General features: G+C 64.0%; 49 protein-coding genes, 1 tRNA gene, 1 rRNA gene and 2 riboswitches (1 of these 53 running past the window's edge). Of the genes, 3 read left to right on the forward strand and 48 right to left on the reverse strand.

Going from position 1 to position 57,671, the window contains the following annotated elements; translation table 11 throughout:
• The 14 genes from ACW4QM_RS09100 to argC form a co-directional block, all read right to left on the reverse strand.
• A 16S ribosomal RNA gene (locus tag ACW4QM_RS09100) occupies positions 1-187 on the reverse strand; the annotation flags it as partial.
• 478 nt (positions 188-665) lie between these two features.
• Positions 666-1,463 carry an anti-sigma-I factor RsgI family protein gene (locus tag ACW4QM_RS09105; RefSeq protein WP_022738983.1) on the reverse strand — a complete coding sequence of 266 codons (798 nt, stop codon included), beginning with the start codon at positions 1,461-1,463 and terminating at the stop codon, positions 666-668.
• On the reverse strand, positions 1,460-1,918 hold the full coding sequence (locus ACW4QM_RS09110) for an RNA polymerase sigma factor (protein WP_022738980.1): 459 nt from the start codon (positions 1,916-1,918) through the stop codon (positions 1,460-1,462). Before ACW4QM_RS09110 ends, ACW4QM_RS09105 begins: the two co-directional genes overlap by 4 nt.
• 47 nt (positions 1,919-1,965) lie before the next feature.
• Positions 1,966-2,394: a hypothetical protein gene (locus tag ACW4QM_RS09115; RefSeq protein ID WP_022738977.1), complete on the reverse strand. Its 429-nt coding sequence runs from the start codon at positions 2,392-2,394 to the stop codon at positions 1,966-1,968.
• Positions 2,395-2,557: 163 nt separating this feature from the next.
• Complete coding sequence (tyrS, locus tag ACW4QM_RS09120) at positions 2,558-3,769, reverse strand: tyrosine--tRNA ligase (protein WP_022738973.1); 1,212 nt, start codon at positions 3,767-3,769, stop codon at positions 2,558-2,560.
• A 66-nt stretch (positions 3,770-3,835) separates the two neighbouring features.
• Positions 3,836-6,343, reverse strand: coding sequence for a DUF3656 domain-containing U32 family peptidase (locus ACW4QM_RS09125; RefSeq protein ID WP_455798389.1), 2,508 nt, complete (start codon positions 6,341-6,343; stop codon positions 3,836-3,838).
• Positions 6,333-6,842 (reverse strand): bacterioferritin-associated ferredoxin, encoded by a 510-nt coding sequence (locus ACW4QM_RS09130; RefSeq protein ID WP_161127996.1) that lies wholly within the window; start codon positions 6,840-6,842, stop codon positions 6,333-6,335. Before ACW4QM_RS09130 ends, ACW4QM_RS09125 begins: the two co-directional genes overlap by 11 nt.
• Before the next feature lie 159 nt (positions 6,843-7,001).
• Complete coding sequence (locus tag ACW4QM_RS09135; protein WP_161127995.1) at positions 7,002-9,194, reverse strand: transglycosylase domain-containing protein; 2,193 nt, start codon at positions 9,192-9,194, stop codon at positions 7,002-7,004.
• A gap of 206 nt (positions 9,195-9,400) precedes the next feature.
• Positions 9,401-10,786: an argininosuccinate lyase gene (gene argH, locus ACW4QM_RS09140; protein ID WP_161127994.1), complete on the reverse strand. Its 1,386-nt coding sequence runs from the start codon at positions 10,784-10,786 to the stop codon at positions 9,401-9,403.
• A gap of 84 nt (positions 10,787-10,870) precedes the next feature.
• On the reverse strand, positions 10,871-12,253 hold the full coding sequence (locus ACW4QM_RS09145; protein WP_161127993.1) for an argininosuccinate synthase: 1,383 nt from the start codon (positions 12,251-12,253) through the stop codon (positions 10,871-10,873).
• A gap of 639 nt (positions 12,254-12,892) precedes the next feature.
• On the reverse strand, positions 12,893-14,128 hold the full coding sequence (locus ACW4QM_RS09150) for an aminotransferase class III-fold pyridoxal phosphate-dependent enzyme (RefSeq protein ID WP_161127992.1): 1,236 nt from the start codon (positions 14,126-14,128) through the stop codon (positions 12,893-12,895).
• Between the two features lie 9 nt (positions 14,129-14,137).
• Positions 14,138-15,085, reverse strand: a complete 948-nt coding sequence (argB, locus tag ACW4QM_RS09155) for an acetylglutamate kinase (RefSeq protein WP_022738946.1) — start codon at positions 15,083-15,085, stop codon at positions 14,138-14,140.
• Positions 15,082-16,380: a bifunctional glutamate N-acetyltransferase/amino-acid acetyltransferase ArgJ gene (argJ, locus tag ACW4QM_RS09160; protein WP_161127991.1), complete on the reverse strand. Its 1,299-nt coding sequence runs from the start codon at positions 16,378-16,380 to the stop codon at positions 15,082-15,084. Before argJ ends, argB begins: the two co-directional genes overlap by 4 nt.
• A gap of 55 nt (positions 16,381-16,435) precedes the next feature.
• The gene (argC, locus tag ACW4QM_RS09165; protein WP_161127990.1) at positions 16,436-17,494 is read right to left on the reverse strand and encodes an N-acetyl-gamma-glutamyl-phosphate reductase; all 1,059 of its coding nucleotides are present in this window, start codon (positions 17,492-17,494) and stop codon (positions 16,436-16,438) included.
• A 221-nt stretch (positions 17,495-17,715) separates the two neighbouring features.
• On the opposite strand from argC, the gene ACW4QM_RS09170 reads away from it, so the two are divergent.
• Entirely contained in the window at positions 17,716-18,144 is a 429-nt protein-coding gene (locus ACW4QM_RS09170; RefSeq protein WP_022738937.1) for an FKBP-type peptidyl-prolyl cis-trans isomerase, read from the forward strand.
• Between the two features lie 369 nt (positions 18,145-18,513).
• Here the strand turns inward: ACW4QM_RS09170 and ACW4QM_RS09175 are convergent, their stop codons facing one another.
• From ACW4QM_RS09175 to tatA, 17 genes are all read right to left on the reverse strand, one after another.
• Positions 18,514-18,795, reverse strand: a complete 282-nt coding sequence (locus ACW4QM_RS09175) for a hypothetical protein (RefSeq protein WP_117284168.1) — start codon at positions 18,793-18,795, stop codon at positions 18,514-18,516.
• A 193-nt stretch (positions 18,796-18,988) separates the two neighbouring features.
• Positions 18,989-20,137: a helix-turn-helix domain-containing protein gene (locus tag ACW4QM_RS09180; protein ID WP_161127989.1), complete on the reverse strand. Its 1,149-nt coding sequence runs from the start codon at positions 20,135-20,137 to the stop codon at positions 18,989-18,991.
• Positions 20,134-21,570, reverse strand: coding sequence for a peptidase U32 family protein (locus tag ACW4QM_RS09185; RefSeq protein ID WP_302148436.1), 1,437 nt, complete (start codon positions 21,568-21,570; stop codon positions 20,134-20,136). The genes ACW4QM_RS09180 and ACW4QM_RS09185 overlap by 4 nt, the downstream gene beginning before the upstream one ends.
• A 13-nt stretch (positions 21,571-21,583) precedes the next feature.
• Positions 21,584-23,143: a cysteine--tRNA ligase gene (cysS, locus tag ACW4QM_RS09190; protein WP_161127987.1), complete on the reverse strand. Its 1,560-nt coding sequence runs from the start codon at positions 23,141-23,143 to the stop codon at positions 21,584-21,586.
• A gap of 93 nt (positions 23,144-23,236) precedes the next feature.
• The gene (locus ACW4QM_RS09195) at positions 23,237-23,380 is read right to left on the reverse strand and encodes a hypothetical protein (RefSeq protein ID WP_161127986.1); all 144 of its coding nucleotides are present in this window, start codon (positions 23,378-23,380) and stop codon (positions 23,237-23,239) included.
• A gap of 49 nt (positions 23,381-23,429) precedes the next feature.
• On the reverse strand, positions 23,430-23,651 hold the full coding sequence (locus ACW4QM_RS09200) for a helix-turn-helix transcriptional regulator (protein WP_161127985.1): 222 nt from the start codon (positions 23,649-23,651) through the stop codon (positions 23,430-23,432).
• A 157-nt stretch (positions 23,652-23,808) separates the two neighbouring features.
• Positions 23,809-24,594, reverse strand: a complete 786-nt coding sequence (locus ACW4QM_RS09205) for a GTP pyrophosphokinase (RefSeq protein ID WP_202427877.1) — start codon at positions 24,592-24,594, stop codon at positions 23,809-23,811.
• 109 nt (positions 24,595-24,703) lie between these two features.
• The gene (locus ACW4QM_RS09210; RefSeq protein ID WP_161127984.1) at positions 24,704-25,363 is read right to left on the reverse strand and encodes a hypothetical protein; all 660 of its coding nucleotides are present in this window, start codon (positions 25,361-25,363) and stop codon (positions 24,704-24,706) included.
• On the reverse strand, positions 25,308-25,919 hold the full coding sequence (locus tag ACW4QM_RS09215; RefSeq protein ID WP_202427876.1) for an RNA polymerase sigma factor: 612 nt from the start codon (positions 25,917-25,919) through the stop codon (positions 25,308-25,310). Before ACW4QM_RS09215 ends, ACW4QM_RS09210 begins: the two co-directional genes overlap by 56 nt.
• Positions 25,920-26,076: 157 nt before the next feature.
• Entirely contained in the window at positions 26,077-26,361 is a 285-nt protein-coding gene (locus tag ACW4QM_RS09220; protein ID WP_022738896.1) for a helix-turn-helix domain-containing protein, read from the reverse strand.
• A gap of 76 nt (positions 26,362-26,437) precedes the next feature.
• Positions 26,438-26,929, reverse strand: coding sequence for a 2-C-methyl-D-erythritol 2,4-cyclodiphosphate synthase (gene ispF, locus ACW4QM_RS09225; RefSeq protein WP_161127983.1), 492 nt, complete (start codon positions 26,927-26,929; stop codon positions 26,438-26,440).
• 261 nt (positions 26,930-27,190) lie between these two features.
• A complete protein-coding gene (gene ispD, locus ACW4QM_RS09230; RefSeq protein WP_022738886.1) occupies positions 27,191-28,033 on the reverse strand; it encodes a 2-C-methyl-D-erythritol 4-phosphate cytidylyltransferase in 843 nt (280 codons plus the stop codon).
• 497 nt (positions 28,034-28,530) lie between these two features.
• On the reverse strand, positions 28,531-31,116 hold the full coding sequence (locus tag ACW4QM_RS09235) for an ATP-dependent Clp protease ATP-binding subunit (protein WP_161127982.1): 2,586 nt from the start codon (positions 31,114-31,116) through the stop codon (positions 28,531-28,533).
• A 140-nt stretch (positions 31,117-31,256) separates the two neighbouring features.
• Positions 31,257-32,276 (reverse strand): ion transporter, encoded by a 1,020-nt coding sequence (locus tag ACW4QM_RS09240; RefSeq protein ID WP_161127981.1) that lies wholly within the window; start codon positions 32,274-32,276, stop codon positions 31,257-31,259.
• A 147-nt stretch (positions 32,277-32,423) separates the two neighbouring features.
• A complete protein-coding gene (lysS, locus tag ACW4QM_RS09245) occupies positions 32,424-34,433 on the reverse strand; it encodes a lysine--tRNA ligase (RefSeq protein ID WP_161127980.1) in 2,010 nt (669 codons plus the stop codon).
• Positions 34,434-34,442: 9 nt separating this feature from the next.
• Positions 34,443-34,913, reverse strand: a complete 471-nt coding sequence (gene greA / locus ACW4QM_RS09250) for a transcription elongation factor GreA (RefSeq protein WP_022738867.1) — start codon at positions 34,911-34,913, stop codon at positions 34,443-34,445.
• Positions 34,914-35,009: 96 nt separating this feature from the next.
• The gene (gene tatA, locus ACW4QM_RS09255) at positions 35,010-35,279 is read right to left on the reverse strand and encodes a twin-arginine translocase TatA/TatE family subunit (protein WP_114538803.1); all 270 of its coding nucleotides are present in this window, start codon (positions 35,277-35,279) and stop codon (positions 35,010-35,012) included.
• Positions 35,280-35,928: 649 nt separating this feature from the next.
• Here tatA and ACW4QM_RS09260 point away from each other — a divergent pair.
• Positions 35,929-36,369: a metallopeptidase family protein gene (locus tag ACW4QM_RS09260; RefSeq protein WP_161127979.1), complete on the forward strand. Its 441-nt coding sequence runs from the start codon at positions 35,929-35,931 to the stop codon at positions 36,367-36,369.
• A gap of 75 nt (positions 36,370-36,444) precedes the next feature.
• On the opposite strand, the gene ACW4QM_RS09265 is transcribed toward ACW4QM_RS09260, so the two are convergent.
• Both ACW4QM_RS09265 and ACW4QM_RS09270 read right to left on the reverse strand, forming a co-directional pair.
• The gene (locus tag ACW4QM_RS09265; protein WP_306506321.1) at positions 36,445-37,986 is read right to left on the reverse strand and encodes a vWA domain-containing protein; all 1,542 of its coding nucleotides are present in this window, start codon (positions 37,984-37,986) and stop codon (positions 36,445-36,447) included.
• Complete coding sequence (locus ACW4QM_RS09270; RefSeq protein ID WP_161127977.1) at positions 37,898-39,568, reverse strand: helix-turn-helix transcriptional regulator; 1,671 nt, start codon at positions 39,566-39,568, stop codon at positions 37,898-37,900. The genes ACW4QM_RS09265 and ACW4QM_RS09270 overlap by 89 nt, the downstream gene beginning before the upstream one ends.
• Positions 39,569-39,910: 342 nt before the next feature.
• On the opposite strand from ACW4QM_RS09270, the gene ACW4QM_RS09275 reads away from it, so the two are divergent.
• Positions 39,911-41,710 carry an FAD-binding protein gene (locus ACW4QM_RS09275; RefSeq protein ID WP_161127976.1) on the forward strand — a complete coding sequence of 600 codons (1,800 nt, stop codon included), beginning with the start codon at positions 39,911-39,913 and terminating at the stop codon, positions 41,708-41,710.
• A gap of 302 nt (positions 41,711-42,012) precedes the next feature.
• Here ACW4QM_RS09275 and ACW4QM_RS09280 read toward each other — a convergent pair whose 3' ends face one another.
• The 15 genes from ACW4QM_RS09280 to ppk1 form a co-directional block, all read right to left on the reverse strand.
• Complete coding sequence (locus ACW4QM_RS09280; RefSeq protein ID WP_114548163.1) at positions 42,013-43,227, reverse strand: acetate/propionate family kinase; 1,215 nt, start codon at positions 43,225-43,227, stop codon at positions 42,013-42,015.
• A 217-nt stretch (positions 43,228-43,444) separates the two neighbouring features.
• Positions 43,445-43,521, reverse strand: a tRNA-Pro gene (locus ACW4QM_RS09285).
• A 75-nt stretch (positions 43,522-43,596) separates the two neighbouring features.
• Positions 43,597-44,079, reverse strand: coding sequence for a PaaI family thioesterase (locus tag ACW4QM_RS09290; RefSeq protein WP_114548164.1), 483 nt, complete (start codon positions 44,077-44,079; stop codon positions 43,597-43,599).
• Positions 44,080-44,122: 43 nt separating this feature from the next.
• Positions 44,123-45,322, reverse strand: a complete 1,200-nt coding sequence (locus ACW4QM_RS09295; RefSeq protein ID WP_161127975.1) for a lysylphosphatidylglycerol synthase transmembrane domain-containing protein — start codon at positions 45,320-45,322, stop codon at positions 44,123-44,125.
• Between the two features lie 43 nt (positions 45,323-45,365).
• Positions 45,366-46,532, reverse strand: a complete 1,167-nt coding sequence (locus ACW4QM_RS09300) for an ATP-grasp domain-containing protein (protein ID WP_117284191.1) — start codon at positions 46,530-46,532, stop codon at positions 45,366-45,368.
• Between the two features lie 90 nt (positions 46,533-46,622).
• Positions 46,623-47,132 (reverse strand): DUF4430 domain-containing protein, encoded by a 510-nt coding sequence (locus ACW4QM_RS09305; RefSeq protein ID WP_117284192.1) that lies wholly within the window; start codon positions 47,130-47,132, stop codon positions 46,623-46,625.
• A gap of 31 nt (positions 47,133-47,163) precedes the next feature.
• Positions 47,164-47,279: riboswitch (adenosylcobalamin-variant (AdoCbl-variant) riboswitch) on the reverse strand.
• A 155-nt stretch (positions 47,280-47,434) separates the two neighbouring features.
• A complete protein-coding gene (locus ACW4QM_RS09310) occupies positions 47,435-48,616 on the reverse strand; it encodes a phosphoribosylaminoimidazolecarboxamide formyltransferase (RefSeq protein ID WP_161127974.1) in 1,182 nt (393 codons plus the stop codon).
• A gap of 260 nt (positions 48,617-48,876) precedes the next feature.
• Complete coding sequence (locus ACW4QM_RS09315; RefSeq protein ID WP_022738809.1) at positions 48,877-49,512, reverse strand: IMP cyclohydrolase; 636 nt, start codon at positions 49,510-49,512, stop codon at positions 48,877-48,879.
• A 129-nt stretch (positions 49,513-49,641) separates the two neighbouring features.
• Positions 49,642-49,724: riboswitch (ZMP/ZTP riboswitch) on the reverse strand.
• Between the two features lie 99 nt (positions 49,725-49,823).
• Entirely contained in the window at positions 49,824-50,816 is a 993-nt protein-coding gene (locus ACW4QM_RS09320) for an XdhC family protein (protein WP_161127973.1), read from the reverse strand.
• A gap of 96 nt (positions 50,817-50,912) precedes the next feature.
• The gene (gene purN / locus ACW4QM_RS09325) at positions 50,913-51,530 is read right to left on the reverse strand and encodes a phosphoribosylglycinamide formyltransferase (RefSeq protein ID WP_161127972.1); all 618 of its coding nucleotides are present in this window, start codon (positions 51,528-51,530) and stop codon (positions 50,913-50,915) included.
• Positions 51,530-52,603, reverse strand: coding sequence for a phosphoribosylformylglycinamidine cyclo-ligase (gene purM, locus ACW4QM_RS09330; RefSeq protein ID WP_161127971.1), 1,074 nt, complete (start codon positions 52,601-52,603; stop codon positions 51,530-51,532). The genes purN and purM overlap by 1 nt, the downstream gene beginning before the upstream one ends.
• A gap of 17 nt (positions 52,604-52,620) precedes the next feature.
• On the reverse strand, positions 52,621-54,102 hold the full coding sequence (gene purF, locus ACW4QM_RS09335) for an amidophosphoribosyltransferase (protein WP_161127970.1): 1,482 nt from the start codon (positions 54,100-54,102) through the stop codon (positions 52,621-52,623).
• The gene (locus ACW4QM_RS09340) at positions 54,102-55,013 is read right to left on the reverse strand and encodes a class B sortase (protein WP_161127969.1); all 912 of its coding nucleotides are present in this window, start codon (positions 55,011-55,013) and stop codon (positions 54,102-54,104) included. The genes purF and ACW4QM_RS09340 overlap by 1 nt, the downstream gene beginning before the upstream one ends.
• Before the next feature lie 441 nt (positions 55,014-55,454).
• The gene (locus ACW4QM_RS09345; protein WP_161127968.1) at positions 55,455-57,188 is read right to left on the reverse strand and encodes a polyphosphate--AMP phosphotransferase; all 1,734 of its coding nucleotides are present in this window, start codon (positions 57,186-57,188) and stop codon (positions 55,455-55,457) included.
• Between the two features lie 64 nt (positions 57,189-57,252).
• Positions 57,253-57,671, reverse strand: partial view of a polyphosphate kinase 1 gene (gene ppk1 / locus ACW4QM_RS09350; RefSeq protein ID WP_455798390.1) — the 3' portion only. The gene runs 2,368 nt beyond the window's last position; 419 of the gene's 2,787 nt are visible here — the last part of the coding sequence; its start codon lies off the right edge, out of view — the gene reads right to left on this strand; it ends in the stop codon at positions 57,253-57,255.

Consider the following 57,671-nt stretch of genomic DNA (forward strand, 5'->3'; position numbering starts at 1 on the left):
CCTCCCCGGAGCATCCGGTATTAGCCGCCGTTTCCAGCGGTTGTCCCGGAGCGCGGGGCAGGTTGGTCACGTGTTACTCACCCGTTCGCCACTCTATACACGGCCGAAGCCGTCTTAATCGTTCGACTTGCATGTGTTAAGCACGCCGCCAGCGTTCATCCTGAGCCAGGATCAAACTCTCCGTTCGAAGGCGGCGTCTCCGCCGCCGACAGATCATGTGAGTGTGATTCTGTTTTAAAACTCTCCGTCGGGGCCTTAGGGCCCCTGACAGGGAAAAAAGTTAAAGCTTGCTCTCTCGAATGTCCGTCTGACATCCGAGAAGACGTATTGTCCGTCTCTCGAATTCCATCCTCAGTATCCGGTTGTCAAGGTTCCGCGGGAGGCTTCCCGCCCCGCCGCCCTCGCGAGCGGCGCAAGGAAATACTTTACAGGGACTCGCATCCCCCGTCAAGCGGTTCACGAAATCTCGACAACTTCGCTTTCCCGCCCGACGCGACCCCCGGACCGCCGGGGGCGCCGCCTTCCGCACTTCCGAAAAAGGCAGCTCGCATATGATACAGCTCCCGGGATTTCGCGCAAGGGGGGAATTTGAAAAATCTTTCATCCGCACGAATGGCCCCTGAGACGGCCGAAACTCCGTCGCAATACGTTATGCGTCGCCTCGTTTAATTGCCATGGCGGCCGTGACCATATCCCTTACCAGCCCCTTGGCCATGTCCGTGGCCCTCGTAGGAATCGCCCTCCTGGCCGCTGTGGCATGCGTCGATGCGATCACGCAGCTGACGCATAGTCATAGAAGCACACTCCTCGAGCGTGTATGAGGGATCGAGGCTCATCAGCTCTTGGGCAGCCTGATAGCGACCAACGCCCAAACCCGCCGCAGCTGCCGCATCGCGAGTGGCGCTATCGGCACGGCGACAAGCATGTTCACAGGATGCAGAGGACAGCGCCTCGTCGCTTTGAGCAACAAGGCTCTCCCCCAAGCGATTGTTCTCAGAAACCACGTTGACGTCAATAAACGCATCTTTCTCAGCATAAGAGCCGAATGCGTCACTCGACAGCAGCGCGCCGATGACGTCGCCGTAAGGGCGATTCAGCATATCAACAGCGCCGAGCACGACAGCGCCATCATCATTGAGCGCTTCGGCTTCAATCACGATACCGAACGTATTAACCGTAAGCTCAAGAGAGGGATTCACCTCAATGTCCACGAAAGCAGACGGCGCACGATACACGCCATAGGCACCGACGAGGGCAAGCGCGAGCAAAAGGCATGCGGCCCAAGCAGTGACGACACGTGCTCGCGGGCGACGCCGCAGGGAGGCGCGATGCACCTCAACAGAAGGAGCATCCGGCCGCCTCTTCCGCTCTTCCTCGAGAAGGGCCAGCGTGCGTCCGCGGAGCGCCTCGGAAGCATGCTGAGCATCGTAGGCCTCACGGATACGCTGCTCAAGATCGGTCATGAGAGGGCCTCCTTCAGCGTCTTTTTGCCGCGGGCAATCCAGGAATACACGGTATTCACGGGGACGTCGAGCATCGAGGCGATCTCCGGAGCCGTGTAGCCCTCGTACAGGGCAAGATACACGGGAGTGCGGGGAGGGTCATCGAGGTCGCTCATGGCATCGAGCACTTCTTTCACACGCGAATCGGGCTGAGCCTCCTCATCGCGGGACGCGAGCGATTCGAATGAGGTCTCATCAAGCGGCACATTCTTACTCGCAGCCGCCCGCCGCATATCGCGGCACGTGTTCGAAGCAACGCGAATCAACCACGCCTTGCGATGTTCCTCTTCACGAAACTGAACATCATCTGCGAGTGCGTATTTTAGAAATGAATTCTGGAACGCGTCCTCGGCATCCGCATGGCGACAAAGCGCCGTAAGGCAAACGCGCCACACGGTATCGCCATGACGCGCCATAGTCTCTTCTATGTCAGGGGCAGATCTCACGCACTCGCAGGGTTTGTTTAGCGAGCGCAGCCGTGACCGCCGCCATGGTGACGGCCATGGCCATGACCCTGGCCGTTCCCGCTGCCGTAGTTGTCGCAGACGCCATCACCGTCGGCATCCACGTAGCCCGGGCAGTTCGCTCCAGCACCGGCGCAGTTGTCGCATATGCCGTCGCCGTCGGCATCCACATACCCAGAGCACGCGCCGTCTTGGTAGTTGTCGCAGACGCCATCGCCGTCGGCATCAGTGTAGCCGGGGCACGCACCATTCTCATGCCGGTCGCACGCACCGTTGGCATTGCGGTCGGCGTAATTCGGACACGTCGCCGCAGCCGAACGGGAGCCGATCGCCATCGGCGACGACGGGGAAAGGGCGGCGAAAGCCACCGCCGGCACGCAAAGCGCCAACGCGAGCACCACGACAACAACGAAGGTAGACTTCTTCATAATTCAGGTTCCTCCTTGAGTTTTCTTCCGTCTCTGCAAGTAACACGATTCAGCCACGCGAATCCTTGCAACTTTTTTCATTTCTGGAAAAAACTCCTCTAAGCGGAAAACGTCGCTGGCACTCAGCCGGCAAACCTCAGCACACTTACGCCGGCCTCAAAAGCTACTCGAAGCGCACGAACTTCTTCTTCCCCACCTGCACCTCGGCGCCGGCGAGAACCTCGGGAGCCACATTGTAGGCTTTGGGGGCAAGCGCCTCGCCGTTGACCTTCACGCCGCCGCCGTCGATAAGGCGACGCGCCTCGGAGGCGGTGCCAGCCACGCCGGCATCTACCAGAATCTTCGCCACATATACCAGGCCGTTCTCATCCGGCGTCAGATCGGGCGCGAAGATGGGGGCGTCGGCCGGGAAGCCGTGCTCCTTGAACTTGAGGTCGAAGTCGGCCTCGGCGGCCTCGGCGGCCACGTCGTCGTAGTAGGCGGCCACGATGTTACGGGCGAGCGCGCGCTTCACCTTGTTGGGATGCAGCTCGTCAGCAGCCAGCCCTGCCTCGATACGGTCGATTTCGTCCACAGCCTCGGTGGAGGCGAGGCGGTAGTACTTCACCATGAGCTCGTCGGGAATGGACATGACCTTACCGAACATGTCGGCCGCCTCGTCAGTGAGCCCGATGTAGTTGCCGTAGCTCTTCGACATCTTCTTCACGCCATCGGTGCCCTCGAGCAAGGGCAGCGTGAGGCAGACCTGGGGCTCCATGCCCATCTTCTCCATGAGCTCGCGACCGGCGAGCAGGTTGAACAGCTGGTCGGTGCCGCCGAGCTCCACATCGGCCTTGATGACCACGGAGTCGTAGGCCTGCATGACCGGGTAGAGGAACTCGTGCAAGCTGATGGACTGGCCCGACGTGTAACGGTTGTGGAAGTCGTCGCGTTCCAAGATGCGGGCCACCGTGAAGTTCGCGAGAAGCTTCAGCAGCGACTCCATGTTCAAATCGAGAATCCACTCGGAGTTGTAGCGCAGCACGGTCTTCTCGGGATCGAGGATCTTGAACGCCTGGTCAACGTAGGTCTGCGCGTTCTCCTGAATCTTCTCGCGCGAGAGCTGCGGGCGCGTGGTGTTGCGTCCGGACGGGTCCCCGATGAGCGCCGTGCCGTCGCCGATGATGAGTGTCACCTGATGCCCCAGATCCTGGAACTGGCGCAGCTTGCGCAGGGGCACCGCATGGCCCAGATGGATATCGGGGGCTGTCGGATCGACGCCGAGCTTCACGTTCAGCGGCACGCCGCGCTTGAGCTTCTCCAGGAGCGCCGATTCGGGCACGATCTGCGCCGTACCGGATTTGATAATGTGCAGTTGTTCCTCAGGAGTAAGCATGATGCCTCCGCTTTTCTTTAATATCGCGATACCTTTATACAAGTGCTGGAAATTCTAGCACAGCCGCTACGAGACGCCGCGGTAGAGGTGGCCGGAGGTGGTGTTGGGCATCTTCGCGATGGCGTTGCCGTCGTTTTGGGCCACGTGCAGGGCGCGAATGGCGCGTCCCACGGCGTGGGCCGTCTCCTCGGCGTTCATGAGGGTGGCGTCCACCATATAGGAGGAGATACCGGCCGCGAGCAACTCGGGCATCGACGAGGCGATATCCAGTTCCACCGCGTTGTAGAGGTGGCTGCGGCCCATGGCGTCGGTGACGACCGGGAACTCGTAGCCCTTGCGATCCTTCAGCACATGGGGGCTCTTGCGACGCGGGCATTCGGCGCAGTTCTCGTCGCAGGGGCCCTGGCTCATGAGCATGCAGTGCTCGGTGACCATGAGTTCCTGGGCGCCGATGAGCAGCACGCCCAGCTCCACCGGGGCATCTTTGGCAACCTCTTCGATTTGCCGCAGCGTGAGCTCCGGCGAGAGCCACACGCGCGCGGCCCCGAACTCGCTAGCGACAGCCAGCGAGAGCCCGTTGGTAATGGGCACATGGGAGCCGACATCGAGCAGCGCCCCCTCTTCGGAAGCCCGTTCCATAGCACCGAGGCTTTCGGCCAAAAGCGGCTTGCCCTCAGCAGCATACTTCCACACGTCGGCATCGACGACCGCTTCGCGCGCGCCGCCAACGGCCTCGTGATCGGCCACAGGCATGATGGGAATGCAGCCCTTGGGGTAGCCGGCCTGCTCGGCAGCGGCGTTCTTCTGGCCGGCGATAACCGCCTCGCCGCGCCGGTAGTTCAGAGCCGGCACATAGATGAGGTGCGCGCCGGCGCGCTTGGCGGCGCGAGCGCAAGCGGGGTTCGTGACCGTGACGGCCACGCGACAGCCGGTGGGACGCGCTGCGGGCAGCGGCTCGCGCGGGATGGTGCGGGGCAGGGTGCGGCCGTGGCCCTCGGCGGTAAGCGCCTCGGTGAGGGCGTCCAGCGCCGCCGCGCGCACGCCATGCAGGGCCGAGAAGCCGATGCCGACGCCGTCGTCCATATCGATAGTAAGGTTCACCAGCTGGTAGGGCGTGTTGCCAAGGCGGTCGATGTGGGCGGCAACGTCGTCGAAGGAGACGGCGCGGGTGCGAGCCGCCTCTACGGGCGCGCCTTCGGCGACACCGGAAACCCCATCGGGGAAGGCAGCTTGCAGGCGACGGGCAACGGCGAGGGTGGTGCGGGGAGCGCCTTCAATATCGGCCTCGGCGGCGGGGTGGAATTCCATGCGAAGAGGCTCGCCGATGTGGAGGGTGGCGGTGCCGACGAGGGGCACGCGAGGCTCACGGGCGTCGTCTTCGAAGGCGGCCTCGGCACTGCGGACGCGGAAAACGCGGTCGCCGGCCTTCACCGTGCGCGTCTTGCCTTCCAGCGGCAAATGGTAGCGGCCCTTCTTGTCGGTGCGCACCGGCCCCAGCGTCAGCGTGCCGTTGCCCTTGCGCGTCCAGAACTCCAGGACGTCGCCTTCTGTCAGGGCATGGGCGCTCTTCAGATAGGCAGCGCCATCGCGCACCTCGTCGACGCGGCCGAGGAACAGGCCGCGGTTGTTGGGACGCTGGTAACTCATGATATCGTTGCCGCGTTTGCCGTCCAGATAGGCCGTGGTAAACCCGCGGGAGAAGGCATCGGTGAGGCGGTCGCGATCGGCATCGGTGATAGCCGCGTTCTCCTTCGCCAAAGCAGCATCGAGAGCTTTACGATAGACGGAGGTCACGGCGAAAACGTACTCGGGCGACTTCATGCGGCCCTCGATTTTAAGCGACGCCGCGCCGGCGGCCACGAGGTCGTCCACGCGATCCACCGTGCACAGATCCTGGGGCGAAAGCAAGTGATCGCCCGGCGAGGGAAGGCTCTTCTGCAGAGCCTTGTTCTGCAGCTCATAGGGAAGCCGGCACGCTTGCGCGCACATCCCCCGGTTGGCCGAGCGGCCGCCGATCATGGAGGACATGAAGCACTGGCCCGAGTAGCACACGCACAACGCGCCGTGGGCGAACACCTCCACTTCCATCCCCTCTTCGGCCGCCGCCGCGCACAGAAGGGCGATCTCGTCCAGCGACACCTCGCGGGCGAGCGTAATGCGCTCGGCCCCTAAGCGGGCCGCCGCGCGCACGCCGGCGAGGTTGTGGGTGTTCATCTGCGTGGAAAGGTGCAGCGACGCTTCGGGGAGCGTGCGGGAGATCTCCGCGGCCAGGCCGATGTCCTGCACGATGAAGCCATCGGCGCCGGCGCGGTAAGCTTGGCGCACGCATTCCAAGGCCTCCCCTACCTCGTCGGGCAGGATGATGGTGTTCATGGTGACGTAGATGGAAACCCCGCGCAGATGCGCGAAGTCGCAGGCCTCCCGCAGCGTCTCCAGGGTGAAGTTGTCGGCCCCGCGCCGCGCATTGAAGGTCTCAAGCCCCAGATACACCGCATCGGCCCCACCAGTCACCGCCGCATGCAGCGCCGCCATATTGCCGGCCGGCGCCAGCAGTTCTACTTGATTAGTCTTCATTCAGCTTCAAAGCCTCTTCGTCGGCGGCCTTCAGTTTGTCGATGCCCTCGTTGTAGGCGTCTTGGATTTCCTTCACGCGCTCGTCGTAGGCGCTGAAGTCGAAGGGCGCCTCCTCGGTTGCGCTGCTGATTTCCGTGTACAAATCGATGTAGCTGTTCAAAGCATCCTTGAGCTTGTTGCAGCCGTCGACATAGTTCGTCTGCAGGTCCTTCATGGCGTCCGGCGTATCGATGGCCGCCAGAGCGTCAATGGCCTCGAAGGCGCTGTTGGCCTTGTTGCGCATATTGACGACGCTCTCCTGGGCCACCGCCTCGTCGAATTCGCCGAGGCGCGTGTTCAGCTCCTCCACCGCCTGGTTGACCTTGGTCATGTAGGTGCGATTGGCCTGCTGCTGGTCGGTGGCTCCAGTGGCCGGCGACTGGCAACCGGCAAGAGCGCCGAGGGCCAAAGCCGCGCCAAGGGCCACAGCCAAAACCCGCGCGATGGTACGTTTCCTCATGATTTCTCCCGTCTTCGGTGCCTTGAGGCACCGGTTGTTTGCTCAGGGTAGCCTCGTCGAGCGAGGCTTTGGTTTCTCGTTCGCTATGATAGCAGTCCGCGCCCCCGGGCCCGTACCGCCGTCACGGTATCGCAACAATTATGTCGCGGCTACGCTGCTTTAGGCACCCTCGCCGCCACCGTCGTCCGGGGCTGGGTCGGGTGTCGGCTCCGGTGTCGGCTCCGGCGTCGGTTCGGGCTCCGGGGTAGGCTCCGGCGTCGGTGTCGGCGTCGGCTCGGCGTTGCCGCCGCCCTCGTTGCCCTCTCCGCCTTCGTTGCCGCCGTTCTCGTCGCCGTCGCCCTCGGGCGTCTCTTCGTCATCCTGCTTCGTGGTCACCTCGGTGTCGTCCTTCTTTTTCTTGGAAGAGTAGTAGCCGCCGATATGGTTGTCCTCGTCGCGGTAATCCTTCTTGTACTCGGGCTTATCTGCCTCGAAGAACTTCACCGTCTGCGTCGGGGAGATCATCTTGTCGATGAAATCGCCGAAGACGCTGGCCGCCGTCGTAGTCGTCGCCTGGGCCTCGGAATAGTCGGAGCGGTCGCCCAGCCAGATGGCCACGGCGTACTGCGGGGTCACACCGCAAAACCAGCTGTCCTTCTTGTCGTCGGTGGTACCGGTCTTGCCGCCGGCCTCCTGGCCGTTATCGGGGCGAGCCGCCTTGCCGGTGCCGTTGTCGATGACCACTTCCATGCAGTCGAGGGCCGCCCGGGCCACTTCGCGAGAGAACACCCGCTCGCCCGTGGGGTCGGTGTTGTCCACGATGACGTTGCCGTTCTTGTCCTCGATGGAGATGATGCACTCCGGATCGTAGTGGACGCCGCCGTTGGCCACCGTGGCATAGGCGTCAGCCATTTCGAGCGGCGTGACCGAACCGATGCCCAGGGTAAGGCCCGCCACCGCCGGCAAATCGGAGGTGATGCCCATGGCGTGGGCCATCTCGATCACCTTATCGACGCCCACGGAGAGAAGCAAGCGAATAAACGCCGTGTTCGACGACACGCCGAAAGCGCTCTTGATGGTGCGCGTGCCGTAATCGGCCTTATCGTTGTTGTAGACAGGCTCGCCGCCCTCCAAATCAACCTTGTAGCCGGCATCGATGAGCGTTTCCGGGTCGATGCCCTCGTTGATAGCCGCCAAAAGCGTGAACAGCTTGAACGACGATCCGGCCTGACGGCCCGCGCCGCCCTCGCCCGTGGCCATGTTCACCTGAGAGCTCTCGTAATCGCGACCGCCCACCAGCGCGTCGATGTAGCCGTTCTCGGGGTTCACAACGGCCATGGCCACCTCGAAGGGATCGCCGGCCTCCTCTTCCTTTTCGGCCGCAGCCTCTTCGGCGGCGGTCTGGGCCTCGATATCCAGCGTCGTGATCACCTTCAACCCGCCCTTGAACAGCTCGGAGGTGGAATAGGCGTACTTGCCCTCGGGGTTGGTCAGCTGGTTGCGCACGTAGCTCGTGAAGTAGGGGTAGGCCAGAATGCCCGTCATGGAGGGCTCGGAGGGGTTCAGCTCGATGGGCTCGGCCTTCACCGCGTCGGCCTCCTCCGCCGTGATAACCCCGTTGGACACCATGCGGTCGAGCACGGTGTTGCGGCGCTTCAGGCAGTTGTCCGGATAATCGATGGGGTTGTTGTAGGTGGGCGACTGGGGAATGCCCACGAGCGTGGCCGCCTCGTTCAACGTGAGGTCCTTCGCGTCCTTGGAGAAGTAGCGCTCGGCGGCGGCCTCGATACCGTAGGCACCGGAACCGTAGTTGATAGTGTTCAGGTACATGAGCAGGATCTCGTCTTTGGAGTACTGCTCTTCCAGCTTCTGGGAAATGTACATCTCGCGGATTTTGCGCTTGAAGGAGATGTCGCGCATCTCGTCGGAAAGAATCGTGTTGCGCACGAACTGCTGAGTGATGGTGGAGGCGCCCTCCAGCTCGCCGCCCATGAGGTTGTTCACGAGCGCGCGGGCCACACCGAGGTAATCGACGCCGGAGTGGGTGTAGAAGCGCTCGTCCTCGGTGGCGACGGTGCCCTTCAGCACGTACTCGCTAATCTGGTCGAGAGCCACCGGGTCGCGATTCTCCAGCTGGAACTCGGCGAGCAGCGTCGTGCCGTCCGATGCGTAAACCATGGTTGGCTGCGCCGTGTTGTAAGCGTCGGCGTTCTGGTAGTCGGGCAGATCCTCCAGCCAGGAGTTGCACAGCGTCACCACGCCGAACACGCCCGCCGCGATAAAGGCCACCATGAGGCCCAACACCGACAGGACAATGACCTTCTTATTCTTTACTTTCGTGCCCTTACGGCCCTTCATTGCGCGAGAACCCACGAATTAACCTCCATCAGTTATAGGTCTGGCCATTTTACCAATGAGTTATGGAGGGTTCATAAGATGGAGCCACCACCAGGAAATGCACAGAGGACAGCGCAGCAGTCTGCCCCCCCCCCGAACGTAAGATACTCGTGATTATAATAATCACGAGTATCTTATTTCCCGCTATGGAACAGGCCGAGCCTCAGCCCTTTGAAAGCGAGCTATGCGCAAGCACCTTCCAGCTGCGCCTTGGCGGCCGCCAGCTGCACGCGCACCGCTTCGGGGGCCGTGCCACCGAAGGTGGTGCGGGCGGCAACGATGGCGGGCAGGTTCAGGCACTCCACGATATCGGATTCGAAGAGATCGCTTTCCGCCTTGAAATCGTCCAGCGTGAGGTCTTCCAAATCGCAGCCGCGCTGGTCGCACAGAAGCACCAGATGCCCCACGATCTCGTGGGCCCGGCGGAAGGGCAGGCCCTTCTTGGCCAGGTAGTCGGCCACATCCGTCGCGGCCAGATATCCCTTCTTCGCTTGGGCGGCCATGGCGTCGGCGTTCACCGTCATGGTGGCGATCATGCCGGCAGCGCATACGTAGCAGTCCTCCAGGGTGTCGGCGGCGTCCATGGCGCCCTCCTTGTCCTCCTGAAGATCCTTGTTGTAGGCGAGCGGCAGCGACTTCAACGTCATCATGAGGGCCACCAGATCGCCCACGACCCGGCCCGACTTGCCGCGGATGAGCTCCGCGAAATCGGGATTCTTCTTCTGGGGCATGATAGAAGAGCCGGTGGAGTAGGCATCCGACAGCGTGATGAACCCGAACTCCGCCGAGGACCACAGCACGATTTCCTCGCACAAACGCGACAGGTGCAAGCACGACACGCTGCAGGCGTAGATGAGATCGAGCAGGAAGTCGCGGTCGGACACGGCGTCCAGCGAGTTCGGGATGGGGTGGTCGAAGCCGAGCGCCTCCGCGGTGGCGAACCGATCGAGCGGATAGGTGGTCCCGGCCAAGGCCGCGGCCCCCAAGGGGCATGCGTCGGCGGCGTCGCGGGCGGCGGCGAGGCGATTCCAGTCGCGCGCAAGCATCTGCACGTAGGCGAGCATATGGTGCGAGAACAGCACCGGCTGGGCGTGCTGCAGGTGCGTGTAGCCCGGCAGGATGACATCGAAGTTCGCCTCGGCCTGGGCAATGAGCGCCTCGCGCAGGGCAACGTTGGCGGCCATAAGCTCGCCGGCACGACGCTTGGCGTACAGGCGCGTGTCGGTTGCCACCTGGTCGTTGCGCGAGCGGCCCGTGTGCAGCCGCGCCCCGGCATCCCCCACGCGGCGGGTCAGCTCCGCCTCGATGGCCATGTGGATGTCCTCGCTTTCCATCACGTCGAACGTGAGCGCGCCGGAGGTGATGTCGGCCAGAATGCCCTGGAGCCCTTCCGCAATGGCTTCGGCATCGGCGGTCGCAATGATGCCCTGGGCGGCCAGCATGTTAGCATGGGCGATAGAGCCGGCGATGTCCTCGGCGTAGAGTCGCTGATCCACGGGCAGCGACGCCCCGAAGCGCTGGGTAAAGGCATCGGCGCCTTCGGTGAATCTTCCAGACCACAGTGCCATAGTGTCTCCTCGGTAAATCGGTAAGCCAGGCGGGCGGCCCTTAAGACCGCCCGCTTCCCTCGTTGTCGCGCTCGTTGAGCGCCCCTAGGCCGTGACGGCGTCGGCGCCTTCCAGAATCTCCTCGGCTTCCTCCACCACGGCGCTCATCTTGCCGTAAGCAGTGTTCGCGAGGTTCACGTCGTCGTAGGAAGGCATGCGCGCGCCCGTGGCGAGCCGGTTTTTCGCCCACACCTTGCAGGACAGGCCGTGAATGTCGATGAAGCCCTTGGCGGCCTGGTGGTCGAAAGCATCGTCGGCGTCGTAGGTGGCCAGGCCGAAATCATACAGCGAATAGGTGCTCTTGCGTCCCACCACGGTGCAGGAACCCTTGAAGAACTTCAGCTTCACCGTGCCGGACACGCACTGCTGGGTGTGGGCGAGGAACGCGTCGAAGGCCTCCTTCAGCGGCGAGAACCACAGGCCGTTGTACACCTGCTCGGCCCAGGTCTGCTCGATGGCGAGTTTGTGGTGCAGCACGCCCCGCTCCAGGCACAGATCCTCCAGGGCCTTGTGAGCCTGGATGAGGGCCAGACCGCCCGGCACCTCGTAGCACTCGCGGCTCTTCACGCCCACGAGCCGGTTCTCCACCATATCGATGCGGCCGTAGCCGTTGATGCCAGCAATATCGTTCATGGCGTAGATGATGTCGAGGAAGCTCATCGGAGTGCCGTCAAGCGCACAGGGAACGCCCTGATCGAACTCGATTTCCACGTAGGTGGGCTCGTCGGGCGCGCAGGCCGGATCGCACGTCATCGTCCAAATATCCGCCGGCGGCTCGCACCAGGGATCCTCCAGCACGCCGCACTCGATGGCCCGGCCCCACAGGTTGTCGTCGATGGAGTAGGGCTTGTCGGTGGTGGCCTTAACCGGCACGCCGTGGGCCGCCGCCCATTCGATCTCGTCGGCCCGGCAGCCGAGATCCCAGTTGCGCACCGGCGCGATGATGGTGAGCGCCGGATCCAGCATGAGCACCGAGGACTCGAAGCGCACCTGGTCGTTGCCCTTGCCCGTGCAGCCGTGGGCCACGTACTTGGCGCCGAACTGGTGGGCCACCGCCACGAGGTGCTTGGCGATGAGCGGCCGCGAGAGCGCGCTCACGAGCGGGTACTTGTTCTCGTACATGGCGTTGGCGGCCATGGCACAGGCGAGGTACTCGTTGGCGAAGGTCTCCCGCATGTCGATGACCGCGCAGCCGATGGCACCGGTGGCGAGCGCCTTGGCCTTGATGGCCTCGAGGCCCTCGTGCTCCTGGCCGAGGTCGCCCACGACGGCGATGACGTCGAGATCGTATTCCTCTTGCAGCCATTTGATGCACACGGAGGTGTCGAGGCCGCCGGAGTAGGCGAGCACACACCGCTCTTTCTCGCCGGGGGCCGGCTTGGCGGAGATCTGCGGGGCGTCGTGGAGGGAGGAGTTCGTCGTAGTCATGGGAGTTGCCTTTCGTGTCGGGAGCTGCTTTTGGGTTTCCTTATGGGGTGCCCGGCTCGCTTTGCGATGGAAAGGCGTGGCGTGAAGTCGCGTCTGGGACGATGCGCAGGGTTCCTGCGCGATGGTGCTTGAGGTTTCGAAGAGGAACTTCGGGAGGCCACGGCCTTTGGCGGACCCGGGCGGGGCCGCGCGGCGGTGCGCTGAGCGCGCGAAAAGATCTGCTACGCGCGTCGGCGTCGCAGAGAAGAGGTACGTCGGCGTCGGTCGACGTAAGCCGTGGCGAGGAACTGGGAGCACGGGGCAGCAGCAGCGATTCCGCTGTGCTTGGAAGCTATGAGAGCTGCTGCCTGCATCGTGACAATTCCTTTCAAGTACGCGCAGCCGTCCGAGTTATGGGGCCCTGGCGCCTTGCGCCGTAAGCCCTCGGCTGTGCGGTTGACGGCATTATGCCCTAATTTATGAGTCGTCAACCCCGAATTTCAAAATTTTTGCGGAAACGGCGCAATTTAATTGTGCACTGTGCTGTGCAGTTGCACAAAAATTTACTTATTCTACCTGGGAAATTGTGCGCTTATATACAAGAGCGACCCAAGCTTTTTGTGCAAGGGTCGCTCGATGAAGGCTCAATGGGATGGCGTTTTACAGCAACTGCTCCAGCTTCTGAACCAGCACGTCCACGTCGGCTTCCGTGCAGATGAGCGGGGGCAGGAAACGCAGCGTATGGGGGCCGGTGGCGTTCAGGACGAGGCCCGCTTCCAGGCCGGCGGCCACCACATCGGGAGCCGACGGCGCCTCATGGGTGAGATCGATGCCGTTCATAAGGCCGAAGCCGCGCACCTCCTGCACGTGGGGCAGCCGGGCCAAACGCTCGCGCATGTAGGCGCCTACCGACTCGATCTGCGCCCCCATACCCGGGGCGAGCAGCGTGGACAGCGTCACATGGGCCGCGGCCATGGCGATGTTCGAGCCGCCGAAGGTGGTGCCGTGATCGCCCGGCGCGAACGCCGCCGCGATGGAGCTTTTGGCCGCGCAGGCGCCGGCCACCACACCAGAGGCGATGCCCTTGGCCATGGTGACGATGTCGGGCAGCACGCCGAAGTTCTGGAACCCGAACGGCAAGCCCGTGCGGAAGATGCCGCTTTGCACCTCATCGCAGATCATAAGCGCACCGCGCTCTTCGGTGAGACGGCGAATGGCGCCGACGAACTCCTCGGTGCAGGGGTGCACGCCGCTCTCGCCCTGGATGCACTCGATCATGACGGCGCAGATGCGGTCGCCCTGAGTCTCGAACAGACGCTCCAAAGCTTCCACATCGTTGATGGGCGTGGCCGTGAACCCGGCCGGCAGCGGCTGGAAGGCCTCCTGTTTGGCCGGCTGGGCCGTGGCCGCAAGCGTCGCCAAGGTGCGGCCGTGGAAGCTCTTGGCCAGCGTGACGATGAGGCGCGGGGCCAACTCGGCATCTTTGCCGGCGGCCTCCGTGCGGCGACGGGCGTACAGGCGCGCCAGCTTGATAGCGCACTCGTTGGCCTCGGCGCCCGAGTTCGCGAAGAAGGTCTTCCACGTCTCGGGGCTCGGCTCATCGACGTAGGCGTTCAGCATGTTCGACAGAAGCTGGGCCACTTCCCCGCGGTGCTCGATGTAGTAGTAGTTGCTCACGTGGATGAGCTTGGCGGCCTGATCGCTCACGGCCTGCACGATGGAGGGGTGGCAGTGGCCGAGGCTGCAGACGCCGATGCCGGAGAGGAAGTCGAGGTACTCGTTGCCGGCATCGTCGATGAGCGTCATGCCGTGGCCTTCGACGAATTCCACGGGCTTGCGGGCGAAGGTGCCCATCACGTATTCGGATTCCAAAGCCATTTCGCGGGCGAGAGTCATGGGATGCTCCTAACGGTTTTCAATGAGTTTGGCGGCGAATTTGCTCACCGGCGAGACGTTCAGGAACTGGGCGGAAGCGAGGCCGCCCACCATGGTTCCCATGCCGGAGTCGGTGAGCATTTCCAGCAGAAGCGCATGGGGCACCGTGCCGTTGATGATATGGGCCGCGCTGACGCCGGAATCGAGGGCGCGCACGCAGCTCGCCAGCTTCGGAATCATGCCCGAGGCCAGCTTGTCGCCGCGCACCATGGCCTCGGCCTCCCCCAGCGACATCTCGGCGATAAGCGAGTCGGGGTCGGGGTAGTTCTCGTAGAGGCCGTCCACATCGGTGAGGAAGATGATCTTGTGGGCACCGATGGCCGCGGCGATGTAGCCGGCAGCAACGTCGGCGTTCACGTTGTAGCAGCCACCGTCCTCGCCAATGGCGATGGAGGCGATGATGGGAATGTAGTCGTCGGCCACCAAGTCCTCGATGAGCGGCGTGTTGATGCGCGTGATCTTGCCCACACGCCCCAGCCGCGGATCGGCCTGCTCGGCCACGATGATGCCGGCGTCGGTGCCCGACACGCCCACGCCCATGTTGCCATGGGCGTTCATGGCCTCCACCAGCTGCTGGTTCACTTCGCCCGTGAGCACCATGCGCACAAGATCCATGGCGTCGTCGGTGGTGACGCGCTGGCCGTCGACAAACTCCACCGGCAGATCGAACTTGGCGAAGGCGCGGTTGATGGCCTTGCCGCCCCCATGGACGAGCACCGGGTTCACGCCCAAGATCTTCAAAAGCACGATGTCGGCCATGACCTCGGCAGCCAGCTGGGGGTTCTCCATGGCCGAGCCGCCGTACTTGATGACGATGGTCTTGCCCGTCACCTGCTTGAGCCATGGCATGGCCTCGTAGAGGATCTCGCCGGTGCGTACGGGCACGCCCTCAGCACGGGCTTCGTTAGCGTATTTCATGAGCGGTAGTCTCCATTGATCGTCACGTACTCGTGCGAGAAGTCGCAGGTCCACATCGTGGCCGACTCCTCCCCCGCGTGCAGATCCACCTCGATGGCCACTTCGGGTTCTTCGAAGCGCCGCAGGGCCTCTTCTTCGTCGAAATCGACCACCAGACCGGCACGGCACACGGGCAGGCCCAGTATATCGATATCCACGTCCTCCTGATTGAAACGAGCACCGGACCGTCCGAGGGCGGCGGCAACACGGCCCCAGTTGGCATCGTGTCCGTAGACAGCGGTCTTCACGAGCGGCGAATTCGCCACCGTACGGGCAGCCGCATCGGCGTCGTCAGCCGTAGCGGCCCCACGCACGGTGACGGTGATGAGGCGCGTGGCCCCCTCGCCGTCGGCGGCCATCTTGCGGGCGAGCGTCGTCGCAAGCTGATCGAGGGCGCGCTGGAAGGCGTCGAAGGCCGGTGTGCCGGGCGTGAAAGCGGGGCCGTCGGGCGCGGCAGCGCCGGATGCCAGGGCGAAGCAGGTGTCGTTGGTGGAGGTATCGGAGTCCACCGTCACCTTGTTGAAGCTCTTGCTCACCGCCGCCGTGAGGGCCTGCGACAGATCGGGCGCGGCGAGAGGCGCGTCGGTGGTGATGACGGCGATCATGGTGGCCATGTTCGGCATGATCATGCCAGCACCCTTGCACATACCGCCCACGGTGAAGGTGACGCCCGGATATCCGATGCCGTTGCCGGAGAAGCTGACCGAGCCGTGCTTGGGGCAGGTGTCGGTGGTCATGATGGCGCGGGCCGCCGTCAGGCCCTGGGATGTGCGGCCGGCGAGATCGTCGGCCACTTTCGCCATGGCCGCAAGCGCCGCCGGCACGCCCTCCGCGAAGGGCTCAAGACGCAGGTGCTGGCCGATAACGCCCGTGGAGGCCACGAGCACCTCGTCGGCCGGGCAGCCCACGGCCTCGCCGACGAGCTCGGCGGTCTTGCGGGCGTTTTCCAAGCCGATCTCGCCCGTGGCGGCGTTCGCGATGCCGGAGTTGACGACAACGGCCCGGGCGCACCCGTAAGCGGGAGAGCCGGCGCCCCCCTCGTTCAAATGCTCGCGGGACACGCGCACGGGCGCCGCGCAGAACACATTGGTCGTGAAGGTGGCCGCCGCCGCACAGGGCTCGTCGGCAACGACGAGCGCCATGTCGAGACGCTCCGGGTCGGCCCTAAAGCCCGCGTGCACGCCCACAGCGGAAAAGCCGAGCGCGCTGGCCGCATTGCCCTCAGGATCGAAAGCGAAAGTGTCGTTCTCGGTCATAGGTCCTCTCTTTCCCACGGGACGGCGCCGACACGGCCCTCGTCCCCTTCCAGTCCTACACGGGGTTGGCGATCTCTTCCAAACCGCAAGTCTCGGGCAGACCGAACACGATGTTGGCGCACTGCACGCCCTGGCCGGCCGCGCCCTTCCCCAAGTTGTCGATGGCGCCGGTGGCCACAATCATGCCGGCGGGGTGTACCGCCACGCCCACTTGGGCGCGGCAGGTTCCCGCCACCGACGCCGTGCGCGGCTGCACGCCGGCGTCCATGACGGAGACGAGCGGGCTTGCCGCGTAGAAGTCGCGATACAACTCCACGAGCTCCTCGGTGGTGGGGGCAGCCCCCGAAACCAGCGGCAACGTCACCGTGGACAGCAGTCCGCGGTTGAGCGGAGCGAGATGCGGCGTGAACACGAGCCGGCCCTCGAGCCCCAGGATCTGCTCGATCTCGGGAGTGTGGCGATGGGTGCCCACGCCGTAGGCCTCCAGGTTCTCGTTGGCGAAGCAGTAATGGGTGCGCTCCGTGGCCTTCTTGCCCGCGCCGGTCACGCCCGAGACGGCATCGGCCACCACCGGCGCCACCGCGTCCACGAGCCCCGCGCGGATAGCGGGCGCCGCAGCGAGCGAGGTGGCCGTCGGGTAGCAGCCGGCGCAGCCCACGAGCACGGCCTCGCCGGCAGCGCGGCGCTCGGCCGCGGCGGCCAACTCGTCGCCCGTGAGCTCGGGCAGTCCGAAGGCGGCCTGGGCCAGAAGATCGGTGGCCGTATGAGGCGCGTACCACTTCTCGTAAATGGCCGGATCCTTCAGGCGGAAATCGGCCGACAGGTCGACGACCGTGACGCCGGCGGCCATAAGGTCGGGCGCCATGCCCATGGCCGCCTTGTGGGGCACCGCCAGAAACACCACGTCGAAGGCAGAGAAATCAGTATCCTCGTGGGTGGAGAACGCGAGATCGGTTACCCCAGTGAAGGCGGGATAGGCCTTCGCAATGGGCGTTCCCGCCAGCGCGTCGGAGGTCGCCGCCGCCAAGTCGAACTCGGGATGGCGCGACAGCAGGCGCACCAGCTCGATGCCGGCGAAACCGGCCGCCCCCACAACTCCCGCTCGATAGCCCATAGAATCTTCCTTCCTCTCTGCCCGTTTATATATTCAGCTCTTTCTTGAGCATGCGCACAAAGATGAGCGTTTTCGTTACTGTTTTCATCATACCCCCACTGGGGCCATCCCAAAGGCAAAAAGCTCCGTTTATGACAACTTGGAGCAGGTTGCGCCCCTTCCCCACCCCGCACGGCCCCTTCCGCTAGACTTAGGCGCACATCTTTTGGAAAGGAGCTCTCATGAGCAACAAAGGCAAGAAGGTCAAGGTTCACTACACCGGTACGCTGGACGACGGCACCAAGTTCGATTCGTCCGTGGACCGCGGCGAGCCCATCGAGTTTGTCTGCATGGCCGGCCAGATGATCCCCGGCTTCGACGCCGCCGTGGAGGACATGGCCGTCGGCGAGAAGAAGACCGTGCACATCCCCGCCGCCGAGGCCTACGGCGAGCGCGACGACGCCATGGTGCAGAAGGTGCCCGTGGATCAGATCCCCAACGCCGACCAGCTGCCCGTCGGCCAGACCGTCTACATGATGGGCCCGGGCGGCCAGCCCTTCCCCGTGTTCGTGCAGTCCATCGAGGACGGCATCGTCACCTTCGACATGAATCACGAGCTGGCGGGCAAGGACTTGAACTTCGACATCGAACTTGTCGAGGTTGAGGACTAACCCTGGTTGTCCGGTCGGGAGTTGGCGGAGGGGGCACCGTGCTCAAACAGCATTGAAGTGCAGGGCTCGTCGAGGGTTCCGACATTTCCTAATGCACTTCAATGAACTGCGCGCGGCACCCCCTCCGCCAACTCCCGGCCTACTCTTACTTACTTGAGCTTACTTGAAGCGACCCCGCCGACTTTGGCGGGGTCGCTTTGCGTTTGGGAAAACCGAGGCTGCCCTCGGTGGGAAATTGGCAGCCGGCAAGGCTTGAGAGTCGGTGACTCAGCGCACCAGGCGATCGCGCGGCAGATGCAAGCGCGGCAGCACGGGGCCAACGAAGAGGTGGCACCATGCGGCGAAGCGGAGACGTCTGCTGCGACGAATCTAGGCGAGCGCTTCGGACAGAGAAGCCTCGAACGCCTCGGAGGCGACAGGCTTCACCTCGGTTTTCTTCTGGAAAAGGCCCTTGAACGCGGAGGGCAGGGCGGCCCAGACGCCAACCTGGGGCACGGCATCGGCCTCGACGAGCGACTGCACGGCGCTGGAGGCCGCCTTTGAGCTGATGCCCATATGGGCGAAGCGCTGCTCCAGCTTGGCGCAGTAGGCGGCGTCGGCGGAATCAAGGGAAGCAACGGCGGCTGCGGCCTGGTCGTTGAACAGTTTCATGGTGGTTCTCCTTTCGACGGCGCCTAGTTTAGGCCCACGACGAAGGTCATCGTTTGGTCGATCGGATGAACCCGTGCGCTTCTATTTGTGCAGTTGCACAAGATTATCGTCTGCAAGATCGGCTTCGCGACGATGAAAGAAACAGCATGCTCCCTTCTCTCGCACCGATAGCCCCAATGATGCGGGAACCGAACTATGTCAGATACGCCAACGCGAGCAGGGCGGCCAGTTCGCGGTCGGTTGCATCTTGCACGGAAAGAACTTCCTTGATCTTCTTCAGGCGGTAGCGCACGGTGTTCGGGTGCTGGAACAGCGCCTCGGCCGTGCGGCTCACCTCGCCATAGGCGGCAGCGAACGCCTCGGCTGTCGCACCCAAGTCGGCGTCGTGCTCAGCATCGTAGTCGAACAGAAGCGAGCGCAGAAGGTCGGCGGCGCGCGCGTACAGGCGATCGCTTCGGGCCGCCGCGCGGAAGGCGTCGAAGCGCAGGGTCGTCCACCGCACGATGCCCGCGTCCTCACGCTCGGCCGTGCGCAGGGCGGCCATGGCCTGCCGCACCGCCAGATCCCCCTCCCCCAGGCTCACCTCCTGGCTGATGCCGCACACCAAAGGCCCGGCCGTGGCGATGCATTTCGCCAGGTCGGCGTCGGAGATGGCGATGGCCTTCAGCGGGGGCCTCTTGAAGGAGACGAACCCCAAAAGCATCTCGCGGTAGCGGCACACAAACGTGCGCTCGACGTCGTCCCAGCGTTCGCCATAATCGGCGAGTACCCCTTCCACCACCTTCTGCAATGCGCGCAGCGATGCCCCGTCGTCGGTGACGGGGCGTATGGCCAAACACTGGATAGTGGCGCCTGTAACGCCCGCGATGGTGAAGAACGTAGAGCGCACGGCGTGCTCGTCGGAGGGTGCCAGAATGAGGTCGATCAGGTGGTTGCGCTCCCACTCGGCGGCATCGTCGTCGAGCAGGTTCATGAGGTCGGCGATGACCCGTTCCATGTAGCGCCCCTCGTAGAAGAACACGGGCACGCCCCGCGCGGCCGAGGCCTGCACCACCGTGGGCGGCAGCTCCTTCAGCACCACGGGCTTCACGGCCACCGCCGCCACGCCGCAATCGATGAGCGCAAGCAGCGCCTCTTCGGCCAGATCGGGGTGCACGCCGGCGAAACCCAGCGTGGTGAACACGAATTCGCCCTGGGTGAACACCTCGTAGCCGCCCGTGAACGGCTCGTGATCGAGGGTGCCCACGCCCGTGACCTCGCGCGCGGCCGCCCCGTCGCAGGGAGTCGCCAGCCAAATGCTGTCGAAGGCCCTCATGTTCATGACATCGCCGACGGTGATCATAGCCTCTCCTTGTCCTCGTGCCGGGCGGAACGGCGGAAGGTGCGTTTGCGGAGGAAGGAGCCTTCGGGGATCGCAAAGGGCGCAGACTCATCGCATACCGCCTTGTCTGAGACGGAAAGCGCGGCAGAAGCCGAACCGTCGGAGGCATAACGCGAGGCATCTCCTACGAGGATACGATAGAGGTTGCAGGAGCGGTTGGCCGCGGCGGCGGGTTCCCAATCGGTGGCAGTAGCACGAGATAGGGCCTCTTTCACCGTGGCGGGGGCATCCTCGTCGTGGTTATCAGGACCGAACGTGTTGAGCCAGTGCAGATCGCGCACGATGAGTCGGCGGCTGGGCTCGTGAGGCACGAGGGTTTCCAGCTCGTCGCCTTCCGCGAAACGATTGCGGCACAGGAGGTACAGGTACTGCGGATCATCGGGAAATCCTTCGACTTCGCGCTGCACGCTTCGCTCTGGATGACGCGGGGAGGATGCGACGACGTCGGCCACGTGCATGGTCTCCTGCTCGTAGCCATCGTAGGCGGTCGCCTGTTCAACCTCGGAGAAATAGAAGCCAGTGCCGTAGGGACGGTGGGATACGGCCAGAAGCTCGTCGGCCACGACCTCGGGCGGCTCGCCGTCGAGTGCCCGGCGGTAGGCGCCCACCACGGTGGCCACATAGAAGGCCTTCTTGTTGCGACCCTCGATCTTGATGGAATCCACACCCGCATCGGCCAACGCCTGTAGGTGCGCGAGCATGTTCAGATCCTTCGCATTCATGATGAAGGTGCCGCGATCGTCCTCCTCGATGGGAAAGAACTCGCCGGGGCGCTTCTCCTCTTCCAGCTGGTAGCTCCAGCGGCAGGGCTGGGTGCAGTGACCCTTGTTGCCCGAGCGGCCGGTGAGGTAGCTGCTGATGAGGCAGCGACCCGAGACCGCCATGCACATGGCGCCGTGAGCGAAGGCCTCTATCTCCAGATCAGGCGGCGTCTCCTGGCGCAGGCGGGCGATGTCGGCCAGCGACATTTCCCGGGCGCACACCACGCGGCTCGCGCCGAGAGAGTGCCACACCCGGGCCGCAGCCGCATTGGCCACCGAGGCCTGGGTGCTCACATGGCGCTCCACCCGCGGCGACACCTCCCCGGCCACAGCGAAGGCACCGAGGTCGCCGATGATGAAGGCGTCCACCCCGGCCGCGTCCAGCGCGCGGAAGAACGCCGGCAGCCCGTCGATGTCGTCGGGGTGCATGAGAATGTTGCAGGTGACGTGCACCTTCACGCCGTGTTCGTGAGCAAAGGCCACAGCAGCGGGAATCTCGTCCATGCGGAAGTTCGCCGCCCGGGCCCGCATGCCGAACCGCTCGGCCGCCAGATACACCGCATCGGCCCCGAAGGCCACGGCGGCCCGCAGCTGTTCCATCCCACCCGCCGGCGCGAGCAGTTCCATCGGCATGCTTCCCAACGAGCTACCCCTCGAACGTCACGCGGGCACCCTGGGGGGTGTCCTCGATCACGAAGCCGAGATCGGCCAGGCCGTTGCGGACGCCGTCGGCCACGGCCCAGTTCTTCTCTTTGCGGGCCGTCGCGCGGGCCTCGAGCAAGCGCGCCACGGCGATTTCCGGATCATCGCCGTCATAACCGGCCAAGTCGGCCGCGAGCGCCACCACTTCCACCGGGTAGGCCTCCCCCGCCTCGGCGGCCGTCACATCAATGCCGAGCACGTCCATGAGCTCCACGATGGCGTCGCGCGCCTCGCGCACGGCGGCGGCTTCTTCGGCCGCGAGGGTCTTCGCATCGGCCACGAGCGCATTCGCATCGCTCACGAATGAGAAGATCTCACCCAAGGCCGCCGGCGCGTTGAAGTCGTCATCCATGGCCTCGGTGAAGCCCGCACGCAGAACGGCCACACGATCGGTGAGCGCCGCGGCGTCCAGCGTGGCTGCAAGGGCAGCTGCGGGCGTCTCGGGCTCAAGGGCCGCCTCGCCGCGGGGCGTGCCCGTCTCCAGCAGCCAGTCCAGGGCCTTCACGGCGTTCTCGATACGCGTGAGGGCCGCGTCGGCCTCGGCAACGCGCTGCTCGCCGAACACGAGCGGGCTGCGGTAGTGGCTCTGCAGCATGAGCATGCGCAGGGCCGCCGGACGCACCTGCTCCAGCACCTCGTGCAGCAGCAGGAAGTTGTTCAGCGACTTCGACATCTTCTCGGTCTCGCCGGTCTCGGCGTTGGCGATTTGCAGCATGCCGGAGTGCATCCAGTAGTTGGCGAACGTGCTGTCGCAGGCGCACTCGGACTGGGCGCGCTCGTTCTCGTGGTGCGGGAACACCAGATCGGCCCCGCCGCCGTGGATGTCGAAGGGTAGCCCCAGGTACTTCTCGGACATGGCCGAGCACTCGATGTGCCAGCCCGGACGGCCCTCGCCCCAGGGGGATTCCCACGCCGGCTCGCCGGGCTTGGCCGCCTTCCACAGGGCGAAGTCCAGCTCGTCGCGCTTGCGCTCCTCCAGGCCCTGGCCGTCGGCGCGCAGCTCGCGGTGGCCGCTTTCCGCCTCGTCCACATCGCGGCCCGAAAGCTGCCCGTAGCCCGGGTAGGAGCGCACGTCGAAGTACACGTCGCCCTCCGACACGTAGGCGTGGCCGCGCTCTATCAAGCGCTCAATGAGGGCGATCATGGTGCCGATCTCCTCCGTGGCCTTCGGGCGGATGTCCGGATCCTGCACGTCGGCCGCATGCATGTCCTCGATGAACAGACGCGTGTACTCCTCGGCCACTTCGGCGGCCGTGCGCGCCTCCTCGGCAGCGCGGCGGATGATCTTGTCGTCCACGTCCGTCACGTTCTGCACGAAGGTGACGTCGAAGCCGCGCCAGCTGAGGTAGCGGCGAATCATGTCGAAGGAGATGAACGTGCGCGCGTTGCCGATGTGGATGCGGTTGTACACCGTCGGCCCGCAGACGTACATGGAGACCTTCCCGGGCTCGACAGGTTCGAAATCCACCTTCTGGCGGCGGCGCGTATCGTACAGCTTGATCATAAAAGCTCCTTCGGGCGTTCATTCAGAATGAGAGCCATTGTAGCGCAAGAAAGCACCCTCACCTTTGCGACACAGGCGATTAAAGCACGAACATCAGCTCAACAAGCCAACGGCCTTTAGCATGACGTCCTTGCGCTTGGCTGCGCCCTCTACGATGCGTTGCGCCATGGCGTAGGCGTCGTTGTTCGCGCCAAACTTCGCCGATTCGGCAGCAGCCGCATCGAATGCTGCTTCCAACGAACCGGCCAATTCCTCAAGAATCGTTGTAGCTACTCGAGCAGGTCACTCACCGCGCGGCCCCTCTCACGTCTATGCTCAAGTCGAGCCCGAGCATAGAAGCTACGTCGAGAGTTTTGCCGAACTGAATGGTCTCCTTGCCGTTCTCCAGATCGGAAACGAAGCGCGTACCGCACCCGCAATACTCGGCCATCTCTTGCTGCGAATAGCCGAGCTCTTTGCGACGCGCACGAATGGCTTGCCCCAGGACTTTCATCGAGTTAATGCGCATGACGTTCTCATTACCTAGCGGGAATATCTGTCGACCAAGAACTATATCATTACCGCTCGGGAATGAAAAGGAAATTTGAGCGGTTCTATTACCGATCGGGAATGATATGGAGTGCGAGACTTTCAGGCTACAAGGTGAGCACGAGCACTGTCTGCCCCTACTCTTCCCCGTCGTCCAAGTAGTTGCGCAGCGCCTGCATGCGGCGATCAAGATCGGCAGCAGTCTCGGCCAAGTCGGCGAGTTCTGCGGCCACTGCCGCGGCCTCCTCGTCGGGGAGGTTCTTCTTGTAGCGCAGCTGATGCTCCAACGATGCCCAGAAATTCATGGAGATGGTGCGCAGCTGCACTTCCACCTTCACCGAACGCTTCTCGCGCTCAAGGAAAATGGGCACCTCAATAATGAGATGCAAGCTGCGGTACCCGCTCGGCTTCGGGGAAGCCACGTAGTCGCGCCGCTCGATAAGAGTCACATCGTCTTGGGACAGCAGCGACTCAGCCAGGGAGAACATGTCCTCGGGGAAGGTGCAGACGACGCGCACGCCGGCAACATCGAAGATGTTCTCCTCGATGGAATCCACCGACATGGGGAAGCCTTTGCGGGCGAGCTTCTTCGCCAGACTGTCGGTGCTTTTCAAGCGCGACTTGATGGACTCGATGGGGTTGCGGTCGTGCTGCAGGCCGAACTCGGCGTCCAGCACGCGGAACTTCGTCTCCACCTCCATCATGGCGCACTCGTAATAGGTCATGAGGCGTCGGTAAGGTCCGAAGTTGCGTTCCAGCATAGCGGCGAACTCATCGCTGCCGGCCAGTCGCGCCAGCATCTGGTTCGCCAGTTCCTCCCGCTGCTCGTGCAACACATCCAACGCGCTTTGGCCCAACGCGCCCTGGCCGTCGCGCAGCCGCACCACTGCATTCTCGAAGGCCCGCTCCGTCAACCTCGCCATAACCGCTTCCTTCCACACAAAAATCTCCCGCAGGGACTGCGCCCGCGCGGGAGATTATAGGGGACGCGCACGATGCGCGGCGGAATTCTACAACCGTTCTATCGGAACTCTATCGCGCCTCGGCAGCGGCGGATGGGGCGGCATCGACGCCCTCAAGATGCACGGAGGCGTGCCAGTTGCCGGGCTCGCCGCTTACCTGGTACACGTAGGTAGCGCCGTCCTTCTCGTAGGTGCCCGTGGCGGCGCCGTTGGTGGCAAGCTCATCGGTGAGGTCGATGGGCTCGATGCCCTCGGGGGCCAGAATGACATGGCCGTCGGAAGATTCCAGCACCATGTCGTCGGCGTTCGGCGAACCGTCCTCGGCGCCTTCCACCGTGTAGTCGTGGATCTCGAAAGTCGTGCCGTCGAAGTCGCCGTCTTCCGAGATCATGGTCATCTGCGCCGCGCCGCCGCTCTCATCGTTCACCTCGTAGCTGACCTCCGCCACGGTGGTATCGCCGTTCTGGCTCATCTGCACGTCCAGCTCCACCGGCTCGCCGTTGATGTAGACCGTGGCCTTCTCCACCCAGGTCTCGCCCGTGGCGGCGTAGCACACACCGTTGGTGACCACAAATACTCCGAGCAGCGCCGCGCAGGTGGCCGTCGCGAATTTCAGAGCCGTCGTGCGTTTCTTCGTCTTCTCCATGGGAATGCCCTTAACCTTTCCAATCAGGTCAGCAGAGGCATGGACCTCGCCCATCATGGCTTTGTACTGGCTTGAGTTGCTCATCTTCCCACGCCTCCTTCAATGACTGTTTCAGCAACTTCCTTGCTCGGACGAGCCGGGTGCGCACCGTGGGTTCCTTGATGCCCAGCACCTCGGCGATCTCGCGGGTGCCCATGTCCTCGAAGTAGAACAGGTGCACGACAATGCGGCACTTTTCGGGCAGCGTGCCCAAAGCCGCGTACAGCGCCTCGTGAGCCGGCTCGGCGAAAGCGGGCTCCTCGAAGGGCGGGGCATCGCCGTCGCGAATCTCGCGCAGCTCCACTCGCTGGCGCCACAGACTCCGCCAGAGGCTCTTGCACTCGTTCACCGTGACGCGAATGAGCCACGCGCGCAGACGCTCATCGCAGGCGGCGCCGCGTTCGGCCTCGGCCGCCATGGCGCGCCCGCTATCACGCTCGGCCTTATCGCAAAGCCACGCCGGCGGTTTCTCGTAGAGCTTCAAGAACACCGCCTGCACCACGTCCTCGGCATCGGGCACGCGCCGCGTCTGGTTGAGCGCGATGCGGTACACCATGTCGGCGTAGTCGTCGACGATCTGTCGGTACTGGCGATTGTCCACAGGTTTCCTTCTCGTCCGAAAGGGAAGGCGCCAACGCCGCAGCCGCTAGCTTGCCGCCCCGTCACCGCCTTCCGTAAAAGGCCTTTCACAGACAATACGCTTGAGAGCGGAGAAATGTGCGACGCTTGGGAGAGATTTTGGGATTGCGAGAATCAACCTAAAACTGCAGCAGCCCTTCCATGGAGCAGCGCAAGGCGCAGGCGAGGCGGTAGACCGCCTCAGCGGAGGCGCGATTGGTGTTCTTCTGCCGCTGCTCGTACATTTGGATGGAGCGCAAGCTTATCCCCGATCGCTCAGCCAACTCCTCCTGGGTCAAGCTGCACAGCTCGCGCTGGCGCTTCAGTCGTGTCGGCAACGAGGCGGCCGAGCGAGCGTCTTCCCACTCGCCCGCCTGCAGCTCAGCGAAGACGCTCGCGGGGCTCACCTCGCCGACGTCGCTCACCCAGCGGACGCGCAGGACGTAGAAGGCCGCCTTCTCCGGTGCGTAGTCGAAGGTTCAGGTTAGGTTCTGATGGTCGTTAAATGCGGCACACGAGGCAGGTGGCATAGGCGGTGATGCCCTCTTCGCGGCCTTCGGGGCCCAAGTGTTCGGTGGTGGTGGCCTTCACGCCGACGTTTTCCACGGGAAGCCCCATGGCACGGGCCAGGTTCTCGCGCATCTGCTCGCGGTAGGGAGAGAGCTTCGGGGCTTGGGCGGCGATGACGCTGTCCACGTCGATGATCTCGAAACCGCGCTCGCGCACAAAGCGAGCCACCTCGGCGAGCAGCTTGAGCGAGTCAGCATCCTTGTAGGCCGGGTCGGTGTCGGGGAACAGCTTCCCGATGTCGCCCCCGCGCACCGCGCCCAGCAGCGCGTCGGAGATGGCATGGGCCAGCACGTCGGCATCGGAATGCCCGTCGAGCCCCTGATGGTGCGGAATATCCACCCCGCCCAAGATGAGCTTGCGCCCCGGAGCAAAGGCGTGCACATCCATTCCCAGCCCCGTCCGAAGATTTCGCAGGTCGTTCATACCGGCTCCTTCCGCCTTCCTCCATCATGCGTGTCGCCTTTGAGAACCCTTCTCATTTCCCTCTCGGTCATTGGAAGGGGCCGATTTTGCAGCAAATCGCGAGTTATAAGCGTCTGCACGATGCGCTTCGCTGCATTCCAGGTTTTCCGCCCAACAAAACCCCAGGTCAGAAATTCGCAGCTTTTGAATGTCTCGAACGAAGCAAGCTCCGGACGCTTATAACTCGCGATTTGCTGCAAAAAGTGGCCTCTTCGTTAACCGTCATCGATGCTCGGAGTTCAAAAGCATAGTCCGAACGGCACTGGCGAGAAGCACGTAGTCCTCGGGCACCGTAAGCTTAATGTTGTCGCGCTTCCCTTCCACGATCAGCACTTTGCCGCCAAGCCGCTCGATGAGCGAAGAGTCGTCAGTTCCCACGAACCCGTCGGACAGCGCACTTGCATGGGCGCGACGGTAGATGCCCGCACGGAAGACCTGGGGCGTCTGGGCATTCCAGAACACCGACCGGTCGGGGGTGCCCACCACCACGCCGTCTTCCACGACCTTCAGCGTATCCACCGCCGGATGCGCCACAATGGCGCCGTCGGCATCGAAGTTGCCCTTCACCATGTTGATGGTGTGCTCGATGAGATCCGGCGACACGAGCGGTCGGGCGCCATCGTGCAGCACCACGTACTCGTACTCGTCGCCCACCATCTCGAGCCCCGAGAACGCCGACTCCTGGCGAATGGCCCCTGAAGGCGCGAGCACCACCGGCGTCACGAACGGGAACGGGTCGATGGCGCGGGACAAGTACTCGTGCATGCGCTCCTCGGGGCACACGATGACGATGAGCCCCACATCGCCTACCGCGTCGAAGGCCTCGGCCGACCACGTGAGGATGGGCTTGCCGGCAATCTCCACCAGCTGCTTGCCACCTTCTTTGCCGAAGCGCTCCCCTGTGCCACCGGCCAGAATGATGGCCGCCGTCTGGGGCTTTTTGTCCACTTTGCCCTGCAGCTGCAGAAGCGGCGAGCTCAGGGCATCGAAATCGAGCTCATCCATGCAAAAAGACGGCTCGCGAAGAACCGAGGGCTCGGTGACGGGATCGATGATGTTCGGCATAAATCCTCCCATGGCGATAGCGTGGCGTTCGAGCGCAAGACCACGAGGGCACGCTCTGATACTTGCTTATAGTATAAGCCATCAGAGGGATTTTCGAATTTTCTCACCTGAATGCCAGTTGAAGGGCGAAATGGCCTTCAACCATGAGCAAAAATGCCAGTTGAAGGGCGAAATGGCCGAATTGGGGCCCTTTTCTGAAGCGAAGTGTCGGCCATTTCGGGGTCGAACTGGCATTTACCGCAGCGTTTCCGGAAACAGCGCGCCGAGACAACGCCGGGGCGACAATGCTGGGACGGCAACGCTGGGACGGCAACGCCAGCACGTAAAAAGGAGGCTCCGGAGAGCCTCCTGCCATACAGCAAAATCCGCACATGCTGCGCAACCGGAGCGCAGTGCGCTCGTCAAGACCCAGCCTGCGAGGCGAGCCACAAGTGCACCGAGCAAATCGCGGCCGCCCGGCAATACGCTCGGGCAAGCGCCAGTAGCCGAAAACGACCCTATTCCCCTCCCGCCAGGGAACCGGCGGGGGTGCCGGCGCCGCGGCCACTTCCCACGCCGGCGTGGCCCAGGTCGTAGTTCGTCAGCAAAAGCTCGGCGTCACGGGCGATGGAGTCGCGCTTGCGGGGCGCCGGAATGGAACCGGTTCCCTCGGAGAACACCAGCTCCTCACCGTCCTCGGACACGGTGACGTCCACCACCGAACCGCTTGTCCAGCGGCCCTCGAGAATCTGCTCGGACAGCGGATCCTCCAGCATGCGCTGGATGGCGCGACGCAAGGGGCGCGCACCGAAGGCGGTGTCAGTGCCCTCTTTGGCCACGAGGCGTTTGGCGGCGTCGTCCAGGTTGATGGTCATGTTCTGGGCGATCATGCGCTCGCGCAGCTCGGCCACCATGAGGTCGACGATCTGCACGATCTCGTCCTCGGTCAGGCTCTTGAACACGATGATCTCGTCGATACGGTTCAAAAACTCCGGACGGAAGGCGTTCTTCAGCTCGTGCATGACGCGGCTCTTGATCTCCTTGTCGGAAAGCCCGTTCTGCCCCGAGTTCGAGAAGCCCAGCGTGGTCGTGGTGGTGATGTCGCGGGCGCCCACGTTCGAGGTCATGATGATGACGGTGTTGCGGAAGTCCACAGTGCGCCCCTGGGCGTCGGTCAGGCGCCCCTCCTCCAGAATTTGCAGCAGGATGTTGAACACATCCGGATGCGCCTTCTCGATCTCGTCGAAGAGCACCACCGAGTACGGGCGCTGGCGCACGGCCTTGGTGAGCTGGCCGCCATCGTCGAAGCCCACGTAGCCCGGAGGCGAACCCACCAGGCGCGACACCGTGTGCTTCTCCATGTACTCGGACATGTCGAAGGACAGAAGCGCGTCCTCGGAGTTGAACAGGAACTCGGCCAGCGCCTTGGAAAGCTCGGTCTTGCCCACGCCCGACGGGCCCAGGAAGATGAACGAACCGGCGGGGCGCTTCGGATCCTTCAAGCCCGAGCGGGAGCGGCGGATGGCCTTGGAAAGCGCGGTGACGGCCTCGTCCTGGCCGATGATGCGCTCGTGCAGAACGCCTTCCATGCGCAGCAGCTTTTCGGTCTCGGCCTCGGTGAGGTTGCTCACGGGCACACCAGTGGACATGGACACCACGTCGGCGATGTCCTCGACCGTGACGTTCTGCACGGTCTTGGAGGTGTCCTCCTCCCACTTCTTCTCGGCCTCTTCGCGCTCCTGCTTCAGGGCCTCTTCCTCGTCGCGTAGCTCGGCGGCGCGCTCGAACTGCTGCTCGCCGATGGCGCGATCCTTGTCGGCGCGCACCTTCCGCAGCTTCTCGTCCAAATCGCGCAGTTCCTTGGGCAGCGTCATGTTGCGGATGCGCATGCGGGCGCCGGCCTCGTCCATGACGTCGATGGCCTTGTCGGGCAGGTAGCGATCCTGGATGTAGCGGTTGGCCAGCTGCACGGCGGCGGTCAGCGCCTCGTCGGTGAAGTGCACACCGTGGTGCGCCTCGTACTTGTCGCGCAGGCCCTCCATGATGCGCACGGCCTGTTCCTCGTTGGGCTCGTTGATGGTGAGCGGTTGGAAGCGGCGCTCCAACGCGGAGTCCTTCTCCAGGTGTTTGCGGAACTCCTCCAGGGTGGTGGCGCCGATGATCTGAATCTCACCGCGGGACAGCGGAGGCTTTAAGATAGCGGCCGCATCGATGGAGCCTTCCGCGGAGCCGGCGCCGATGATGGTGTGGATCTCGTCGATGAACAGCAGCACGTCGCCGGCGTCCATGACCTCCTTGATGACCTTCTTCAGACGTTCCTCGAACTCGCCGCGGTACTTCGAGCCGGCCACGAGCGCAGACACGTCCAGTGTGATGAGGCGCTTGTTGCGCAGGATGTCGGGCACCTGGTTGGCCACGATGAGCTGCGCCAAGCCCTCGGCGATGGCGGTTTTGCCCACGCCGGGCTCGCCCAGAATGAGCGGGTTGTTCTTCTGGCGGCGCGAAAGGATCTGCATGACGCGCTCGATTTCCGACGCGCGGCCGATGACCGGATCCAGCTTGCCCTCGCGGGCCTTCTTGGTGAGATCGGTGCCGAACTCGGTGAGCATGGAATCCGACGAGCTCGCCGGGCTATCGAAGCCCGCGCGCCCGGCGTAGACCGGCGATTGGCCCACAAGATCGTTCAGCGCCCCGCGCACGTCGTCGCCGGAGACGTTCAGGCGGCCCAGCACCTCGAGCGCCGTGCCCTCGCCCTCGCGCACGATACCCAGCAGCAAGTGCTCCGTGGAGATGTAGGACTGCCCCATCTGCATGGCCTCGCGCAGCGAGTTCTCCAGCACGCGCTTGACGCGCGGCGTGAAGGAGAGATGTCCGGAGACGTCGGTGTCCTCGTCGATGGTGACCACCTGGCGGATGGCCTGAACGACGCCGTCGTAGCTGACGTTCAAGCGGTCGAGCGCCTGGGCGGCAAGACCGTCCTTCTCCTGGATGAGGCCGAGCAGGATATGCTCGGTGCCCACGTAGGGCTGGTGAAGCGAGCGCGCCTCATCCTGAGCCAGGACAAGCACTTTACGCGCCTTGTCCGTGAATTTCTCGAATGACATGGTTGCCTCGTTCCTTGGGTTGGTGCCCTTCTGCGAATGCTTTCTCTCTGGTGAAACTGACACGTCGGGCACGGTAAATAGTTCCCGTGCAGTTTAGCACTCCCTATCTTGAATTGCTAAACCTGGATCCCGGAAACCCCTCATTTGTGGGCACGTTGTGAGGGAGGAGGCGTGTCATGCTCGGCCTCTTCGTCGGCGGCGCGCTCCTCCTCGTCGCGGTTGTCTTGACGGGCGTCCTCGCGGCGGACGTCGCGCTCGATCTTGCGCAGGTTGGCATTTTGGAACTCGGCCACGAAGCCGGCCGAGAAGATGCCGCCGGGAATGGCCACGAGCGCCACCGAGAGAAACATGATGACCGAACCCACGATGCGCCCCGCCGGTGTAATGGGCACCAAATCGCCGTAGCCGGTACCGGTCACCGTGGTCACGGCCCAGTAGATGCCGGACAAAAGGTTGTTGAACTTGTCGGGCTGGGCCGGATGCTCGATCTCGTACATCACGACACTGGCCACTACCACCAGCATAGCGATGACCAGAAACGATGCCACAATTTCATGATAGTGTTTCGAAATGACGCGACCGATGGTGCGCAGACCCCGCATGTAGCGAGAGATCTTTATCAGGCGCACCAACCGCACCACGCTGATGATGTTCTGCAGCGCGGGCGTGACGGGCAGGAACCACGCCGCCATATTCGGCCCGAAGGACAAGAAGTCGATGATGCCCCACGGCGAGAAGATATAGCGCAGCCGCGCGCGAGCCGGCGTACAGTTGCCGTAGGCCAAATCGGCAATCCAGATACGAGCGATATACTCCACGAAGAAGCACACAGTCGAGAACCGGTAGAAGCCCTGGATAATATTGGCCGCCACGGGATCGAGTCCCGGCTGAGCGGAGACGAACACCACCACAGCATTCAGGAGGATGAGCGCGAACAGCGCACCTCCGACGATCTTCGCCGGCCAGTTCGCCCGATTCAGGTTCTCCAGAGCGTAGAAGGTCTCGCGTTTGAACGCGGAGGAGTCGCCCAAGCGCCGACGCAGGCCCTCGCGGCGCGTGCGCTCCTTGCGCCGCCGGCGCTCCTCGCGGCGCTCTCGCCGCTCGCGGGCGGCGCGCTCGTCGTCTTCGTCGCGTTGCTGGTCGTCATCTGTGGCGCTCATGGGGCACCTCCTCTCCCCTCCCATTCTAAGCAGAGGGCGCCCCACAACGCGCCGTCATTCACCAGCCGTCAAGAAGCTGGATACAAAGGACGGCCCCCTTCGCCGCAGTTGCGAAGGGGGCCGTCCTGAAGTCGTCAGCGCGAGCGCCTAGTACAGCTTGGCGCCGGCGGGGATGCGGTCGTCCACCATGAGGAGGTTCAGGCGCTCCTCGGGCTCGCCGTCGTCGCCGGGCACCTCGTGAATCGCGGACATGAGCATGCCCTCGGAGGCCACGCCCATCATCTTGCGCGGCGGCAAGTTGGTGATGGCGATGAGTGTCTTGCCCACGAGCTCCTCCGGCTCGTAGTAGGCGTGGATGCCCGACAGAATGGTGCGGTCGGCACCCGTGCCGTCGTCCAAGGTGAACTGCAGCAGCTTCTTCGACTTCGGCACCGCGATGCACTCCTTCACCTTCACGGCACGGAAGTCCGACTTGCTGAAGGTGTCGAAGTCCACCTCGTCCTTGAAGAGAGGCTCGATGACGACGTTGGAGAAGTCGATGGGCTCGGAGGGCTCGGCCGTCTCAGCAATGGCAGCCTCAGCCGCGCAAGTTGCAGCCGGTGCACCCTCGGCCGGCGCACCCTCGGCCGGCGCCTTCTCAGTCGCACCCACCGGCTTCCCGTCCCCGAGCACCTCGTCCTTCATGTGGGGGAACAGCAGCACGTCGCGAATGGACGGCGCATCGGTGAGCAGCATGACCAAGCGGTCGATGCCGATGCCCACGCCACCGGCTGGCGGCATGCCGTACTCCAGCGCGCGGATGTAGTCGGCGTCGAAGCCCATGGCCTCGTCGTCGCCCATGTCCTTGGCCGCCACCTGGGCGCGGAAGCGCTCGGCCTGATCCACCGGGTCGTTCAGCTCGGTGAAGGCGTTGCCGTACTCGTGGCCCAGGATGAACAGCTCGAAGCGCTGGGTGAGTTCGGGGTTCTCCGGATGCTTCTTCGCCAGAGGCGAGATCTCCAGCGGATGGTCGATGACGAAGGTGGGCTGGATGAGCTTCTCCTCCGCCACGGCCTCGAAGATCTCGGAGATGAGCTTGCCCTTGCCCCAGGCCGCCTCGGCATGGCCGCCGTTTTTTTCCAGAATGGCCACCAGCTCGTCGCGGGTGCGGTCGAAGGACACCTCCTCGCCGGCGTGCTCGCTGGCCAGCTCCATCATGGAGGCGCGGCGCCAGTCGCCGGACAGATCCACCGGCGTTCCCTGGTACTCGATCTTAAGGGTGCCGCAGGCCGCCTCGGCCGCGGCCTTGATGCAGCCCTCGGTGAGATCCATCATGGAGTCGAGGTCGCCGAAGGCCTCGTAGGCCTCCATGGTGGTGAACTCGGGGTTGTGGTACGGATCCATGCCCTCGTTGCGGAACTGGCGACCGATCTCGAACACCTTCTCGAAACCGCCCACGAGCAGACGCTTCAGCGGCAGCTCCGTGGCGATGCGCAGGTAGTAGTCGCGATCGAGCGCGTTGAAGTGCGTGATGAAGGGCTTCGCGTTCGCCCCGCCGATGATGGCGTGCAGAAACGGCGTTTCCACCTCGTAGTAGCCCTGGCCCTCCATGTAGCGGCGGATAGCCGAGACGATCTTGAAGCGGCGCTCGAAGGTGGTGCGCACCTCGGGGTTCATGACGAGATCCACGTAGCGCTGGCGATAGCGGGTCTCCTTGTCAGTCAGGCCGTGGAACTTCTCAGGCAGAGGTCGCAGCGACTTGCTCATCAGCTCGAAGGAATCCACCGCCACGGACAGCTGCCCGCGCTTCGTGCGCATCATGGTGCCATGCACGGCAATCCAGTCGCCCACGTCCAAATCGCACAGCGCCGCGAAGGCCTCCTCGCCCAGCGCGTTGATGCGGCAGAACAGCTGAATGTCGCAGCCGGACTCGCGCAGCTCCAGAAACGCGATCTTGCCCTGGACGCGCTTGGCCATGACACGGCCGGCGATGAGCACCTCATCCTCGGTGGACTCGCCGTCCTCCAAGTGCGCGTACTTCTCGTTCAGCTCGCCCACCGTATGGCTGCGCTTGACCGAGTGCCCATAGGGATCGATGCCCGCGGCAATCAGCGCCTCGCGCTTGGCGCGGCGCACCTCAATGGGATCGTCTTCGATGATTTCTACCGCTTCGGCCATTCCGGTCTCCTAGTGCTCGATCTTGATAACGGTCAGCTTGATGTCGCGGCCGGTGGGGCCGGTCGTCGTCACTTCGTCGCCCTTCTTGCAGCCGAGCAGCGCCTGACCCACCGGCGACTCGTTGGAGATCTTGCCCTCGTGGGCGTCGGACTCGGCGCCGCCCACGATGGTGAACACGCGCTCGCGGCCGTTCATGTCCACGGTCACCGTGGAGCCGATATTCACCTTGCTCGAACGCTTCGGCGCGTTCACGACGGTGGCCTCGGAGAGGATGCGGCTGATCTCGGCGATGCGCGCCTCCATCATGCCCTGCTCGTTTTTGGCGTCGTCGTACTCGGAGTTCTCGGAGATGTCGCCGAACTCGCGAGCGACCTTGATGCGCTCGCCGATTTCGGCGCGCTTCTCGTTCTCGAGGTAGTGCAGCTCCTCCTCGAGCTTCTTCTTGCCTTCTTCGGTCAGCACGTAGTTGTCGTTAGCCATGATGATTCCTGTTTTCTCTCTTATACATCGGTGGTGCGCCCGCCTAACGCAGCGGGCGCACCACCGTTCTTACCTGATGTTGTCGAAGGAGCGAGGTTACTCGGCCTTCTTCTTGACGACCTTCTTCACCGTCTTCTTCGGAGCGGCAGCAGGCTCTTCCACGACCTCTTCCACCACTTCGACGACTTCCTCGTCGTCGGCGGCTTCCTCGACGTCCTTTTCGCCGGCGCCCATGCCCTCGCGCAGGTTCTTCACCGTCTTGCCGAGCGCGCTGCCGAGTTTGGGCAGGTTCTTCGGGCCGAAGATGAGCAGGATAACGACCAGGATGATGAGGAGCTCGGGAACTCCCATGCCCAGAATCTTCATGCAATTCCTCCATAAGGTCGGGCAAGGGGTCGCCTTGCCTGTCGATAATTGCCGTCGGCGCGTCACTTCCGACGAGCAGTGCGCCCGGACCCTCCGCGCGCCTTTGAATGCGCGGGCAATGGTAACACAAACCCCCTCACCGCGCCGTGTTTCGCACAAATACTTCAACGACGCCCGACGATGACGGCAACTTTGGCAAATCAGGCCGTTTGGCTCCTCTGGAGGCGTGGCCCTGGCAGAAATCGAAGTTTGGTTCCCTGATTTCTGCCGACTTCGGCGATTTGGTTTCCTGCGCCCGAAGAAATGCCTGGTCGCGATTCTCTCGCGCGGCTTTCGCAGGTACCAAACCTCGAGATTCGCCCAAGAGCGGGTACCAAACTTAAGATCTTGCCACGAAAAGATACCAAACGCACGATTTCGCCAGTATTTTCCCGCAGCGCGGTACCAAACCTCCGATCCCGCCAGCGCTGCGCCCCGCGCAATACCAAACCTGTGATCCTGGCATAGGAGTGCCGAGATATGTCGAATTCACCATAGAGCTAAGACGCAGCGTACGCCAAGGAAGTGGCAGCTGCTACACTACAATAATTGCAATCGCGCACACTGTCACCATTTGACGCGAACAGTGTCCAACCACTTGGAGGTTCCCATGTATCGCATGACCGATGAGGAATTTGAAAGCGCCATCGCCGAGGCGCTCGATGCGATGCCCGAGCAGTTCATGGAAGCGTTGCAGAACGTGGCCGTGGTGTGGGAAGAGGAGCCGAGCGCTTATCACTTGGGCTACGACGATGACGAGGAGCCCGCGCGACCTGCAGCCGATGCAGCAGAAAACGACTGCGAGGAAGAGAGCGGAGAAGACGAGCTCGACGATCTCTTAGGGCTGTTCGACGGGTTGTCCATCGTAGAGCGAGCCAACGGCTACGACGACGACATCCCCGACGTCATTACCATCTTCAAAGGCCCCCACGAGCGCTGTTTCGACAGCCGCGAGGAAATCGTGGAAGAGATCGGCAAGACTATCATCCACGAACTGGGCCACTACTTCGGCCTCAGCGAGGATCAACTGGCCGCCATGGGCTACGAGTAGGTGCGCCCCGTCACCGGACAAGCAGCTCCCTCGAGACAGAAGCACAATTTAGCAGGAACCCTCCAACGAAAACTCTCAGCTAGCAGCAACGACGCCATCGAAGGCGGCGGCATTGCGGGATGCTTGGCGGATGAGATCGACCAGCTCGCGGCGGGCGGTGCGGTCGGTGGCGTCCAGCGCGCTCGCGGAGTTCTCGGCCAGGGCGGCCGCGCCATCGGCCGTGGCCGTACCGACGAACTCGGAGCCTCGAACGAGCATGCCGAACTCGATGACCGCCGCGGCCAACGACCAGTCGTCGCCGGGCTCGGCAGACCAGCTCTCGCGGCCCACAGCGAACCGCTGCTCTGCCGGCGCCTCCCCCGCTCGCTCGCCGGCCGGCTGGTAGCGCACCGCGCACGTGAGCCACGGCTCATCCCCTTCGCGACGTCGTCCCTCGTCGGTGAGCACTACCTCATAGGCGACGGTCAGCTCGGCACCAGCGCACAATTCTCCCGCGTCGGCCCCGTCGTTGCGGAAGTCCTCATCGGCCATGGTGCGGTTTGCGTAGCCGATGAGCCGGTAGCTTTCCACCATCCGCGGATCGAATTCCACTTGCAGCTTCACATCGTCGGCCACAGGAACCGCCCCGGCGGCCAGAAAACGCTCGTAGACGCGGGCTGCCTCGTCGGCGGAATCGATGTAATGGTACGAGCCATTGCCGTGATCGGCCAGCGTTTCCATCTTGGCATCCTGGTAGTTACCCGAGCCGAAGCCCAGCACCGAGAGATAGGTACCCTGGCCGCGCTTCTCACTGACGAAGGCGTTCAGCTCCTCCTCGGAGGAGATACCCACGTTCAAATCGCCGTCCGAGGCCATGACGATGCGGTTCACGCCCCCCTCGATGTGCGTCTCCTCGGCCACGCGGTAGGCCATGGAAAGCCCCGCCTCGCCGTTGGTGGAACCAGCCGCCTCAAGACCGTTGATAGCGCCGAGGATGGCTTCGGCATCATCGCCGGAAGCCCCCTTGAGCACCACCTCTTCCACGCCGGAGTAGGTGACGATCGAGACCCGATCCTCCGCCCGCAGCCCTTTCACGATACGCACCATGGACTCCTTCAGAAGCGGAAGCTTCTCGGCGTCCCCCATGGAACCCGACACATCCACCAGCAGCACGAGACTCGTCGGCGGTGCCTCCGTGGCCGCCTGCCCTACCGTAAGCCCGAGCACGACCAGCTCGCTTTCGGCGTTCCAGGGGCACGCCCCGGCGCGGGCGGTCAGCGCGAAATCCTCGCCCTCTGCGGGCGCAGCGTAGTCGTAGTCGAAGTAGTTCAGCATCTCCTCGATGCGCACGGCGCCCGGATCAATCGTTCCCAAACCGGCGCCCGACCTCACGAGGCGGCGCAGGTTGGCATAGGAGGCCGTGTCCGCATCGGCAGAAAGCGTGGAAAGCGGCTGCTCGGCAGCGCTCACGAAATCGGGCTCGCCGGCGTCGGTGTAGCCCTCGCCGCAGAAGCCGGCCGCAGGCTCGCAACCAGCCGCGCCGGACGCGTCAACCGAGCTCCGACGTCTCGCGTTCGAAGAGGGCGATGATCTCGTCGCGGTTGTGGGTGTCGCATTTGCGATAGATGCTGCGCAGATGCGACTTCACCGTGGATTCCGAGACGAACAGCGCGTTCTGGATGTACTTCAGGCCGTGGCCCGTCACCCACAGGCGGAAGACCTCGCTTTCGCGGGGCGAGAGGTCGTACTCGGCGCAGAAGGCGGCGTAGAGGTCCGGGCGCTCACCGCAAGAATGCTCGTCGGTGCTCTCGCCGTCAGCGGGACGATCCTTCGACTCCGCGCCTGCGACGCTGCGCTCGGAACGACACGGGAGAGAAGCTGCTGTTTCGGATACAGCCGCAGGAGCTCCGTCCTCCCCGACCGCGACGGGAAGGGCCTCGCGGCGAGCGTTCGCACTCGCGCCTTCGGCAGCCTCGACACGCTCGGCTGCGAGGGCTTCGGCCTTTCCCTCTTCGTCATCGATGTCAAGCAGGTTGTAGCCCTCGCTGAAGGCGAAGCCGACGCCCAAAAGCACCAGCATGACGACGACGGCCATAAGCACGAGCGGGTCTCCGGCGAGCAAAGGCGCCACCAACTGGCCCAGCGTCTTGCCGACGCATTCGGCGATCCAGCCCACGGCAAAGACCAGATGCGGCGCCACCGGCGTCTTCTTCGCACCCAAGGCCAGCACGACCCAGGCCATGGCCTCGATGATGTTGTGGGCGTGCAGCGTGAGCGCGCCGTTGACATCCCCCAGGTAGAACGAAAAGAAAACGAAGGCCGCAGACGCGCACAGCAGCACTTTGTAGAGAATGGAGGGATCGATCTTCCCGCGGGCGAAAAAGCCGCTGGCCACGAAGAAGAGCGCCGCTGCCAGCGGAATGACGAGCGAAGGCGCGCCGAGTTGCGAGAGATCGTCGCGACCGACAACAATAGTGGTGATGGAGCTGAGCACGAAGAAGGTGATAGCGAAGCCGGCCAGCGTGCGCAGGGGCACCGCCGCCGACAGCACATCGGCAAGTCCCGGCGTTCGCACCAGCAAGCGCTCGGGGGCACGCTCCCCGCGCTCTTCTTCCCGACCAACGGCCGTCGCGCTACCTTGCAAGGCCCCTGGCGTCTCCTCCCCTTCCCCGCTCTTCGGCGCCTTCGCAGACGCCAAAGGCAGAAGCACGAAGGACAGCATGGGCAGAAGCGAGGTGAGCACACTGGCCAAGGCGTCGTCGCATTGGACGAAGAACCAGCTTCCCAGTGCCGTCACGACGATGCTGCAGCCGGAGAGAACGATGATGCCGCGCGGGCCAATATGCGCGAAGGCGTCGAACCACGCCATGATGAGCAAGATGGCGAACCCACCCGAAAGTGCCATGCCTGTCACAAAAGCGCCCGGTATGGCGGCCAGGGTCGGATAGGTACACGCAAGGGTCCCCGAGCTCGTAAGAAGAGCCGCCCCGGCCACAAGCGGCGTGCGTCCCGAAAGCGACAGGTGCTGCCGGAAGAGAAGCAGGCATGCCAGGCACACAACGAGCCCGGGCACCATGGACAGAAGCGCCTGCAACGAGAAGCCAGGCGACGCGGCCCACGGCACATAGAGCATCATAACGCCCCAGGCGCTGACGCTTCCGTAGCCCACCGCAAAGCGGATATGCTCCGGACGTATCCCTATGGCGTTGCGTTTGGTCACGATCCTCCCTTCCAGGGGCATTATGGCACAAGAAAGACCGCCTGGGCGCGGCCCCGTCGAAATACCGGGCACAAACGGCCATTCAACCCTAACGGACGATACTCCACCTGGGGTTTTGCCGCTCATTCAACCGTGATTTCGCCTTTTCCACCCGTCGAAGAAGCGCCGTTGCGGCTCGCATTCGACCCCGATTCGACCCCGGCGGTTGATGCGCACCGCCGCCGCACGGGCCATGATAGCCCCAGCAGGTCGGCCACGGCGCCGACGAAGAAACGCCCCCGGAACCGCCGGGGACGCCACGGGGCAGCACGGAAGCGCCCCACGGGAAACAGGGAGGTTCTCATGTCTGAAATGAACGTCACTCGCCGCAATTTCCTCTCCGGAGCCGCGCTCGTCAGCGCCGCCATCGCGGGGGCCGGACTCGCCGGCTGCGCGCCGCAATCGGCCGCGCCGGCCGCCTCTTCAAGCAGCGCGGGCGAGACGCTTGGCACCACGGGCGCAGCCAATTCCACCGTCGGCTTCGACGGCACGGGCACGCTGCCCTGGCTCGGCGAGGCGCCCGCAATCAGCGACGATCAGGTGGAAGAAGAGCTGACGGCCGATGTGGTCGTGGTGGGCCTGGGCGCAGCCGGCGTGCCGGCGGCCCGCGCCGCGGCCGAGGCTGGCGCGAAGGTGGTGTGCCTTGAGTCTTCCTCGCACCTTAACAGCGTGGCCAGCGACATGGCCATCTTCGGCGGCCAGACCCAGGCCCAGTGGGGCCGCGGCGACGGCTTCCTCGATAAGAAGATGGTCGTGAACATGCACATGGAGGAGTGCAGCCACCACGTGAGCCAGAGCATCATCAGCCGTTACTACGATGAGTCCGGCGCTGCGCTCGACTGGTTCGTCGGCGCCAGCAAGAACCTGTACATGGCGCCTGAAAGCTACGCCGAGATTCCGACGGACGCCCAGGCCAACTATATGTTCCCCTACATGTACCCGGTGCCGGAGACCTACGACTACACCAAAGAGGACCTGCCCTGCTATCCCACTTCGGTCGGATTCAGCAGCCTGGCCACCGTCATGGCCGACAACCTGCAGGCCGCCGTGGACGCCGGCGCCGAGGTGCGCTACTCCACCAAGGGCGTCGAGCTGATCCTGAATGACGAGGGCGCCGTCGCGGGCATCTACGCCCAGGCCGCCGGCTCCGACGGCTACCTCAAGATCACCGCGCCCAGCGTCATTCTGGCCACGGGCGATTACCTGGGCAACGAGGACATGATGAAGTTCTACGCGCCGGAATGCGTGGAAAACGGCATCGACATCCTGAGCATCGACCTTGATGACGAAGGCAACTACACCAATGTCGGCGAGGGCCACAAGATGGGAGCCTGGGCCGGTGCCGCCATCGAGCAGTGGCACGCCCCGATGATCCACCACATGGGCGGCGGCGCCGGCGCCGACGGCCGCGGCGTCATCGGCAACAACGGCTACCTCTGGCTGAACCTGCGCGGCAAGCGCTTCATGAACGAGGACCTGCCCGGCCAGCAGCTGGAGAACCAGGTGGAGCTGCAGCCTCAGCGCAAGGCCTACCAGTTCTTCGACGCGTCCTGGCCCGAGCAGCTGGCGTACTTCCCCGCCGCCCACGGCGTGGCCTGCATCTACCGCGACGAGCCTCTGCCCGAGTACACCGCCTCCGGCCTGCGCATCAACGTGCGTACCCCCGCCGATATCGATGCAGCCGTGGAAGAGGGCCGCTGCCTTAAGGCCGACACCATCGACGAGTTGCTCGGCATGATCGAGGGCATGGACGTCGAGACCGCCAAGGCCTCCATCGAGCGCTACAACGAGCTGGCCCGCGCCGGCGAGGACACTGACTTCTTCAAGAGCCCCCAGCGCCTGTTCGCCCTGGAGAACGGCCCCTTCTACGCCGCTGAGTGCGGGTGCGCCCTCACCCTGGGCAATCTGGGCGGCCTGGAGTCCGACGAGGACTGCCACGTGTACAACACCGACCGCGAGCTCATCCCCGGCCTGTACGCGGCCGGCGCCACCCAGGGCGGCCGCTTCGCGGTGCAGTACCCCATCTCGCTGAAGGGTCTCTCCTGCGGCATGTGCATGGTGTACGGCAAGATCGCCGGCGAGAACGCCGCCGCCGGGAAGTAAGAAGCCCCAAGCAACATCTGGCCCGTGCCGCGAGCGCCGCCGCCTGGCGCCCGTAGCACGGGCCGTCTTTTTGCCAGCACCGACCGTCGTCTCCGACATTTTCGCGTCTCGGGCTGCGGTGTAAGCCGAATATAACAAATACGTCCAAGCTTATGACCTGGTATTTCTTCATTTTCTAGAAAGTTATCCCACATAAACACCGCAGCCCGAAGCACCATTTTGCCGCGCAGCGCTCCCGCATTCGTCAAAATGCCGCTCCGGGCTACGGGTCGACGGCTTGCCGCCTGCCGACAAGCAGGGCTTTACCCCAGCTGGCTCACCAGGTTGTCGGTTTCGCGGGCGATGCGCATTTCCTCGTCGGTGGTGACCACGCAAATCTTGATGGGGCTGTCATCGATGGAGATGATGCGGTTCACGCCGATCTGGCCCACCACGTGGTTGCGCTCGCGGTCGAGGATCATGCCCATGTGGGCCAGCCCGTCGAAGATGAGCTCGCGCAGCTCGGCGGAGTTCTCGCCGATGCCGGCGGTCATCACCACGGCGTCGGTACGGGTCATGGCCGCATAGAAGCCGCCGATGGCCTTCTGCACCCGGTACACGTACATGTCGATGGCCAGCCGCGCCTGCTCGTTGCCCGCATCGGCCGCCGCCAGCACGTCGCGCATGTCGGCCGACAGCCCCGACACGCCGAGCACGCCGCTCTCGCGGTTCAGCACGGCATCCATCTCGTCGAAGGAGATGCCCTCGCGGCGCATGATGTAGGTGAGGATGGCCGGATCGATGGAGCCGGAGCGCGTGCCCATCATGAGGCCCTCCAGCGGCGTGAAGCCCATGGTGGTGTCGATGGACTTCCCGTGGTTGACCGCCGTGATGGAGCCGCCGTTGCCCAAATGGCACGTGATGAGCCCCAGATCGCGCAGCGGGCGACCGAGCAGGTTCGCCGCCTGCTGAGCCGCGTAGCGGTGGCTCGTGCCGTGGGCGCCGTAGCGGCGGATGCGGTAGTCGTCGTAGTAGCGGGCCGGCAGGGGGTACATGTAGGCCTTGGGCGGCATCGTGGCGTGGAAGGCGGTGTCGAAGACGGCGACTTGGGGCGTGTTCGGCATGAGCGCGGCCATCATGTCGATGCAGGCGTCGGCTGGCGGGTTATGCAGCGGCGCCAGCTCCTCGCACAGCTCAAGCTTCTCGCGAGCCGACTCGTCGATGATCACGGACTTGGTGAAGTACTCGCCGCCGGCCACGATGCGGTTGCCGATGGCGTCGATCTGCGAGAGGTCGCTGATGGGGCTCTCCGGATCGTCGACGAGCACTTCCAAAAGCTTCTTCAAGCACTCGGCCACGGTCATGTCCGCCACGCGATAGGTGGCCTTCTGGAAATCCGGCGCGAAGGACACGTTCATATAGGCGTCGGGCGTGCCCACCTTCTCGGCCAGGCACTTCATGAGCGACACCTTGCCGTCGGTCTCGATGAGCTGGCTCTTTAGCGACGACGAACCCGCATTCACAACCAGTATGCGCATGAGATCTCCTCCTTGCACTAAAACGGCCCTTCGGGGCACCGAGAGCGCACAACGTCAACCTGGCATTATACCGTGTCCTCCCCGCTAGACCGCGGGGCCTAAATCAGCTGTTTTAGACACGGCACGCGAAGGCGCGAGCCAAAGCCTCACCGACCCTTGGAACCCACCCGCAGGCAGACACAAGAAGAGCCGGCGCGAGGCCGGCTCTTGAATTCGATGGTCGGGTTGACAGGATTTGAACCTGCGGCCTCTGCGTCCCGAACGCAGCGCTCTACCAAACTGAGCCACAACCCGAAATGCTTCCTTGCGGACAGCGAACGCTATGATACCACAGAGCCCGCACAGCGCAAGAGAAAAGTCGGCGGAATTTTACGCCTGCCCGCGTTCGGCGAGCTTTTGGGCGAGGTAGTCTTTCGGCACCACCTTCACCACGATGACGCCGTCGCTGATGACGTCGCCGTCCCCGTCGTAGGCGGCCACATCCCAGTACAGCTTGTAGCCGGCCTTCGACGACGGTTTGCGCTCGGCGAGTTTCGCCACGCCGCGAGCCACGTCGCCTTCCCGACCGCTCTTCTTGTGACGGATGGTCACCTCCACGCCGAAGGGCTGCTCAGTCTCCAAGTCGCACGCCAGCTCGCCGCCGGCCGAAGCGACCGATTCCAGAAGCGCAATAGTGGCGCCTCCGTGCAAAAAACCAAAAGGCTGCAAAAGCGCCGGAGTGATGGGCATCTCCGCCTCGACGAGGCCCGGCTCCACCTTGGTGAAGTGAACGCCCAGCGTGTGGTTGAGCCCCTGCGTCTCGCGCTTCTGCGCCACTTCCAGGGCCGCGCCCGTCAGATTCGTCTCCGTCATCGCGTTTGCATCCTTTCGCGCCAGGCGTCTTCCCGGCTCCCGCCTACTTCGTTTCCTTTGGGACCGTCCCTGGCCCGGTCGCGGTTCCCGAGGCCCCTGCCGGCACCTTCTCAAGCTCAGGCCGCGCCTCGGCAGTCTCCCACTTGGCGGCCTCGCTGGCTTCAACCTGCTTCACGGCCTCCACCTTGTCGGGCAGCCCGTTCTCCATGGCTTCGGCCTTGCCTTTCAGATCGCGCTTTCCCAGCGGCATAAACGCCTTGATGCGCTGGATGACCACCGCGCCCACGAGGAACGGCAGCCAGAACACAATGCCGCGGTAGACGATGACCACCGCAAGGCCCGTGGCCGAATCGATGCCGAAGAGCGCGAAGGCCACGGTTACCGCCGCCTCCACAACGCCGACGCCCTGGGGCACAAAGGAAATCATAGCGAACAGCGTGGCCACAACATACCCGCAAATGAGCGCTTCTGGGTGGTGCACGCCGAACGCGAAGCCGACGAGCACGAAGCAGCTCATCTCGCAGATGCTGGAAAGGGTCGTCCACAAAAATGACTGCACCGTCTTGCGCGGATTCTTCGTGATGAGGTGCGCGGCGCTCGAGAAGTTGTGGATGGTGCGCTCCACGGACTCGTCGATGGCCGGCTTCTTGAACTTCGCGAGGATCTTGTCCGCCAGCTTCACGAAGGGCCGCAGCACCTTCAGCACCAGCTGGGGCTTCAGACCGCCCACGGCGATGACGAACACGAGGCCGCCCACGAGCGCCACGGCCACCAGCCCGAGCGCCAGCCAGCCCGGTTGCAGTCCCACCGTGAAGGTGAGCACGCCGAAGGTGGTGAGCATGATGATGACGAAGCCGGAATCGATGGACAGCTGCATGAGCAGCGCCGCCGTGGTGCCCTTGCCCGCCTGCATGCCGTTGCGCGTGGCCGTGGCCATGACGAGCGACGTGCCGGCCAGGTTCATAGAAGGCGCCACCGTATTCATGAAGAAGGTGCCGAACACGAGCGAAAGTCCCGTGCGGTAGCTGATGTGCCCGTTCACCGTGTTGAAGCAGGCCTGAAAGCCGCGGCCCTGGGCCAGGTACTTGCACAGCTGGGCCACCACCGCCGCAATGATGAAGAAGGGCGTGCCCTGCTTGATGGTGTCGACGAGCTTCACCAGCGAGTCGCCGGAAAAGAATATGAACGCAAGCACAATGACGACCACCAGGCCGATCATGATTTTCTGCAAATTGCCGCGCATCAGCGCACCTCCGTCGTGGTAGGAGACAGGGGTAGGTGCATCATTATAACGCGCCGCCCACGAACTCCATGAGATCGCTGCGCAAAAGCCAATCGCGCTCGTCGGCTCCCGTGCCTTCCGCATCGGTTTCCAGGAACAGGAACCCGTAGAAGCCCACCGTCACCGGGTCGAACCCATGGTAGGCGAGCACATGGCTGAACCGCTCGCAGAGCGCCGCGCCGTCGAAGGGGCGCGCCAAGTCGGCCTCGGGAGCCGGATTCAGCAGCGACATGGAGTACACCTTGCCCGGATGCGCCGCGTACAGCGCTTCCAGATCGACTGGCGTATCTTCCAGGAAGGCCTCGTAGGTGCGCAGGCCCACGCCGTAGAAAGCCACATCGGTGCCGCCGAGGCCCGCGAAGCGCAGGGGGTTGAACTCGATGGGGGCGATCGTATCCTCATCGACGCGCAATTCCACGTGCACGGGAATGCTGCGGGCGCCCACCACCTTGTTCACGGCCGCCAGCCACGCCGTGAAGCGGTCGTTCCAGGCGTCCACGATGGCACCGTCGGTGAGGTACATGCGATCGGAAGTATCCTCCGGGCCGGCGAAGTCGTGGCGCAGGATGTTAAGGATATGGGGTGTGCCGCCCTCGTCGAAGTAGGCGTCCAAGGCGTATTCCGTGCCCGCGAGGTAACCCTCGATAAGGTACTCGCTGCTGCCGACGACGCTTTCCGGATAGCGCTCGTGCCACCCGTCCTCGCGCCGGGCGATATCGGCCACGGCGGCCGCCCAGTCCTCCGGCTCTTCAATAACGTAGACGCCCATCGAGCAAAACCCCACGGAGGGCTTCAACACCACCGGCAACGGCAAGTCGGCGACGTTCACCGCTTCCAGCCCCGCGCGATCGACGGTTTCGTGGAACAGGCCCGGACTTAAGGGCGCGAGCTTCTCGCGCATGGCCGCCTTGTCCTTGAACAGGCGGATGGCGTCAGTGAGCGTCGGATTCTCCACGTGATCGAGAATCCAGGCCAGAGCGTTCTCGGAGTTCGTGTAGATGCGCTCCCCCGCTTCCAGGCGCCGGGCGCACTCGGCGGCGTCCACCAAGTTCAACGCACGGCCGCCGGCCGTCAGCTTCTCGGTAAACTCGTTGGCGAGCACGGGATGGGCCGAGGCCTCCATCCAATCGAGCAGCGGAACGGAGGCGTAGGGCTCGTCGAGAATGATCATGGGGAACTCCTTAGAACGCCAAGAAAAACAACGGAGCTGCAAAGCGGGCTCCTCGCGGGGAGGAGCCCGTCGGATTACACGAGCTGCGGGTTAGCCCACGTAGAACGACCACTGCACCGAGTCGCCGGCGGTCAGCTGGCGCACGTCGCAAGCTTCCATCACCTGCTCGTCGTTCACCGTGTATACCCAGCCGGAAGCATCGCCTTCCGAGCCATTGGCGATGCCGTTGATTGACGTGACGAACTTGCCGTAGTCGCTGTTCTCCACCTGCACGTCCCAGCCGGTGGCCTCCGTCGCCTGCAGCACCGTGGAGCCATCGGCTACCGTCACCTCGATGGTCTTGGGCTCGGCGCCGGCGCTTTCGGGCATCGTGATGGAAACGGGCACGACGATGTCCTCCGCCGCCTGGCCGGCCTCGATGGGGCCTTCTTCCTCGGCCACCTGGGCCGCCTGCTCGGCCGCGTTCTCTCCGCTGCCGCTGCCGCCGTTATCGGCCGCCTCGCCGGCACAGCCCGGCACTACCAGCAAGAAGGTGAAGGCCAGGGCCACCAAGGCCACGAGCCACTGCTTGGGAAGCTCCGTGATGTCGAATTTGTTCATAGTTCCTTATCCTTTCTTCCAGGGCCCTCTTGCTCGGCTCGGTGTTCCGACTTCGCCGCCGCCACGCCCTTCGGCGCAACGGCGAACCTTACGGTTACTGGTATAGCGCGGGCTTTCCACCCGCATTTCCCGAGGCACGTACCTGCCGCATCCTCATCCACGGCGCACACCGCGCTCCCACGCGCGGCCCGACGGGCCATTGACGTACCCATTATGGCGCAAAACGGCCGCCCCCGAAAGAGCGGCCGCAAAGGGTTCGACAACCGACACCTTAGGCCCCAGACAAGGCCCCAAACGCCCGATTAGTGATGGAACAGGCGCATGCCGGTGAAGGCCATGGCGATGCCGTACTTGTTCGCCACCTCGATGACGTTGTCGTCACGGATGGAGCCGCCGGGCTCGGCAATGTAATCGACGCCGGACTTGCGGGCGCGCTCCACGTTGTCGCCGAAGGGGAAGAAGGCGTCGGAGCCCACGGTCACGCCGCTCATCTTCGCGATCCAGTCTTTCTTCTGCTCGCGGGTGAGCGCCTTGGGCTGCTCGGTGAATACGCGCTGCCACTCGCCGTCGCGCAGCACGTCGTCGCACTCGTCGTCGGACAGGTACACGTCGATGGCGTTGTCGCGATCGGGACGGCGAACGTCGTCCTTGAAGGGAAGGTTCAGCACCTCGGGCATCTGGCGCAGCCACCACTGGTCGGCCTTGTTGCCCGCCAGGCGCGTGCAGTGGATGCGGCTCTGCTGGCCGGCGCCCACGCCGATGGCCTGGCCGTCCTTCACGTAGCACACGGAATTGGACTGGGTGTACTTCAGCGTGATGAGCGCGACGATCATATCGATCTTTGCCGCCTCGGGAATCTCCTTGTTCTCGGTCACCACGTTTTCCAGCAGCGCCTCGTTGATCTCGAAGTTGTTGTGACCCTGCTCGAAGGTGATGCCGAAGACGTCCTTCAGCTCGGCTTCGGCCGGCACGTAATCGGGATCGATCTGCACCACGTTGTAGGAGCCCTTGCGCTTGGTCTTCAGAATCTCCAGCGCCTCGTCGGTGTAGCCCGGCGCGATGATGCCGTCGGACACCTCACGCGCCAGATAGCGGGCCACATCGGCGTCGCACACGTCGGACAGCGCCGCCCAGTCGCCGTAGGAGCACAGGCGGTCGGCACCGCGGGCGCGAATGTAGGCGCAGGCGATGGGGGAAAGCTCGCCCTCCTCTTCCACGAAGTACATGGCGCGGTCGGTCTCGGTGAGGGGATGGCCCACAGCGGCCCCAGCCGGGGACACGTGCTTGAAGGAAGCGGCCGCCGGCAGCCCCGTGGCCTCCTTCAGTTCCTTCACGAGCTGCCAGGAGTTGAAGGCGTCGAGGAAGTTGATGAAGCCGGGCTTGCCGTTCAGCACCTGAATGGGCAGATCGCTGCCGTCCTTCATGAAGATGCGCGACGGCTTCTGATTCGGATTGCAGCCGTACTTGAGTTCCAGTTCGTTCATGAGTCTCCTATCTGATGGCTTTCTGTCTCCTCGGGGGCGAAGCTACGCGGTATTCTGATTCGCTCAGACAGTCCTCGCTTTGTGGAAATGCCCACTGGGCATTTCCAGTCGCTGCGGAACTCGCTCGGTCAGAACACCCCGTATCTTCGCTAAGCTCAACCATGGTTGAGGGTGCGCAGTTCGTTCGCTGCGGAACTCGCTTGGTGAGCGGCGCCCCGCATCCCGCTAAGCTCAGCCGCAGTTGAAATGTGTTGGCATCTTTAGTCGCCGAGGTTCTTGTTGTAGAGGGTTACCTCGCCGCCGACGTTGGCATACAGGCTCACCTTGTTGTCGTCGTTGAGCGCGGCCCACAGGGCATCGGGGGTCGGCAGCGTGACGGGGATGGGCTCGCCGGCGAAGGTGGGCAGCGGATTGCCGTCGCCCTGGTAGGTGCTGATGAAGTAGCCGCAGCCCTCATCGACGCCCTCGTAGGCGAAGAACTCGCGGGTGCAGCGGTCGCCATCGGCGTGCTTCAAGATGGACATCTCGAAAGAGCCGTCGGGGTTTACGATGGCCGAGATGCGCGGCGTGAAGTTCGGCGCGTCGGGCTCGTACTCGCGCTGCATGCAGCCAGCGCGGAAATCACCCGCCTCCACGATGGTGTCGGTTTGATCGCCGTTGGTGACCACGAGCGCGTCGCCCATCGTGCGCACCGGGTGATAGATGATGAGGCTCGGGTCTTCCAGAAGCGCGGGATCGTGGGCCTCGGTGCGGATGCCGTCGGGCTCGATGGCGAAGATGCGGTTGCGGCTGTTGACCGAGCGACCCATGATGAAGTAGTACACCGTATCCTTGCCCACCACGATGCCTCGGCCCGGGTAGGGGTTGTTCTTCAGCAGTTCGACGAGATCTTGCACAGGCGTTCCCTTTCTCTTGGGGCTCTCTCCGACGCCGCTGCAGCCCGCACGCTTTTCGCATTGGCCCTCAGCCACGTCGACGGTTTTTCGCATCCCGCCCAATGAAAAAGGGCAAGCCCCTCCTGCGAGAAGGCTTGCCCAGACGGTCGGCGGGATAAGCGCGCTGCTCCCCCGTGGTTTCCCACGCGTACCCGTCAGTCACAGCGCGTTCGCTTCAGGGAGCAGGGTATCACGGAAAGAGCCTCCTGAGGAAGAGCGCTCCCCGTTTTCCCACGGCTTTTCCGTCGGCGGCTCGCGCACAGGAAGAGCGGCTACTCCCGACCCAGGCTCTTCTCGTGGCGGTTGCGGGCCTCGTCGCTGTAGCGCTGCTTGTAACGCACATCGACCAGCTCGGCCACGATGGCGATGGCCAGCTCAGCCGGGGTCTTAGCGCCGAACTTGAGCCCGATGGGGCGCTTCACGCGATCCCAATCGGCCTCGGAGATGCCCGCGTTGATGACGAGGTCATGCACCGTAGAGTTCTTCCCCGCGCACCCCATCATGCCCACGTAGTGCACCCCGTTCTGCAGCGCCCAGATGCAGCTTTCCGGGTCGAACATATGCCCGCGCGTGAGCACGCACACATAGTCCTCGGGACGCGCCGGCATGTTGGCCAACTCGTCGAAATTGCCGCCATGCAGCATGATGCGCTCGGCTTGCGGGAATCGCTCCTCGTTCAAGAACGCCGGGTCGTAGTCGACGGCCACCACATGGAAGCCCACGTGATCGGCGAGCTGTGCCACCTCGACCGCCGCATCCGACGCACCGAGCAACCAGACACGCACCTTCCCGAAGAGCGGCTCGCTGGCCCAGGTGAGGCCGTCGAACTGGTCGTTGTGCATCGAAGGGCCGCGGGTAACGTCCTTTGCCTGAAAGGTGTCGCGAGGCGAAAGCTCACGCGAGGCCACGATCTCCTTGGCGTCGTTGCAGAAGAACACGAGCGGCTCGCCATCGGCGGAACCTTGCTCGCCGTACTTCTTCGTGACCTCATTGTCCACGTTGCCCTGGGCGGCAGCTGCATCGTAGACGACCTTGAAGCCGAGCCAAGCCAGATCGCCCTCATCCATGGCGCGCAGAGCGCGCTCAAACGTAGGAATGTCGGCCTCGGTCAGCGTGGCGGCGATGGCCTGCAGCGTCTCGGGGCCGATATGCGGATCGCCCGCCGTTGCCTCATCCGAGAACGCCGGGAAATCCTCCACGGCCAGCACCGGAGTGCGTCCGGCTTGCAGGTCTTCAATGATGGTTGCTATAGTTTCGCGCTTCATCGCTTCCTCCAACAAAAACTTTTTCAAATCTGGTCACAAAATCTGAAATTCTTGTCATTGGCCCGGGATCGGCCGCTCGATCAACGCCAGATTGCCCTAATCGACCGAGCGAATGTGAATCTTACGGTCGGCGTCCAAGGTCATGCGGCCCTCGGCGATGGCGCGCAGCACTTCGGGGTAGATGATGTGCTCCGTCTCGTGGATGCGCGCCTCCAAAGCATCGATGTCGTCGTCCTCCAGCACCGGCACTGCTCGCTGGGCCACGATGGGGCCCTTGTCGTAGTCCTCGTTAGCCAGGTGCACCGTCACGCCCGTCACCTTCACACCGGCATCCCATGCGTCCTGGATGGCATGGGCCCCCTTGAACGAGGGCAGCAACGCCGGATGCAGGTTCAGCACATGGTCGGGGAAAGCGTCGAGCACCACCGGGGTGAGCTTGCGCATGTAACCGGCCATGACCAGGTACTCGACCCCGGCTTCCTGCATGATGGCAGCGATGCGGGCGTCAGCCGCCTCGCGATCCTCGTAGCAGGAGCGATCGAACACCGTCACGGGAATGCCGACCGCGCGCGCCCGCTCAATGCCGTAGGCATCGGGGCGCGATGACAGCACGTGCACGATTTCCACAGGCAGGCCATTCGCGATCTCGTCGATAATGGCCTGCAGGTTCGTTCCGCTGCCGGAGAGCAGCACGCCGATCTTCAGCTTCTCCATTAGAACAGCTCCCCTTCGTTGGCGTATTGGACCTCGCCTTCGCCAGCGACAATGCGGCCGACACGGTAGGTCTCTTCGCCAGCAGCGGCCAGAGCGGCCTCTACGGCCTCAGCAGCAGCCGGATCAACAATCAGCACCATACCGAGACCCATGTTGAAGGTCTTCAGCGCCTCCGCCTCCGAAAGATTCGCCTGCTCGCAGGCAAAGCGCACCACCGACGGAATGGGCCAGGTGCCCAAATCGACCTCGGCGTTCACGCCTGCGGGCAAGGCGCGGTTCAGGTTCTCGGTGATGCCGCCGCCAGTGATATGAGCCAGAGCGCGGATGCCGCCGGGCACCTGCTCCATGACCGCGCGCACCGGCTTCACGTAAATGCGCGTCGGCGTGAGCAGGGCTTCCAGAATGCTCTGGCCACCCAAGTCCTCGCGAGCCTCGCGCAGCTCCTCCTCGGTACGGCCCTCGATGCACACCTTGCGGGCCAGCGAGTAGCCGTTGGAATGCAGGCCGGACGAGGCGAGGCCGATGAGCACGTCGCCTTCGCGCACGCTTTCGGGATCGAGCATGCGCGGGCGATCGACCAGGCCCACGCAGAAACCGGACAGATCGTAGTCGTCCGGGTCCATCACGCCGGGATGCTCGGCCATCTCGCCGCCGATGAGCGCGCAGCCAGACTGGCGGCAGCCCTCGCCGATGCCGCCGACGATCTTGGCCATGGCCTCGGCATCCAGCTTGCCCACGGCCACGTAGTCGAGGAAGAACAAAGGCTCCGCGCCGGTGGCAAGAATATCGTTCACGCACATGGCCACCAGATCGATGCCCACCGTATCGTGCACGCCAAGACGCTGAGCGACCTTGAGCTTCGTGCCCACGCCATCGGTGCCCGACACCAAAAGCGGATCGACCATGTCCTTGGCCACCGCGATGGAGAACAGGCCGCCGAAGCCGCCGATGTCGCCCACCACTTCGGGGCGATAGGTGGAATGCACCGTGTCCTTGATGGCGTCCACGGCACGGGCGCCCTCCACGATATCGACGCCGGCCTCGGCATAGGTCACGCTGTTCTGGTTTTCCATGGGGTTCCTTTCAGTGTCTATGAAACCTCGCCGGCGTACACCGCCTCGAAGTCCTTGCGGGTAAGAAAGCTCTTCTTTGCCACATCGTCGGGAATGGGCACCGGGTAGTCGCCGGTGAAGCAAGCCGTGCAGAAGCCGTCGTGGCCCGCATCGGCGAGCGAAGCGCGCAGACCGTCCAGGCTGATGAACGCGAGCGAGTCGGAGCCGATCCAATCGTTCATCTCCTCGAGCGTCATGTTCGCGGCGATGAGCTGCTCGCGGGTATCGGTGTCGATGCCGTAGAAGCAGGGCCAGAGCACCTCGGGGCTCACGATGCGCAGGTGCACCTCGGCCGCACCGGCATCGCGCAGCATCTGCACGAGCTTCTTGGAGGTGTTGCCGCGCACGATGGAATCATCGATGACCACGAGGCGCTTGCCGGAAATCACGCTCGGCAGCGGGTTCAGTTTCAGACGGATGCCAAGCTGGCGCATGGCTTGGGTGGGCTGGATGAACGTGCGGCCCACGTAGCGGTTCTTCACGATGCCGTCGGTGAACGGAATGCCCGAGGCCTCCGAATAGCCCAGAGCCGCCGGCACGCCGGAGTCGGGCACGCCGAGCACGAGGTCGGCCTCCACGGGCGCCTCGTCGGCCAGAATGCGGCCCATGGCGCGGCGAGCCTGGTAGACCGACTGCCCGTCGAGCACGGAGTCAGGCCGGGCGAAGTACACGTATTCGAAGATGCAGGCGGCCCGCGGGCACGGCGGCACGGCTTGCTCGCTTACCATGCCCTCGGCGGTGAAGCGCACCATCTCGCCGGGTTCCACGTCGCGCACGTACTCGGCGCCGACGATGTCGAGGCCGCAGGTTTCCGACGACACCACCCAACCGCGTCCCTCGGGCAACTGACCGATGCACAAGGGCCGAATGCCATGGGGGTCGCGGAAGGCGTAGAGCGCCTCGGGGCTCGCGAGCACCATGGCATAGGCGCCTTCCAGGTTCTCCATGGCGTAGCGGATACCCTCGCGCAGATGATGGGTCTGGCGCGTGAGGTGGCCGATGGCCTTGGCCGCCACCTCGGAATCGGTGCCGGCGCGCAGATGCTCGCCCTCGTCGATGAGCTGGGCCCGCAGGTGGTTCGTGTTCACGAGCGTGCCGTTGTGGGCCAGCGCGATGAGCGTATCGTCGATGGCGGAGATATGCGGCTGGGCCGCCTCCCAGGAGGCCTTCCCGCCGCTCGTGGAATAGCGCACGTGCCCGATGGCCACCACGCCCTCGCCAAGACCCGCCAGCGTCGCCTCGTCGAAGACCTGGGTCACAAGCCCCAAGTCCTTCGCCTCGATGACCGTGGAGCCGTCGCCCACGGCAATGCCGGCGCTCTCCTGGCCGCGATGCTGCAGGGCCTGCAGCCCGTAGCAGGTCAGGCGCGCCACGTCCTCGCCCGGTGCGTACACGCCGAAGACGCCGCACTCCTCTTCCAACCGATCCGGCTGCTCGCCGGGAAATACGCTGTCCGCCACTAGTTCTCCGCTCGTTCTTGCGCATCGGCGGCGATCTCGTCGGCCGCGCCGTCTTCCACCGCCGTGTCGCCCTGATAGGTATCGGCGCCAACATAGCTGATGGGCACGAATTCGGCAACATCGGCGAAGGTGATATAGCGCCAGGTGTTGTCGGCTCCATCGCACGTACAGAAACCGAAGAGCTTCGTCGCGTCGGCGAGGGTATCGGTGGTATCGGGGTCGGGCGTGACGATGGACTCCTCCACGAGCCAGTCCTTGAAGGCCGTGAACTCCTCGTCGGTGGGATAGTTCGGCGTGGCAATGGAGGCATGGGTCATGGGGACGTGCTCCACAGCGAACGTTTGCAGGCGGTAGTTGCCTTCGGGCGTGAGCAGGTAAATCGTGCGATGCTCGTTGAAGATAGCCGAATCGCGGAACTCGGCGAACAGGGCGAACATGGATCCGTTGCGCATATGGTGGCCGTAGAGGATGTTCACCTCGTCGGAGAAGTCGCCGGCGTTCTCGCCCGAAAGCATGATGGAGCCGAACTCGGCGCCGAAGGAGCCCTCGCCCAGGCTGAAGTTGTGGTGCAGGTAGTACTCCGAGTCGCCATCTTTGTGAGCCACCGGGTAGTTGATGATGGTGCCGGGCATGTACACCCACGCGACGATGTCCGGGTTTATCGCGCGCAGGGCGTCCCAATCGACCACCAGATCGGCCAAGTTGGTCACCTGCCCATCTTCCGGCACCTCGACGGCGCGGCTGGCAATCTCCTCGTACTCGTTCTGGCCCTGCCAATAGGTGTAGAACAGGTAGCCCAGCGTTCCCACCGAGCCGATGAACACGACGAGCGCAAGCCAGAACACGATGCGCCAGAAGCACCCGCGCTTCTTCTTTTTCTTCTTGGTATCGGTATTCTCTGCGGTAGCCATGAGGCGTCCCCCTTCGATATCGATCTCTCTACCTAGCGTCGGCCCTAGGGGCAGTCGTTCGACCGCGCTGGCTGCGACGTCTTGCCGGCCCTGCGCCGACGTTCTCGCCTCCCCGGCCTTGCGACCTGCGGAAAACAAAAAAGGCCCCGCAGGGGCCCTGAGCTCACCCCGTCGAACGGGCGAGCATTTACTTCTTCATTTCGTCCATGAAGCCCTTGGCAATGAACACCACAATGACGAGCACGATGATGGCCACAACGACCCAAATGGCCTCCATGGGCACTTCGAAACCGAACAAAGACATAGCGGACTCCTTCTATGCAACGGGCCCGTCCTCTGCGCACCCGCCAGCTTGCTGATGTTGGGTTCATAGTACCCTGAACCCCGGGTTGGCGCAAGGAAAAACCCTGTAGCGACGGCGAACTGCCTTCCCGAAAGGCGCTACGAGGCAGGGCACTCGCCGAGGCGCTTCTCCAGGGCTTCCACGATGATGCGCAGGGCCTTGATGCGAGCGTAGCGCTTATCATCGGATTCCAGCACGATCCAAGGGGCGAACGTGGTCGACGTCAGGCGGAACATATCGTCGATGGCGGCCTTGTACTGGGGGTACTTCTCGCGATTGCGCCAGTCGTCCTCGGTGATCTTCCACTGCTTGGCCGGATCGTCCTCGCGATCCTGGAAGCGGCGCAGCTGCTCTTCGGGGCTCACATCGACCCAGAACTTCAGCAGGATGGCGCCCCAGTCGACCAGATCGTGCTCGAACTCGTTGATCTCATCGTAGGCCCGCGACCACTCGGCCGGCGTGGCGAAGCCCTCCACGCGCTCCACGAGCACGCGGCCGTACCAGCTACGGTCGTACATGCCCACGTGCCCCGCCTTGGGCAGGCGCGTCCAGTAACGCCAGAGGAACGGATGGGCAAGCTCGGGCTTGGTGGGCGCCGGCGAGGGGAAGATGGTGTAGGCGCGGGCGTCGAGCGCCTGGGCAACGCGCTTGATGTTGCCGCCCTTGCCAGCCGCGTCCCACCCCTCGTACATGAGAATGAGGGGCACCCGGCGCTGGAACATAATGTTCTCCAAGCGGAACAGGCGATCCTGCAAGTGCTTGCGCTCGGCTTTGTACTCGTCCAAGGTGAGCGCCAGGCTGTGGTCGATCGTGTCCACCTGGGGGTAATTCTTCACAATGGCGAAGCGAGGCTTTTTGGGAGCCAGATCGTGCGCTGCGGCCGCTTGGGCCTCGGCGCGGGCCAGAGCCACGCCGGCAAGCATGCCGCGCCCGGGCTGGGCCGCCGGCGCCGGCACCGCGCCCGCCGCCTCGGCAGCGGCGGCCACCTCCACGGCGCGCTCCTCAGCCAAAAGCTCGTCGGCCTTCTCGCGGGCCGCCAGCGACGCCTTCAGCACGTCATCGGCCTCCTTGCGGGCGAGCGCGCGCTCCAGGGCGCCCACCAGCGTGCTGGCGATGGTGAGGTTCGTGCGACGCTTGTCCTCGCCGTTAAGCAGCACCCAGGGGGCGAAGTCGTAATCGCTGCGCTCGAGCAGACGGTCGTACAGCTCGTAGGCAGTCTCGTAACCGTGATGGCTTTCGAGCTTCTTCTCGGTCACGCGCCAGCGGGTCACCGGGTCGTCGTGCAGCCGCTGCAAGCGCTCGACCTGCGCTTTCTTGGTCATATGCACGAAGAACTTCACCACCACGTAGCCATCGGACACAAGCTGCTGCTCGAAGTCGTGGACGGAGTCCAAGTAGTGGCGCTCCTCTTTCTTGGGAAGCAGCAGCTTGGCCGGCGCGTTGTAGAGCATATGCTGGATGACCGCCGTGTACCAGCCGCGATCGTAGAACGTGATGGAGTTGCGCTCGCCCAGGGCCTTCCAGAAGGGCTGCATAATGGGGTAGAAACCCGTCACGCCGCATTCGCGGCCGACGAACTCGCGCTCGGTGTCCGGATCGAGGTCGAGCCCCACGTAAACCCCGGTGGAACGGGCGTCCAGGTGGTACATGAGGTCGGAAATGCGGCTGCCCTTACCGGCGCCGTTCCAGCCCTCAAACAGCACCACGAGCCCCACGCCCTCGTTGTGGGCCTGCTGCTGGAGCACCACGAGCTTGGCCAGAAGTTCGTCCCACTGCTCCTTGTATTCCGCCTTCTTCATGGGCTTCTTGTTGAACTTGACCTTCTCGAGCATGGCTTTCCTTTCCCCTATCCTTGAGCGTTCGTCTTCCGTAGCGACCAGACGCTGCGACGCTGGCCTATTTGCCGAACAGGCGGCGAAAGAACCGCGTGATGGCATTGCCCGCCGGCGTCGGCTCTACCACGGTGGCCGGCACGATGGCGCGACCGTCGTCGGGGCGAGCAGCGTCCTCGACTTCGGCCGCGGGGGCCGGAGCGGAGGCGGCCGCCGGCGCCGCCTCGGCGCCCAGCTCCGCACGCTCGGCCACGGGGCCCTCGGCAGCCGGGGCCACCGCAGCAGGATCAGCCGCAGCCGGATCGGAGTCGGCGGCAGGAGCCGTTTCGGCCGCCGCGGTCGCCCCTTGAGGCTCGCGAGCCTGCAAAGCGGCCACCTCCTGGGCCACGCCCTTGGTCACCTCTTCCAAAACCGAAGCCGCCGTGGCCGTCGCCGCTGCGGCCATGGCGTCGGCGGCATCGCGCACGGCCTTGGCCTCGGCCG

The organism is Adlercreutzia sp. CNCM I-6207 (assembly GCF_977072305.1).

What these genes read in the sequence shown, in the direction of transcription:
- ACW4QM_RS09115 (WP_022738977.1), bottom strand. Translation starts at nt 2,394, where the DNA reads ATGAAGAAGTCTACCTTCGTTGTTGTCGTGGTGCTCGCGTTGGCGCTT.
- cysS (WP_161127987.1), bottom strand. Translation starts at nt 23,143, where the DNA reads ATGATCAAGCTGTACGATACGCGCCGCCGCCAGAAGGTGGATTTCGAA.
- ACW4QM_RS09180 (WP_161127989.1), bottom strand. Translation starts at nt 20,137, where the DNA reads ATGATCACCGTCGGCGATGTCATGAACATGAGGGCCTTCGACAGCATT.
- ACW4QM_RS09200 (WP_161127985.1), bottom strand. Translation starts at nt 23,651, where the DNA reads ATGCGCATTAACTCGATGAAAGTCCTGGGGCAAGCCATTCGTGCGCGT.
- ACW4QM_RS09320 (WP_161127973.1), bottom strand. Translation starts at nt 50,816, where the DNA reads ATGAAGCGCGAAACTATAGCAACCATCATTGAAGACCTGCAAGCCGGA.
- ACW4QM_RS09175 (WP_117284168.1), bottom strand. Translation starts at nt 18,795, where the DNA reads ATGAAACTGTTCAACGACCAGGCCGCAGCCGCCGTTGCTTCCCTTGAT.
- ACW4QM_RS09280 (WP_114548163.1), bottom strand. Translation starts at nt 43,227, where the DNA reads ATGCGCATACTGGTTGTGAATGCGGGTTCGTCGTCGCTAAAGAGCCAG.
- purM (WP_161127971.1), bottom strand. Translation starts at nt 52,603, where the DNA reads ATGGAAAACCAGAACAGCGTGACCTATGCCGAGGCCGGCGTCGATATC.
- ACW4QM_RS09110 (WP_022738980.1), bottom strand. Translation starts at nt 1,918, where the DNA reads ATGGCGCGTCATGGCGATACCGTGTGGCGCGTTTGCCTTACGGCGCTT.
- ACW4QM_RS09150 (WP_161127992.1), bottom strand. Translation starts at nt 14,128, where the DNA reads ATGACTCTCGCCCGCGAAATGGCTTTGGAATCCGAATACGTGATGGGC.
- ACW4QM_RS09210 (WP_161127984.1), bottom strand. Translation starts at nt 25,363, where the DNA reads ATGAGCAACTCAAGCCAGTACAAAGCCATGATGGGCGAGGTCCATGCC.
- ACW4QM_RS09310 (WP_161127974.1), bottom strand. Translation starts at nt 48,616, where the DNA reads ATGAACGAACTGGAACTCAAGTACGGCTGCAATCCGAATCAGAAGCCG.
- ACW4QM_RS09295 (WP_161127975.1), bottom strand. Translation starts at nt 45,322, where the DNA reads ATGCGCGGCAATTTGCAGAAAATCATGATCGGCCTGGTGGTCGTCATT.
- ACW4QM_RS09340 (WP_161127969.1), bottom strand. Translation starts at nt 55,013, where the DNA reads ATGGCTACCGCAGAGAATACCGATACCAAGAAGAAAAAGAAGAAGCGC.
- ACW4QM_RS09205 (WP_202427877.1), bottom strand. Translation starts at nt 24,594, where the DNA reads ATGGCGAGGTTGACGGAGCGGGCCTTCGAGAATGCAGTGGTGCGGCTG.
- ispD (WP_022738886.1), bottom strand. Translation starts at nt 28,033, where the DNA reads ATGCCGAACATCATCGATCCCGTCACCGAGCCCTCGGTTCTTCGCGAG.
- ACW4QM_RS09300 (WP_117284191.1), bottom strand. Translation starts at nt 46,532, where the DNA reads ATGATCATTCTCGACGAGCCCTACGCCTCCGTTCCGCTGCTCGATTGG.
- ACW4QM_RS09235 (WP_161127982.1), bottom strand. Translation starts at nt 31,116, where the DNA reads ATGTCATTCGAGAAATTCACGGACAAGGCGCGTAAAGTGCTTGTCCTG.
- argC (WP_161127990.1), bottom strand. Translation starts at nt 17,494, where the DNA reads ATGGGCTATCGAGCGGGAGTTGTGGGGGCGGCCGGTTTCGCCGGCATC.
- ACW4QM_RS09305 (WP_117284192.1), bottom strand. Translation starts at nt 47,132, where the DNA reads ATGAACAAATTCGACATCACGGAGCTTCCCAAGCAGTGGCTCGTGGCC.
- argB (WP_022738946.1), bottom strand. Translation starts at nt 15,085, where the DNA reads ATGAAATACGCTAACGAAGCCCGTGCTGAGGGCGTGCCCGTACGCACC.
- lysS (WP_161127980.1), bottom strand. Translation starts at nt 34,433, where the DNA reads ATGGCCGAAGCGGTAGAAATCATCGAAGACGATCCCATTGAGGTGCGC.
- ACW4QM_RS09105 (WP_022738983.1), bottom strand. Translation starts at nt 1,463, where the DNA reads ATGACCGATCTTGAGCAGCGTATCCGTGAGGCCTACGATGCTCAGCAT.
- ACW4QM_RS09275 (WP_161127976.1), top strand. Translation starts at nt 39,911, where the DNA reads ATGTCTGAAATGAACGTCACTCGCCGCAATTTCCTCTCCGGAGCCGCG.
- tatA (WP_114538803.1), bottom strand. Translation starts at nt 35,279, where the DNA reads ATGAAGATTCTGGGCATGGGAGTTCCCGAGCTCCTCATCATCCTGGTC.
- ACW4QM_RS09130 (WP_161127996.1), bottom strand. Translation starts at nt 6,842, where the DNA reads ATGAGGAAACGTACCATCGCGCGGGTTTTGGCTGTGGCCCTTGGCGCG.
- purN (WP_161127972.1), bottom strand. Translation starts at nt 51,530, where the DNA reads ATGGAGAAGCTGAAGATCGGCGTGCTGCTCTCCGGCAGCGGAACGAAC.
- ACW4QM_RS09125 (WP_455798389.1), bottom strand. Translation starts at nt 6,343, where the DNA reads ATGAAGACTAATCAAGTAGAACTGCTGGCGCCGGCCGGCAATATGGCG.
- ACW4QM_RS09345 (WP_161127968.1), bottom strand. Translation starts at nt 57,188, where the DNA reads ATGCTCGAGAAGGTCAAGTTCAACAAGAAGCCCATGAAGAAGGCGGAA.
- greA (WP_022738867.1), bottom strand. Translation starts at nt 34,913, where the DNA reads ATGGCTAACGACAACTACGTGCTGACCGAAGAAGGCAAGAAGAAGCTC.
- ACW4QM_RS09240 (WP_161127981.1), bottom strand. Translation starts at nt 32,276, where the DNA reads ATGAGCGCCACAGATGACGACCAGCAACGCGACGAAGACGACGAGCGC.
- argH (WP_161127994.1), bottom strand. Translation starts at nt 10,786, where the DNA reads ATGGCACTGTGGTCTGGAAGATTCACCGAAGGCGCCGATGCCTTTACC.
- argJ (WP_161127991.1), bottom strand. Translation starts at nt 16,380, where the DNA reads ATGACCGAGAACGACACTTTCGCTTTCGATCCTGAGGGCAATGCGGCC.
- ACW4QM_RS09185 (WP_302148436.1), bottom strand. Translation starts at nt 21,570, where the DNA reads ATGCCGATGGAACTGCTCGCGCCGGCGGGTGGGATGGAACAGCTGCGG.
- ispF (WP_161127983.1), bottom strand. Translation starts at nt 26,929, where the DNA reads ATGAACGACCTGCGAAATCTTCGGACGGGGCTGGGAATGGATGTGCAC.
- ACW4QM_RS09260 (WP_161127979.1), top strand. Translation starts at nt 35,929, where the DNA reads ATGTATCGCATGACCGATGAGGAATTTGAAAGCGCCATCGCCGAGGCG.
- ACW4QM_RS09170 (WP_022738937.1), top strand. Translation starts at nt 17,716, where the DNA reads ATGAGCAACAAAGGCAAGAAGGTCAAGGTTCACTACACCGGTACGCTG.
- ACW4QM_RS09290 (WP_114548164.1), bottom strand. Translation starts at nt 44,079, where the DNA reads ATGACGGAGACGAATCTGACGGGCGCGGCCCTGGAAGTGGCGCAGAAG.
- ACW4QM_RS09145 (WP_161127993.1), bottom strand. Translation starts at nt 12,253, where the DNA reads ATGACTACGACGAACTCCTCCCTCCACGACGCCCCGCAGATCTCCGCC.
- tyrS (WP_022738973.1), bottom strand. Translation starts at nt 3,769, where the DNA reads ATGCTTACTCCTGAGGAACAACTGCACATTATCAAATCCGGTACGGCG.